Raw genomic sequence first — 49,053 nt, 5'->3', positions numbered from 1 at the left:
GAAATCGACCCTGGCCAAGTTTTGTGCCTCGTCGGACCGTCCGGGTCGGGCAAGTCGACGTTCTTGCGCTGTATCAATCACCTCGAGCAGGTCAACGCCGGCCGTCTGTATGTCGACGGCGACCTGGTCGGCTACTCGGAGAAGAACGGCAAGCTGTACGAACTCCACCCGCGAGCAGCGGCCAAACAACGCCGTGACATCGGGATGGTGTTTCAGCACTTCAACTTGTTCCCGCACCGCACCGCTCTCGAGAACATCATCGAAGCGCCGACGCAGGTCAAACGCGTCAGCAAGAAGAAGGCCGTCGAACGAGCGAAGGACCTCCTCGATCAGGTCGGGTTGAGCGCCAAAGCCAACGCGTACCCGGCCCAGTTGTCGGGCGGTCAGCAGCAAAGAGTTGCCATCGCCCGCGCTCTCGCGATGGACCCGAAGCTCATGCTGTTCGACGAGCCGACGTCCGCGCTCGACCCCGAACTGGTCGGTGAAGTTCTCACCGTGATGAAGCAGTTGGCCAAAGAGGGCATGACGATGGTGGTCGTCACCCACGAGATGGGTTTCGCCCGCGAGGTCGCAGATCAGTTGGTGTTCATGGACGGCGGAGTTGTGGTCGAGGCAGGCGAGCCCCGCGAACTCCTGGCCAATCCGCAGCACGATCGGACCAAGGCGTTCCTGTCGAAGCTGCTGTGACCGTCAGGGTTTGACGGCGCTGAAAATTGCCGTGCCCGGGAAGAGTTGGCCGCGGAGGGGACTCCACTGTCCCCATTCGCGGTCCAACCACTCCGGCCATTCGGGCTCGATGATGTCGCGGACCTGAAGTCCGGCGGCGACGATCTCACGAACCCGGTCACCGATGGTTCGGTGATGCTCGACGTAGGTAGGGACGCCGTTGTCGTCGACCTCGACGTACGGAGTGCGGTCGAAGTAGGGGAGCGTTGCCGTCAATCCCTTGGGCCCGGGATCGTCGGGGAAGATCCATCGAATCGGATGGTTGACCGCAAAGACCCACGATCCGCCGGGACGCAGAACTCGGGCGACTTCGTCCATCACCCGCTGTGAATCGGCCACGAACGGCACAGCTCCGAACGCGGAACAGACGATGTCGAAACTCTCGTCGGCAAATGGCAGGAGTTCGGCACTTGCCTGAATCAACGGGACTGCCGGTCCGCCGGCGTTCATCGCATCCTGCCCGCGCGCGAGCATCCCCATCGAGATGTCGAGTCCCACGGCCCGAGCGCCGTGTCCGGCGAGCCACCGGGCACAGGGAGCCGAGCCGCAACCAACCTCCAGTATGTCCTTGTCGACTATGTCGCCCAGCAAGTGATGATCGCCCTCGTGCAGTCCTTCGGGGCACCAGACGAATTCACCTTCTGCGCTGTTCACGCCCAGAAACTCGCCGTGGGTTCTGTGGTAATCGTCGGCGTCGGCGTCCCACCACGCGCGGCTGGCGCGGTCGCTGGCACTCGAATCGACACGGACCCGGCCGACGCCGCTGGTACCGAGAATGGAATTGGCGGCGGCATGGCGCTCGTCAGACATGAACAACACAGTAGAACGGGTGACGCGGCCGCAGGGTACCCGGGTTTGCCCGGCAAGATAGCCGACGCGTAGTCTTACTCACGCGAGTGTCTGTCATCCGACCGATTGTCTGCACGAGGTCTTTAACAAGATCGTCTTGACCAGGATCATCTTGGCCAGGATCTCGGAATCAGTCGGAACGAGAGAGCTCGCGGTGCGGTTCTGTGGTGTGGAATGTGATCAGGTATTCGGTTGTTCGTTATTGATGCAGCTGGGTACTTCGATCTAGTACTTCCAAAGAAGTACTTCCAACATTTGTACGCCACAGTTGCGCATCTCGTCCGACAAAATCCATCAACCGACCACAACTCGTCCGGAGCAATTCAACATATGCCCTCCACAACCGTCACCTCGCCGCAGGTTGCCATTAACGACATTGGCTCCGCCGAGGACTTCCTCGCCGCCATCGATGCCACGATCAAGTACTTCAACGATGGTGACATCGTCGAAGGAACCATCGTCAAGGTCGACCGCGACGAGGTTCTGCTCGACATCGGTTACAAGACCGAAGGCGTCATCCCTTCTCGTGAGCTCTCCATCAAGCACGACGTCGACCCCAACGAGGTCGTCTCCGTGGGAGATGCGGTCGAGGCTCTCGTCCTCACCAAGGAGGACAAAGAAGGTCGACTGATCCTGTCGAAGAAGCGCGCTCAGTACGAGCGTGCCTGGGGCACCATCGAGGAGCTCAAGGAGAAGGACGAGGCCGTCAAGGGCACCGTCATCGAGGTCGTCAAGGGCGGCCTCATCCTTGACATCGGTCTTCGTGGCTTCCTCCCCGCTTCGCTCGTCGAAATGCGTCGCGTCCGCGACCTCCAGCCGTATGTCGGCAAGGAGATCGAGGCCAAGATCATCGAGCTCGACAAGAACCGCAACAACGTGGTCCTGTCGCGCCGCGCATGGCTCGAGCAGACTCAGTCCGAGGTTCGCAGCGAATTCCTGCACCAGCTCCAGAAGGGCCAGGTCCGCAAGGGCGTCGTGTCCTCCATCGTCAACTTCGGTGCATTCGTGGACCTGGGCGGCGTAGACGGTCTGGTTCACGTTTCCGAGCTGTCTTGGAAGCACATCGATCACCCGTCCGAGGTTGTCGAGGTCGGCACCGAGGTCACCGTCGAGGTTCTCGACGTCGACCTGGACCGCGAGCGTGTCTCCCTGTCGCTCAAGGCAACGCAGGAAGATCCGTGGCGTCAGTTCGCCCGCACGCACGCCATCGGCCAGATCGTGCCCGGCAAGGTCACGAAGCTGGTTCCGTTCGGTGCATTCGTGCGCGTCGAAGAGGGAATCGAAGGCCTCGTTCACATCTCGGAGCTGGCAGAACGCCACGTCGAGGTTCCGGACCAGGTTGTCGGCGTCGGCGACGATGCACTCGTCAAGGTCATCGACATCGACCTCGAGCGTCGTCGTATCTCGCTGTCGCTGAAGCAGGCCAACGAGGATTACAACGCCGAGTTCGATCCGTCCAAGTACGGCATGGCCGACTCGTACGACGATCAGGGCAACTACATCTTCCCCGAGGGCTTCGATCCCGAGACCAACGAATGGCTCGAGGGCTTCGACAAGCAGCGCGAAGAGTGGGAGAACCGCTACGCCGAGGCTGAGCGTCGTCACAAGATGCACACCACTCAGATGGAGAAGACCGCTGCAGACGAGGCCGCTGAGGCTGCCACCGCTGCTGCCGGCTACTCCTCGGAGACGGCTGCTGCAGACGACGCCGAGGCTCCGGTTGCTGCCGGTGCTGCTCCGGCCGAGTCCGCTGGTGGATCGCTTGCCAGCGATGCACAGCTCGCCGCACTGCGCGAGAAGCTGTCGGGCAACGCCTGATTCGCGAAGTAATTGCCTGATCTGATCAGGTGAGATCGACCAGAAGGCCCCGATCCTGCACTTCAGGATCGGGGCCTTCCGGCATGTGTGCTGCACGGACCAGTACCTCGGTATCGATTGCCGATCACTCTCCAGGGTGACGACCGAGGGGGCCGACGCTTCCTAGGCTGGGGCTCCCCGACGAGCAGTCACGGAGAATTCGGTGCGCACACAAGAACATTCGGTCCATCCGCGCCCGTCGATCGTCGTCCCGCTGATCACCTTCCTCATGGTGTCGAGTCTGGTGTCGCCGATTCTCGAGTTCGTCCAGGCATCGTGCAGTCTGAATTCGGACGCGCTTCGGCTTACCCAGTTCTCAACTCTGTTCGGCGCAGCGGTGGTACTTGTCGGTTGGCGTGGCCGTCTGCCGTTTCCTGCGATCACGCGCTCGTCCGTTTTCGTGTCGGCATTTGTCACTACCACGGCGATGATCTGTGTTCTCGCCGGTATTGCCGTGCTCGACCGTCTTACCGATTCGAGATGGGTGCCGATTGACGTGTCGGCTCTTCCGATGTCGACGGTCGTACTCGGAGTTGTCGCGCTGGGCGTGGGGGCCGGCGCGGAGGAAATCGGGTGGCGAGGAATAGTGCAGCCTCTGCTCGAATCCCGGATCGGTCCGGTCCGGGCGATGATCGTCACCGGCGCGGTGTTCGGTCTCGGACACGTCTACGTACTGGCGTCCGGGGTGGCTGTCTATGTGCTGTTCGTTGTGGCTGCGATGGGGCTGTCGATCATTTTCGGAGCATTGACGACCGGACTGAGTCTTGGGCATCGAACACTTGTCGCGACGGTCGCGCATTGGGTGCTCAATCTGGGCTTGATCGTGTTCTTCTCGGACGGAGACACCTCGGAGGAATGGATGCTCGAAATGACGATTGCGGTGATGGCAGTGTCAGCCGTCGTCCTGGTCTTGCGGCTACCGTCACTGCGTGTTGTGGATCAGTGGCACTCGGACGGATGAGTATCGACGGGAATGGCCGTCGGCCCCGAGGGACCGACGACCATTTGTCGATTCTGGTGGGACGGGTCAGCGAAGTGCTGCGGGCGCCGGCACCCAATACGTAGCGGTGGCTTCGGCTGTGCGCTTGCGCATCGACGCGAAGCTGTGTCGACCCTGGCTCACGAGCATCGTGAACCAAGTGCGTCGGTGTTCTGCCAGGGCAAAAGCAACTTCCGGGAATTCGATACAGTGCACGCCGTTCGGCATTCCGAGGCGGTGCTGACCGTGATGGTCGCGATCTGCTCGCATGGCGTCCACTTTCTCGAGAAGGTGCAGGTAGAGTGCGTTCGCTAGAACATAACCGCACGGTCACCGAAATTGTGGTATTTGAGCCTCGAAGGCCTCGGCGTGTTCGATCTGTAGGCGTGTCTGAATCTCGGACGCGGAGATGAGAGACTGTCGAGTGTGTTGAGAGTAGGCCTCACTGGAGGCATCGGAGCCGGTAAGTCGACAGTGTCGAAAATCCTCAGCGAACTGGGAGCCGTCATCGTCGATGCCGACTTGATCGCCCGAGAAGTGGTCGAGCCAGGTACTCCTGGACTTGCCGCTCTGGCCGACGCATTCGGCGACGGGATTCTGTCCGAGGACGGCAGCCTCAACCGCCCCGCGTTGGCGTCGTTGGCGTTTGCCGACGACACGTCACGCGGAACTCTGAACGGCATCCTCCACCCACTGATCGGTGCGCGGACCATGGAGCAGATCTCGTCCGCGCCTTCGGATGCAGTGCTCGTTCAAGACATTCCGCTCTTGGTCGAGGGTTCGATGGCGCCGGCATTCAACCTGGTCGTCATCGTCTACGTCGACGAGGAGGAGCGAGTTCGACGCCTGGTGGGCTCACGCGGTATGCCGGAATCCGACGCTCGTGCGCGCATCGCAGCGCAGGCGAGAGACGATCAGCGTCGTGCTGTTGCCGACGTGTGGCTCGACAACAGCGGCGAGCCGGGTTCACTTGACGACGTGGTCCGTGACCTGTGGGCGAATCGACTTGTTCCCTTCGAGAAGAACGTCCGCGAGGGCACGGTGGTGCGCGGGCTTCCCGAGCTGACTCCAGCTGACCCGTCGTGGCCGGTGCAGGCGGAACGAATCATCGGCCGGTTGTCACTGGTGTCCGGTGACCGCGCGCGCCGGATCGATCACATCGGATCGACCGCAGTGCCTGGTCTCGATGGCAAGGACGTGATCGACATTCAGATCACTGTCGAGCACCTCGGCGTTGCCGATGATCTCGCGGAGGATCTGGCCGCTGCCGGGTTCCCCCGGATCGAGAACATCGTCGCTGACGACCCTAAACCGTCGTATCTCGGTGGCGAGACCGATCCGGCGGTGTGGGCGAAGCGAATTCACGGCAGCGCAGATCCAGGGCGCCGCGCGAACATACACATTCGGGTGGACGGTTGGCCGGGTCAGCAGTTCGCGATCCTCTTCCGTGACTGGCTTCGCGCCGACGCGTCGGCGCGTGCCGAGTACGCCGAACTCAAGGTCAAGGCGGCTGCGAGCGCTGCCGGCATCGACGACTACGCCTCGGCGATCGACGCCTATCTGGGGGTCAAGACCCCGTGGTTCGACGCCGCATTCCACCGGGCGTGGGAATGGGCCGAGAAATCAGGCTGGTCCCTCTAACGACTCAGCGCCACGTGACCGGCATGCCCAACGAGCCCAGCCAGGCGTCGAGGTCGTGACCGTGGGCGGCGATACCGTCGATGGCTCGGGCAGCGTTCAGCATTGCGCGCTCGGACGTCTTCGGGTCCAGGATTCCGGCGGTGTTTGCCTCGAGCAACTCGTCGACGTCGAGCAATTCGATGCTGTGTCCGGTCTGCACGATCAGGTCGAGGTAGTGGTCCTCGGATGTCCAGACCTGCTCGCTGCGAGTGAAGTCGCCGATGTCGACATAGAAATCCCAGTCTCGGACGTGCTGCGGGGTGAAGTGGAGGATCGACGCCCGAATTCCGAGTTCGGGAATGATCCACGACTCCAGGTAGTGAAACCGGGGATGGTCGGCGTGGCGCGCCATGTACAGCCCCCATGGTTCCTCGCGGTAGTGCTCGACCGGGCGAACGAAACCCTTGGGATCGACGTTGGTGCGAGCTGCGATGTCGAAGGTTTCCACCTTCGGCCGGTGAATGTGGGCACGTTCCTGGCTCATGGTCGAAGAACCTACCGCCGAAGTGCTTTTTCGGCTGAACGCGGACGAGCAGGCATTGTGTCGGTGGGTGCGCTTACCCTGGTTTCATGGCGTTTGCTTCTGAACATCCCGTGGTCGCGCATTCCGAGTTTCGTCCGGTGGGTGACATCGAGCGCTCAGACGCGCGCTTCGAGGTCGTCAGTCCGTACGAACCGGCAGGCGATCAGCCGGCAGCCATCGCCGAACTGGAAAAACGGATCAACGAGGGGGAGAAGGACGTCGTCCTCCTCGGTGCGACCGGTACCGGTAAGTCCGCGACCACAGCATGGTTGATCGAAAAATTGCAACGACCCGCTCTGGTGATGGCTCCGAACAAGACTCTGGCCGCTCAGCTCGCGAACGAGCTTCGGGAAATGCTTCCCAACAATGCGGTCGAGTACTTCGTCTCGTACTACGACTACTACCAACCCGAGGCGTACATCGCCCAGACCGACACCTACATCGAGAAGGATTCGTCGGTCAATGACGACGTGGAGCGGCTGCGCCACTCAGCGACGTCCAGCCTTCTGTCACGACGGGACGTGGTCGTGGTGGCCTCGGTGTCGTGCATCTACGGCCTCGGTACACCGCAGTCGTACCTCGATCGCTCGATTCAGCTCGACGTCGGTGTCGAGGTACCGCGCGATGCGTTCCTGCGTCTGCTCGTCGACGTTCAGTACAACCGCAACGACATGGCGTTCACGCGAGGTTCGTTCCGCGTGCGCGGCGACACGGTCGAGATCATTCCGTCCTACGAAGAGTTGGCGGTACGCATCGAATTCTTCGGTGACGAGATCGAAGCGCTGTACTACTTGCATCCACTGACCGGTGACATCGTTCGCCAGGTCGACACGGTCCGTATCTTTCCGGCGACGCACTACGTCGCCGGCCCTGAACGCATGGAGCGTGCGGCCAAGGACATCGAGGCAGAACTCGAAGAGCGGCTCGCCGAACTCGAGGGCAAGGGCAAGCTTCTCGAAGCTCAGCGTCTTCGCATGCGAACGCAGTACGACCTCGAGATGATCAAGCAGGTCGGGTTCTGCTCCGGCATCGAGAACTACTCGCGCCACATCGACGGCCGAGGTCCTGGAACTGCCCCCGCAACCTTGATCGACTACTTCCCCGAAGATTTCCTTCTGGTCATCGACGAGTCGCACGTGACCGTTCCGCAGATCGGCGCCATGTACGAAGGCGATATGTCACGCAAGCGCAACCTGGTCGAATTCGGATTCCGGCTACCGTCGGCAACCGACAACCGCCCTCTGACTTGGGAAGAATTCAGTAAGCGGATCGGTCAGACCGTCTACCTGTCGGCAACCCCCGGCAAGTACGAGTTGGGTCAGTCCGGCGGTGAGTTCGTCGAGCAGGTGATCCGCCCGACCGGATTGATCGATCCCGAGGTCATAGTCAAACCCACCAAGGGACAGATCGACGATCTCGTTCACGAGATCCGTGAGCGAGCGGAACGCGACGAGCGTGTGTTGGTCACGACTCTGACCAAGAAGATGTCGGAAGACCTGACCGACTACCTTCTCGAACTCGGTATTCGCGTCCGGTACCTGCACTCGGATATCGATACGCTCCGGCGAGTCGAGCTGCTCCGACAGCTCCGCCTGGGGGAGTACGACGTGCTGGTCGGAATCAACCTCCTGCGTGAGGGACTCGACCTTCCCGAGGTGTCGCTGGTCGCGATCCTCGATGCCGACAAGGAAGGCTTCCTCCGTAGCTCCACCAGCCTCATTCAGACGATTGGTCGAGCGGCTCGAAATGTGTCCGGTCAAGTGCACATGTATGCGGACAAGATCACCGCTTCCATGGCGCAGGCGATCGAGGAAACCGAGCGGCGACGCGAGAAGCAGGTCGCCTACAACGAGAAGATGGGCGTCGACCCACAACCGCTACGCAAGAAGATCGCGGACATTCTCGATCAGGTGTACGAGGAGGCGGAGGACACCGCAGCTTCCGTGGACGTCGGTGGTTCGGGCCGCAATGCGACGCGTGGTCGGCGTGCGCAGGGCGAGGCCGGTCGTGCGGTCAGTGCCGGTGTGTACGAGGGGCGCGACACCAAATCGATGCCTCGCGCCGAATTGGCAGATCTGGTCAAGGAACTCACCGATCAGATGATGAATGCCGCACGCGACCTTCAGTTCGAGTTGGCTGGACGGTTGCGAGACGAGATCGCAGATTTGAAGAAGGAACTTCGAGGGATGGACGCCGCGGGCCTCAAGTAGGTCGCCTCGCGTACGTTCGTGCTCGCGCCCGCTACGGTTTCAGGTATGGATGCACAGACTGCAGGCAAGACCGCGCGGACTCTCGAACTTCTTCACTCGCTGGCGTACTTCGTGCCGGAGACGGAGAAGGAACTTGTCGGCGTCGGTTTGGAGCCGGGCCGAATGGTGTACTTCGCGGGGCGGTCAGCGCCGCTCGGCGCTCCACCCGCGACGGTCGTCACGGCAACCTTCTTCAACTTCAATCCCGAACTGATCGACAGTGTCATTCCGCGTGCCTGGGAATTGGCAAGGCCCACAGAGGTTGTCGCGGCGCGGTATCGGGCAATCGACGCGGCGTACGTCCGCCTGTTCGGTGCAGATGAGACGGGGTCGGCAGACATGGCAGAGGCCGCCGAACTCGTATCGATCGCGGCCCAGAACATTCCCGGAGTAGACGGTCGCCCGCTGTACGCGGGTTGGGCGTCGCTCGACTGGCCGACTGAACCGCACCTGCGCTTCTGGCATGCGCTCACACTGCTGCGTGAGTATCGCGGCGACGGCCACATTGCGGCCCTTCAGACCGCGGGATTGAACGGACTGGACGCGTTGATCACGCACACAGCCACGGGAATCGGGTTTCAGCGTAAGTTCGCACAGACTCGCCGCGGGTGGTCGCAGGAACAGTGGGACGAGGCAGTGGAAAGCCTGAAGGATCGCGAACTGCTCGACCGTTCGTCCGGTGCGCTGACCGAGGACGGGCAGGAACTGCGCGACGTCGTCGAAGACCTGACGGACGACCTTGCCCTGGCCCCGTGGGATGCGCTCGGTGAAGAAGGTGCCAAACGATTGCTGGAATTGGCGACGCCATGGCGTGCTGCCCTGGTCGAGCAGGAAGTTTTCCCGGCGGCGCTGTTCGGGCCTCGCTTCGGCAAACTTCGCTGATCGGTCACTGTTGGACAAATTTGCCTGTGACTGATGATCACATTCACTGTGGGCTTGTGGCGTGTACTGCAAATAACACTATCCGCGGCACAATCCCGCTAATGTCAGCGCAGCGGCTGTCGAGCGGGTGCAACAGTGTGTCCCCGGTGCCGGCCGTACCGTCCGTCCCGTAACCATGGAGGAATGAATGAGTGCCTACCGGACCGTTGTCGTAGGAACCGATGGCTCCGAGTCGTCACTGAAGGCAGTCGACAGAGCTGCCGCCATCGCCAGTGGCTCGGACGCCCAGCTAGTCATCGCGTGTGCGTACTACCCGGCTGATCCCAAGGACGTGAGCGCTGCCGCTGATGCATTGGGTAACGAGGCCTACCAGGTCACCGGTTCCGCTCCGACCTACGAGATCCTTCGTACGGCGCGAGAGCGCGCACATGCCCAGGGCGCCAAGGACGTTGTCGAGCGCGCCATCGTCGGCGCTCCCGTCGAATCGCTTCTTGCTTTGCTCGACGAGGTGAAGGGCGACTTGCTGGTCGTCGGAAATCGTGGATTGAACACACTGACCGGGCGTCTGCTCGGTTCGGTGCCTTCCGATGCCGCGCGCAAGGCGACGTCCGACGTTCTTATCGTGCACACTGTTCGCTGATTTACCGGCAGTAGTCGGCCTCGGCCGCATCGACGAACACTTCAGCCAACTGATCGGCACTGGGAAGTGGCGTCGATGCGGCCGAGCTGTCTCCGGTCGTGACCACCGGTCCGCTCGCTCCGTTCAGTGATACCTGCCGCAGATTCGCGATGATCGTCTCTCGATCGGTGCCGGCCGCGAGCTGCTGGCAGACGCCGTCACCGAGCGCCTGCAACATGTCGTCGGAAAACGCGGGGTTCACCTCGGACGACGCGATCACCGCCCGCAGACGCTCGACATCGTCTACCGGGGTTTCTGTGGGTGCGGCAGCAACAGCAGCGATGTCGTCGCTGCCCGCAGCTGCCGTCGAACTCGAGTCATCTTCTGAACAACCTGCTGTCACCGCTGCCAGCATCCCGACACCGATCATCACGCGACAGATTTTGCGGATGGGTGGGGCGGAACTTGCGGGCAGGCCAAGCACGAGGGTCATTCCTTCAGTCGTCGACAAAAATTTGGGGTGACACCACAACTCGAGGTGTCACGCACGAACCTACTCCGTGAGGCTCACGAATCGAAGGCCAACTCTGCGGCCTCGACGCCGTCGAGAACCGCGGGGAGCGACTCGATGTGAATGATGCCGAGCCTCTGGGTGGCTCGGGTCAACGCGACGTAGAGGTCGTTCATTCCACGGGGAGACTCGTCGAGAATGTCGGCGGGTTCGACTATCAACACGGTGTCGAACTCGAGCCCCTTGACGTCCTTGACCGATAGGACGCTCACGGTCTCGCTCGCAAGGCCCGCCAGATCGGCAACAATCTCGGAACCGGCGATCACTGCGGTGATTCCGGGATGTGACTCGGACTCGATGCAGCGGCGCACGGTCGTTTCCAATTCTTCGGCCGTGGTCTTGAGTGCCCACGGCGCGAATCCGCTGTCGCGTACCGACCGGGGCACGGACTGCTCCGGGTCGATTTCTTCGAGCACACGGTGAGCGACATCCATGATCTCCGACGGAGTTCGGTAGTTCACGGTCAGTTCGGTGAGCTTCCAGCGCTTGGCGACATACGGCTCGAGGATCGTCTGCCAGGACGAGGTGCCGGCAGGATCACCGGTCTGGGCCGTATCGCCGACCAACGTCATCCACCGATTCGGTATGCGCCGCATCAGCATTCGCCACGCCATCTCGGAGAGCTCTTGAGCTTCGTCGACGATCACGTGACCGTAAGTCCAGGTTCGGTCGCCGGCAGCGCGCTCCGCCGTGGTCTGGCGCTGGCCTTGATCGTGGCGCTGTGCGAGTTGGCTGGCGTCGATCAAGTCGTACGCCATCAGGATCTCAGGATCCATCTCGTCCTCGAGGTCCTGCGGTGCAGAGCCGGTGAGGATGTCCAGCGCACCCTGGGCGTCGGCGATCTGTGCGCGCCATTCACGTTGTGCACGTTCGCGTTCGGCGGCATCGTCGACACCGAGGATCTCTGCGAGTTCGTCCAGAAGGGGAGCGTCGGCCGCACTGAATCCTGGTCCGACGCTCTGCAGAAGCTCGTCGCGTTGGGCGTCGTCGAGTTGCGGCGCTGCCTTGGCCAACCTCGCCGGAGACGTCCACAGTTCCGCGAGGATTTGCTGAGGCGACAATTCTGGCCAGAGCTTTCCGATGGCGGACATGATGTCCGAGTCCTCACGCATCTCGTCGCGAATGTCGGCGATGTCGTCCCGGCTGAGGAGTGAGCCGCCGTCGACGAGGTTTCCGCCGATGAGTTCGGCCATCTGCAGCGCCAACGCCTCGATGACTGCTGCTACGAAGATCGGGCGCGCCAGGTTGTGTGGGCGACGCGACGACCGAGCACGACCGCGTGCCTTCGTGACAGTCTTGCGATCCAGCTTCAAGTCGTACGTGTCGAATCGAAGGGTGATCGGCTTGGACGGAACTTCCTGCCGATCCCGGACGGCGTTCTTGAGCACGTCGAGAATCGCGAGCGAACCCTTGATCTCACCGGCGGCGAGGGAATCGGTACGCGTTGCGCGCACTCCGGGGTACAGGTCACCAATCGTCGAGAGCAGGACGCCGGTCTCACCGAGTGAAGGAAGGACCTGGCTGATGTAGTCGAGGAAGGTCGGGTTCGGCCCGATGATGAGAACGCCAGCCTTGGCCAGCTGCTGACGGTAGGTGTAGAGCAAGAAGGCGGCGCGGTGAAGTGCGACAGCTGTTTTGCCGGTGCCCGGACCGCCCTGGACCACAAGAACGCTTTTGTGCTCGGAGCGGATGATGGCATCTTGCTCGCTCTGGATGGTCTCGACGATGTCGTTCATCTGGCCCGTACGTGCTGCGTTCAGAGCATCCAGGAGTGCGCTCTCACCGGCGACGCCGCCGGCTGCGGTCACGACTCCGGCGGCGCGAGCTGCATCGAGGTCCAGGTACTCGTCGTTGATGCCGGTGACCGTGCGGCTACGGCTGCGAATATGGCGGCGCCGTTTCACACCTTCAGGTGCCGCCGGCGTCGCCAGATAGAACGGCCGTGCCATCGGGGCACGCCAGTCGAGGAGCAGCGTTTCGTAGTCGTTGTCGGTGTCCAGAATTCCGAGTCGGCCGACGTAGCGTCGCTCGTCGTCGAAGTCGATGCGTCCGAAACACATTCCGTTCTCGGCTGCGTCGTACTTGGCGAGATCCTCGGTGTACATGGCATTGAAGGATTCGCGTTCACTGCGTGCCTGCGGGGTGCCGCCGGTCTCGAGGAGGACCGTGCTCAAGCGTGTTTGGGCATACTTTCGAAGATCGTCGAGACGGGAGTACAGCATCGTCACGTACTGCTGCTCAAGCTCTTGCTCGTTCAGTGACGGGTCCGCGTCGGGCAAAGGATCTCCTAGGCTTGATGAGAAATTCATGCGCTGCAAAAGCGCCAAGACAGTCTAGTTCCCCCAGATGAACTGCCGCATAGATACAGGTCAGGCCACCCGAAGGTGGCCTGACCGTGATTCTCGGTGCACTCAGTGCGTCAATTCGTCCTTCTTGGCGCGAGCCTTTTCGAGCGCCTTCTCGGCGCGCTTGCGGGCCCGCTTACCCAGCACCTCGGTCTGTTCCGACGCCGTCTCTGCCCACTCGTTGCTCTTCTCGAGCGCGAGTTCGGCGAACTCGGAGCTGCGCTTGCTCGCCAGCTCGGCCAGTTCGGCGCTGCGCTCGCGTGCGGTCTCGGCCAGTTCGGAGCCGCGCTTCTGCGCGACTTCGAGGATGTCCGGGCCGCGCTCCTTGGCGACCTCGCTGAATTCAGCAGCACGCTTGCTCGCGATCTCCGCGAACTCGGAACCGCGCCCCTTGGCGAGTTCGAGCCAATCCGTTCCGTGTGCCTTTGCCGTTTCGGCCAGTTCGGAGCCGCGCTCGGACGCCAACGACAAAGCATGTTCGACGCGATCGCTCGTGTGATCGGTCTGCGATGCGACCAACGGAAGTGCCGCGGCGATAGACGCCTGTGCCTTCCTCGCGGCGCGGCGGCCACGCCAGCCGAGCGACGGCTTGCCCTCGGTGTCGACGGACGCGATCATCAGTCCGCCGAGCAAGCTGACGTTCTTGATGAAGTTGGTGCGTTGCATCGCTCGCAGTGACGGATCGGTTTCGTTCCAGAAGTCGTGGCCGGCCAGCGTGGTCGGCACCAGGCTTCCGGCGAGGACCAACGACGCGAGCCGCGGAGCCTTGCCCGTGGCTAGCAGGGCGCCGCCACCGATCTGGACGGCGGCGTTGATCTTGACGAGTGTTTCCGGATCAGCAGGCACCTTCTGCGTCACTGCTCCTGGCAGCGTCTCGACGGATTTGTCGATCAGCGGTGACGCTTTGGCTGCTCGCTGAGCGGGGTTGCGCAAAGCATCGATTCCCCCGGCGATGAAGATCGTGGAAAGCAGTGGACGAGCAATTCGACGTACCAGCATGTTTCAAGCCTCCCGATGTAGGTTCGTTTTCCACCCTAGCGATCGCAGAAGGAATTGGTCCGGTGCAAGGACGTCGCGGCGCTCTTCCGCGAGGACGGATTCCTGGTCGCCGAAACCCGCTGTCCTGCGTCGATGACTTCGTTGTGGGTTCGGACACCCCGTTCGGAAGTATCCGTTACCGCGTATCCGCACACGGCGTGTTCGAAGGTGCCACACAGCGCAGACCGATCGACCACCATTGTGTGGTGACCACGAAGATGACACAGAACTTCGGCTCGACCCTTCCCGCCGGTTGGGGACAACTCTCAGCTGAGGAGAACGAGCGAAACTGGGCGATGTTTCGCGCCCGCTTCGGATTCACCCCCGGCATCGACGCACGATCTTGGCCCGCCATCGCCGAGCCGACACCGTCCGTGGTCTTCGATTTGGGCGCGGCGCCATCTGCGACTCCAGGGGCGTGTGCCGCCCGCGTCGATGCGATCAACGCCGAAGCGTTGCGCTGTTTTGTCACCGGTTGGAACGACGATCCCAACTTCGTCGTACTGGACTGGCAGCATCCGGGCTACACCTTCGACGCGGAGGCACATGCCGCTGCGCAGGAGTTGGCGGAGTGGCGCGTCCCGGTCTATCCGAACGGCGATTACTACGTATTCGGGCGCGACGATTTCACAGAAGGAACCTTCGGCCATCCGTGGGAGCGCACGTTGTGTGTGTTCGGTGAACGGATGGTCGAAGGCCTGGGCCGGACTCTGACGACCTGGCTCCCGCGACTTCGAGTCAATGGTGAACCGGTCAGAAGTGAACGAGTCGACTAGCGGGATCCAGTTCAGACGGGTGAGACGTCACCAACCGCGTTCGCGCCACTCCGCCAAGTGCGGGCGCTCGGCGCCGAGCGTCGTGTCCTTGCCATGCCCGGGGTAGACGACGGTCGCGTCGTCGTACCTTCCGAACAGCTTGGTTTCCACGTTGTCGAGCAGGGAAGTGAACTTCTCGGGGTCGGCGGTCTTTCCGACACCACCAGGGAAGAGTGAATCACCGGTGAAGAGGTGAACCTGTCCGCTCGGTTCGGTGAGAGCCAGTGCAATGGAGCCGGGTGTGTGGCCGGACAGGTGAATGACATCGAGGCTCAGATTGCCAACTGTCACCTTGTCGCCGTCTTCGAGGAGAACGTCCGGGGTGACGGGAAGGACCTCCGCGTCGAGAGGGTGCGCGGCGGTCGGCACCTTGGTTGCAGCGTGGACGTCCTGCAAGGCCAACCAGTGATCGCCGTGCTGGTGGGTGGTGACGATGGAATCGAAAACAGGTGCTTCCTGTTCGATGAGCGCGATGATCTTCTCGGCTTCGTTGGCCGCATCGATCAGGAGGGATTTCCCGGTCGTGGAACAGACGACGAGGTAAGTGTTGTTGTCCATGGGGCCGACCGACATCTTCGTGATGACGGCGCCTTCGACTGTGCGCCGCTGAGGGGCAGAATCGGGGGAGACCTGACCGGTGTAGGAGTCGTCGATCACGATGGGCTGATTCGTCATGAAACGCAGGCTACCTTCGAATAGGGGCAGGTAGAGCGATGGGCTCGCCTGGTGAGGAAAACGTGTCGGTGGCTCGGCCTACGATGACGATCGATCGAGGACTCGCATTTGCGAGGGCACTCGAGACTTCTCCGGGGGGACGGCCCCAGATGATTGACAATGAAGGGAATTGGTGTGGCGGATCGCCTGATCGTGCGGGGTGCGCGTGAGCACAATCTGCGAGGAGTCGATCTCGACCTCCCGCGAGACAGCCTGATCGTCTTCACCGGGTTGTCCGGCTCCGGCAAGTCCAGCCTCGCCTTCGACACGATCTTCGCCGAAGGGCAACGCCGCTATGTCGAGTCGCTCTCGGCATACGCGCGTCAGTTCCTCGGTCAGATGGACAAGCCGGATGTGGATTTCATCGAAGGATTGTCTCCTGCAGTGTCGATCGACCAGAAGTCGACCAACCGCAATCCGCGTTCGACGGTAGGCACCATCACCGAGGTCTACGACTACCTCCGACTCCTCTATGCCCGCGCAGGTTCGGCACACTGCCCGGTGTGTGGTGAGAAGATCGCACGTCAGACGCCTCAGCAGATCGTCGACCAGGTGCTCGAGATGGAAGAGGGCATCAAGTTCCAGGTCCTCGCACCGGTGGTTCGTACACGCAAGGGCGAGTTCGTCGATCTCTTCGATCAGCTCAACACCCAGGGCTATTCGCGAGTGCGCGTCGACGGTGTCGTTCACTCGCTCGCGGATCCGCCGAAGCTCAAGAAGCAGGAAAAGCACGACATCGAAGTCGTTGTCGACCGCTTGCAGGTCAAGGCGAGCTCGAAGCAGCGCCTCACCGACTCGGTCGAGACCGCTCTTCGATTGGCCGAAGGCATCGTCGTCCTCGATTTTGTCGACCGCGAGGAAAATGCACCTGATCGGGAGCGCCGATTCTCCGAGAAGCTGGCCTGCCCGAATGGTCACGCACTCGCCATCGACGATCTCGAACCGCGCTCGTTTTCCTTCAACTCGCCCTACGGCGCCTGCCCCGAATGCACCGGCCTCGGTATCCGCAAGGAGGTCGACCCGGATCTGGTGGTTCCCGATCCAGACCTGAGTCTCGAAGACGGAGCAATCGCGCCGTGGTCGATGGGCCAGAGTTCGGAGTACTTCGGACGGTTGCTGTCCGGCCTCGGCGACATCCTCGGTTTCGACATGAAAACGCCGTGGAACAAGTTGCCGGCGAAGGCCCGCAAAGCAATCCTCGAAGGTAGCGAGGAGCAGGTTCACGTCCGGTACAAGAATCGGTACGGCCGTACCCGTTCGTACTACGCGGAGTTCGAAGGTGTGATGCCGTTCTTGCACCGCCGGCTCGAGCAGACCGAATCCGATCAGATGAAGGAACGCTACGACGGGTACATGCGCGACACCCCGTGCCCGGCTTGTGGTGGAGCTCGCCTACGTCCGGAAATCCTGTCCGTGACCATCGCGGCGGGGGATTTCGGCAGCAAGTCCATCGCCGAGGTCTGTGAGCTCTCGATCTCCGATTGCGCGGACTTCCTCAACAGCCTCACTCTCGGTTCGCGCGAAGAGGCCATTGCGGGTCAGGTCCTCAAGGAAGTTCAGGCGCGCCTCGGGTTCCTGCTCGACGTCGGCCTGGAATACCTTTCCCTCTCGCGTGCCGCGGGCACGTTGTCCGGTGGCGAAGCCCAGCGAATCCGCTTGGCAACACAGATCGGATCCGGACTCGTCGGCGTGCTGTACGTACTCGACGAGCCGTCCATCGGTCTTCACCAACGCGACAACCGGCGACTGATCGAAACCCTGACGCGCTTGCGCGACCTCGGCAACACGCTGATCGTGGTCGAGCATGACGAAGACACGATCCGTACATCTGACTGGGTGGTCGACATCGGACCGTATGCCGGCGAGCATGGCGGCAAGGTCGTCCACAGCGGACCGTACGAAGAACTGCTGACGTGTGAAGAGTCCCTGACCGGCGCTTACCTGTCGGGTCGCAGCTTCATCGAGGTTCCGGCCATTCGTCGGCCGGTGGACCGTAAGCGTCAGGTCACGGTCGTCGGAGCTCGCGAGCACAATCTCGACGGCATCGACGTGAGCTTCCCCCTGGGCGTTCTCACCGCTGTCACCGGCGTCTCCGGTTCGGGTAAGTCGACGTTGGTCAACGACATTCTCGCGACAGTCATGGCGAACAAGCTCAACGGTGCACGCCAGGTGCCTGGCCGTCACACACGAATCAACGGTCTCGATCAGCTGGACAAACTCGTGCAGGTCGATCAGTCTCCGATCGGCCGGACTCCACGATCGAATGCGGCGACGTACACCGGTGTGTTCGACAAGATCCGAACCCTCTTCGCAGCCACCACGGAAGCGAAGGTCCGCGGATACCAGCCCGGCCGGTTCTCATTTAACGTCAAGGGCGGACGTTGCGAGGCGTGCTCCGGCGACGGAACGCTGAAGATCGAGATGAACTTCCTGCCGGACGTGTACGTGCCGTGCGAGGTGTGCCACGGCGCTCGGTACAACCGCGAAACACTCGAGGTCCACTACAAGGGCAAGTCGATCGCCGAGGTTCTCGACATGCCTATCGAGGAAGCAGCCGAGTTCTTCCAACCGGTCACCTCCATCCACCGGTACCTCAAGACTCTGGTCGACGTCGGCCTGGGCTACGTGCGACTGGGTCAGCCGGCTCCCACTTTGTCCGGTGGTGAGGCGCAACGCGTCAAGCTCGCCGCCGAATTGCAGAAACGGTCGACCGGTCGCACCGTGTACATCCTCGACGAACCCACCACGGGTCTGCATTTCGAGGACATCCGCAAGCTCCTGATCGTGATCAACGGTCTGGTCGACAAGGGCAACAGCGTGATCGTGATCGAGCACAACCTCGACGTGATCAAGACGTCGGACTGGGTCGTCGACATGGGGCCCGAAGGTGGATCGGGCGGCGGAACCGTTGTGGCGCAAGGTACTCCGGAGGATGTTGCCGCGGTCCCCGAGAGCTACACGGGCAAGTTCCTCAGTGAAGTTCTCACCGCGCAGCACGCGCCGGCAAAGGCCAAGCCGATCACCAAGAAGCGTGCGACGAAGGCAGTTGCAGCAAAGAAGGCTGCGCCACGGAAGAAAGCTGCTTCCGTGAGCTAGCAGAAGTCGGTCAGTGATGCCGGGTCGGAATCCGACCCGGCATCACTGCTCTGTCGGTCAGGAAGTGGTGGCCTCGAGGATCACCTGTGCAAGATCTTCGGGGCGCGACCACATCGGCCAGTGGCCGGTCGGGAAATCGACGTAGGTCACCGGAAGTTTCGCCAGCTCGACGGCCATCGGGTGGCCACCGTCGGCCATTTGGGCGATCACCGCGGACGGGAACGTGCTGCAAACAACGGTGGACGGCACCTGATAGCGCTTCTCATTTGTCAGGACAATCGGCTCACGGGCCGGTCCGGCCGGTTCGGGGACGGCGTTGGCGCGAAACGCCTCGAGAGCTTTCTCGTCGAGTCCTTCGAGGCTGCTGCCGTCTGCTTCGAGTTCTGCCCACGTCGGGAGCGGTATCTCGACGACATCGGCGGCCAAATCGGGTCGCAGCGCCGCGCCGTCGGGCATCGGACCCGAGTCGACGTAGACGATCCGAGCGACGCGATCCGGGACGCGATCGGTGACCGCGTACCCCACCGGGCCGGCGCCGCTGTGAACGACCAGGACCGTGCGTTCGTCGGAATCCGAGACAGCGTCGATGACTGCGCGGACGTGGGCGTCGAAGGTGACCGCTGATCGATCTGCATCGACTGCGTCGAGTCCGGGCAGCGTCAGGCTGGTCACGCGGGTGTCGGAACGCTCGAGGTGAGGGAGGACTGCATCCCAAGCCCATGAACCGAGCCAGAATCCGGGGACAAGAACGATGTGAGTTTTCATGTACTCACTGTGCAGCCGGGTTGGTGACAACAGAGTGTCACCGATTATGTCACCGTTTGGTATCGAATTCTGAGACACTCGTGGGTGTGAATCGAGCTGCGAGATTGCATGCTCTTGTCGAGGAACTTCGGCGACAGGGCGATCGAGGGACTACGTGTTCCCGATTGTCCGAGGAATTCGGTGTCACCACCCGAACGATCAAGCGGGATATCGAGACTCTGATGATGTCGGGCGCGGCCATCGAGGCACGCTCAGGCCCCGGCGGTGGCTACCGACTCGTGGGCCGCGCGACACTACCTCCGGTGAATTTCACTGTTCCGCAAGCGGTTTCAATCGCGTTGGCCTTGACTGCGGCCGGCGATGCTCCGTTTGCGCAAGATGGACGTGCGGCGCTGGCAAAACTGCTCGACGTGATGGACGAGGAGAGTCGTCGTAAGGTCGCCGAACTCGGTGGTCGTGTGTGGATCCGTGGCGACGGCAGGGCAGTGGCGGATTCGCGTGCGAACCGGCAGGCAGTTGAGCAGGGTCTCGAACAGAGCCGAGTCGTGTCGTTGCACTATGTGGACCGGGACGGTTCGGAGTCGGAACGGGCGGTCGAACCGCACATTCTGGCGCAGGACCGTGGACAGTGGTTTCTTATCGGCTGGTGTCGGCAGCGCGACGCCGTGCGCTGGTTTCGACTGGACCGAATGCGTCGGGCCACGTTGACGAACAAACACTTCACCCCGCGGGATTCGACCGTGTTCGGGCAACCGCCGGAAGACGCTCGGCCTGTCACGCCGCGAAGGTGACTGCTTCAGTCGGTCATGTTGCGGGCCGCGGCAACGGAATCCGTGATCAGTTCGGTCAGGGCCGCCATGTCGACGTCGCTCAGACGCTTGAGGTACAGGCAGCCCTTGCCGATCTTGTGCTTGCCGAGGCGCGCGAGTGTGTCCGTGTAGTCGCCGAAGTTCAGCGACAAGTACAACGTGAGTGCGGTGGCCCTGGGGGAGAATCCGATCAGTGGAGTGTCTCCCTCGTGGCCACTCGCATACCGGTAGTGCCGTGCCCCGAATCCGATGATGCTCGAGCCCCACATGACAGCAGGCTCGGCAGTGACAGCCGACAGCAAGGAGATCAACTCCAGGCTGTCAGCGCGCTTGCGATCGTCGACGCGGGAAATGAACGCGTCGACGTCCTCGGGTGTCGGTTGAGTCTTGTTGGCGGTTGCCAACTCAGTAGACCGGGCCGGTGAACTTCTCGCCCGGTCCCTTTCCTGGCTCGTCCGGGTGCGAAGAGGCCTCGCGGAATGCGCGCTGCAAGGCTTGGAGGCCTTCACGGATGGGGCCGGCGTGGGGGCCGAGGTATTCGACCGACGCAGTCACCAGTCCGGCAAGCGCGGTGATGACTCGACGTGCTTCGTCGAGGTCGAGGTAGGGGCTGGAAGACGGGTCGGCGTCGGAGAGGCCGAGTTTTTCGGCCGCCGAACTCATCAGCATCACTGCGGCGCGGCTGATGACCTCCACCGCGGGAACTTCGGAGAGTTCGCGGACGTCGGGATTCGCGCCGTCGGTGTTCTGATCTGCCTCGAAGTTCTCACTCATGGAAGTAAGGATTCCATCAGGCCGTGATGGTGTTGAATCGGGCCTCTCCCCGCTGTGGGAGACCGGTACCGATTTCTTTCATCTGTGGCGACCTGTTACTCTTGTTGCAACGACCGCCTCCGACCTGTTCGGGGGCAGCAAGTGGAGCCCGACTCCCACCTCTGCGCGGCAGGTAGAACTGCAGTTCAGAGGTTCCGGTCACCTGATTATCGAAGCCTAACCGCTTCGTCAGGTTCCTCACCCAGTTGAGGAGACAAGTTTCGGCGTGAGCTGGATCTTGTGTGATCGGTCGACATCGGGCCCCGCAGATGAGAAATCATCGGAGCGGGGCTTTTTGTTGGGGTGCGGGCGGTACGGGCTGCGTGCGGTCATGAAGACCGCACCGTTCAACCTAGGAGGCCCCATCAGCACTGAGACCCGCATCAACGATCGTATCCGCGTCCCCGAGGTCCGTTTGGTCGGACCTGGCGGCGAGCAGGTAGGCATCGTGCGTGTTGAAGATGCACTCCGCTTGGCCCTCGAGGCCGACCTCGACCTGGTCGAGGTAGCTCCCGATGCCCGTCCACCGGTCTGCAAGATCATGGACTACGGCAAGTTCAAGTACGAGGCTGCACAGAAGGCCCGTGAGTCTCGCAAGAACCAGACTCTGACGGTCATCAAGGAGCAGAAGCTCCGACCCAAGATCGACGCTCACGACTACGAGACCAAGAAGCGCAATGTTGTTCGCTTCCTCGAAGCCGGTTCCAAGGTCAAGGTCACGATCATGTTCCGCGGGCGTGAGCAGTCACGTCCCGAGCTCGGCTACCGCCTTCTGCAGCGTCTGGGAGCAGACGTCGCAGATCTCGGCTTCGTCGAGACCTCGGCTAAGCAGGACGGCCGAAACATGACGATGGTGTTGGCACCGCACAAGGGCGCCAAGACTCGCGTCAAGGCGCAGGAGAGTGCCCAGGCACCAGTGGCGCAGGCCGCTCCGCGTCCGGCTCCGGCGACGAGTGAAGCAGCTCCGGCCGTGACTGAAGCAGCTCCGGCCGCGACTGAAGCCGCACCGGCGACCGGCGACGCAGCCCCCGAGGCTCCGACCAGCTAGTCGATTTCCCACGATCCACCACGTAACAAGAACTGAGGACTCCATGCCCAAGATGAAGAGCCACAGCGGCGCCTCGAAGCGATTCAAGGTGTCCGGCACCGGCAAGCTCATGCGCCAGAAGGCCGGCCGTCGCCACCTTCTCGAGCACAAGTCGAGCCGGGTTACCCGTCGCCTCGACGGTGTCGCCGTTGTCAGCCCTGACGACGCTCCGCGCATCAAGCGCATGCTCGGCATCTGAGTCGCCCCCCTTACTGACCACCCGGGGCGTCTGAGTTTCACAGCCCCAAGATTGACAGGATTTTCACGTGGCACGCGTAAAGAGGGCGGTTAACGCCCAGAAGAAGCGTCGTTCAATTCTTGCTGCATCCAGCGGCTACCGTGGACAGCGTTCACGTCTGTACACCAAGGCCAAGGAGCAGCAGCTCCACTCGCTGGTCTACGCATACCGCGACCGTCGTGCACGCAAGGGTGAGTTCCGCAAGCTGTGGATTACGCGTATCAACGCTGCAGCTCGCGCCAACGACATCACGTACAACCGCCTCATCCAGGGCCTGCGTCTGGCCGAGGTCGAGGTCGACCGCAAGATCCTGGCCGAGCTCGCCGTCTCTGACGCCGAGGCATTTGCCGGTCTGGTCGCGCTCGCGAAGGCGGCTCTGCCGGCTGACGTGAACGCTCCCGCCGGAGAAGCAGCCTGATTCACGCATCACAGCAACGGCCCGTGGACCCGCTCACCGAGCGGACTCCGCGGGTCGTTTCTGCTGTCAAGCTCCTGCGCACAGCAGAACGACGTAAAGCAGGACGTTTCCTCGTCGAGGGTGAGAACTCGGTCACCGAACTGTTGAACGGTGCGCTCTCGAACGGCGAGAACCGCCCGGTGCACGACCTCTTCTACACAGAGGACGCAGCCGAGCGGTATCAGCACGTCATCGATCGGGCGCTGACCGCTGGAGTTCGCGTTTCTCTTGTCACCGATCGGGCAATCAAAGCTCTGAGCGATACCGTCACGCCGCCCGGACTTGTTGCCGTCAGTGATCTCCTCGATGTACCGCTGAGCGCAGCCGTCAACCAGGGCACCCGCCTGCTCGCGGTGCCGGTCGAGGTCAGCGAACCAGGCAATGCCGGCACCGTCATTCGCATCGCCGACGCGGTGGGTGCCGATGCGGCAATCCTCGCCGGTGACAGCGTCGATCCGCACAATGGCAAGGTGGTTCGTTCGTCGGCGGGCAGCCTCTTTCACCTGCCGGTTGTTCGCGAACGAGACGCGGTGTCGGTGATCGAGCAGATTCGCGCCGCCGGTATACAAATTCTCGCGACCGCGGCAGACGGCGAGGTCGATCTCGACGAGGCCGACGAGTTGCTGAGCAAGCCGACGGCCTGGCTGTTCGGCAATGAAGCTCACGGTCTCGATCCGGCGATCGCAGCGCAGGCGGATCATCGGGTGCGGATTCCGATCCACGGCCGCGCCGAAAGTCTGAACCTTGCGACAGCGGCGGCAATTTGCCTGTACGCAAGCGCGCGGGTGCAGAATCGCACGACCGATCGCAGCTGAAAACGCGCGCGAAGACCTCACGGAATCCCATTTGCGGAAGCCTGAGACAATACAAGACGAGAAGCTAACCGAGAAGCGACAGGAGTGTCACAGCCGTGGCCAAAAATGAGGGCGCGACACCGCCGGAGGTCGACGCGAGTGTGCTCACCGAAGAGGCGCTGACCGCTGCGGCTGAGAATGCCGAGAAAGCGCTCGCGGACGCCGCTGACCTGGATGCGCTGGCGCACGTCAAGGTGGAGCATCTGGGGGACAAGTCCCCGATCGCCCTCGCTCGCCGGGGACTCGGCAGCCTTCCGGGCAAGGAAAAGGCGGACGCAGGCAAGCGCGTCAACATCTTCCGCACCCGGATCAACAACGCGTACGACGCTCGTCGTGAGGTCCTTCTCGCCGAGCGCGACGCCGCGGTGTTGGTAGCCGAGGCAATCGACGTCACTCTGCCCTCCGATCGCTACCCTGTCGGTGCGCGTCACCCCATCAGCCTGATTTCCGAGCAGGTCGCCGACGTATTCGTCGCGATGGGTTGGGAAGTTGCCGAGGGCCCAGAGGTGGAGACCGAGCACTTCAACTTCGACGCGCTCAACTTCTTGCCGGATCACCCTGCCCGCACGATGCAGGACACCTTCCACCTGGCGCCCGAGAACTCTCGCCAGGTGCTGCGCACCCACACCTCACCCGTGCAGGTCCGCACCATGCTCTCGCGTGAGGTGCCGATCTACGTGGTGTGCCCGGGTCGCACGTTCCGCACCGACGAACTCGATGCGACGCACACGCCTGTCTTCTCGCAGGTCGAAGGACTGGCCGTCGACAAGGGCTTGACGATGGCCAACCTGCGCGGAACTCTCGACGCGTTCGCTCGCGCCCTTTTCGGTCCCGAGACGCGTACCCGTATGCGCCCCAACTACTTCCCATTCACGGAACCGTCGGCAGAGGTCGACGTCTGGTTCGCGAACAAGAAGGGCGGCGCCGGCTGGGTCGAGTGGGGTGGCTGCGGCATGGTCAATCCGAACGTTCTGCGCGCCAGCGGAATCGATCCCGACGAGTACTCGGGTTTCGCATTCGGAATGGGCCTCGAGCGGACCCTGCAGTTCCGCAACGGCATCCCGGACATGCGTGACATCGTCGAGGGCGACGTGCGTTTCACGCTGCCCTTCGGTGTCGCAGGCTGACCAGCCCGGTACTCGAATCCCCGGTACGCGGAACCTTCACAAGACTATCGACATACGAGAGAGCTGAGCAGACGTGCGAGTAGCGCAATCCTGGCTGACCGAGATCCTGCAGCGGGCAACTCCGGACTGGGAGGTGACCCCGGAAGAGTTGGATGCCGGGTTCGTCCGGGTGGGACTCGAAGTCGAGGAACTCGACACACTCGAGGCGATCGACGGCCCGTTGGTCGTCGGCAAGGTCGTCTCCATCACCGAACTGACCGAGTTCAAGAAGCCGATCCGCTTCTGTCAGATCGAGGTCGGCGAGCCCGAGCCTCGCGGCATCGTCTGCGGCGCGCGCAATTTCAACGAGGGTGACCTCGTCGTCGTTGCGCTGCCCGGCGCGGTGCTGCCCGGTGGATTCGAAATCGCCACTCGCAAGACCTACGGCCAGGTTTCCGACGGCATGATCTGCTCGGTCTCGGAACTCGGTATCGGCAAGGATCATTCGGGCATCCTGGTGCTCGAACCAGGTACCGCCGAACCCGGCGCAGATGGCAACGAGTTACTCGGTCTCGGTGACACGATCATCGAACTGAACATCACCCCGGACCGTGGCTACTGCTTCTCGGTCCGCGGCCTCACGCGCGAACTTGCCTGCGGTTTCGATCTCGAATACGCCGATCCCGCTTCGGTTCCCGCGCACCCGGCCGAGGGTGAAGCATGGCCGGTGCATCTCGAACCGGAGTCCAAGGCCTCGCGTTTCGTGATGCGCAAGATCACGGGAATCGATCCCGAGGCAGTGAGCCCGTGGTGGCTGCAGCGTCGGCTGCTGCTCTCCGGTGTTCGCCCGATCTCGCCGGCCGTCGACGTCACCAACTACGTGATGCTCGAACTCGGTCAGCCTCTGCACGCGTTCGATGCGACCGCGGTGCAGGGCGACCTGGTGGTCCGTCGCGCCAAGGCGGGGGAGAAGCTGACGACGCTCGACGACGTCGAACGCACGCTCGATCCCGAAGACGTTGTCATTGCCGACGATTCCGGAGTCATCTCTCTGGCGGCCGTCATGGGTGGCGCTACCACCGAGGTGGGAACGGCAACGACGGACATCCTGCTCGAAGGAGCTACCTGGGATCCGCTCGCAGTCTTCAAGACAGCGCGTCGACACAAGCTGCCGAGTGAGGCGAGCAAGCGTTTCGAGCGCGTCGTCGATCCGGCGATTCCGCTCGCGGCTGTCGATCGCGCAGCCGCTCTGCTGGTCGAGATTGCCGGCGGACGGATCGAACCGGTCCTGACCGACGTGGGTGACGTCGCCCCTCGCGCTGCCATTCGCATGGATATCGACCTGCCCGACCGTGTCGCCGGAGTCACGTACCCCAACGGCACTGCCGCTCGCCGTCTCACCCAGGTCGGGTGCAACGTCGAGGTAGGCGTCAGCGAAGAGGGACACGGCCAGTTGGTCGCGACGCCGCCGTCGTGGCGCCCGGACCTGGTGCAGCCTGCAGACCTCGTCGAGGAAGTACTTCGTCTCGAAGGTCTCGAGCAGATCCCGTCGGTCCTTCCCGTCGCTCCGGCCGGACGCGGATTGACTGCGTCGCAGAGGCGCAAGCGCACGGTCTCGAAGGCTCTCGCTCATGCAGGCTACGTCGAGATCCTTCCTCCGGTGTTCCTGCCCACCAACGTCTTCGACATCTGGGGCCTTGACGCGGACGACCCGCGCCGTAACACCAGCAAGGTTCTCAACCCGCTCGAAGCCGATCGTCCGGAGTTGGCGACAACTCTGCTTCCGGGTCTGCTGGAGATCTTGGCTCGCAACGCTTCTCGCGGTCAGCGTGATCTGTCGCTGTACGGCATCGCGCAGGTCGTGCTGCCGGGCGCCGACACCAAGCCCGTGGATGCATTGCCGGTCGATCGCCGTCCGACAGATGAGCAGATCGCGAACCTGATCGCGTCGTTGCCGGCGCAGCCCGTTCACATCGCTGCTGTGCTGAGTGGATTGCGGGAGCCGAGCGGCCCCTGGGGGCTGGGTCGTCAGGCCGAGGCTTCTGACACTTTTGCAGCAGTGCGGGTCATCGCGGCTGCAGCAGGCGTCGAGGTGGAACTGCGTGCGGCGCAATACTTGCCGTGGCATCCCGGCCGCTGCGCCGAGGTACTGGTTGATGGCAATGTTGTCGGTCACGCCGGCGAATTGCACCCGGCCGTTCTCGAGCGTGCCGGACTGCCTGCGCGTACCTGCGCACTGGAAATCGACCTCGACGCTTTGCCGTTGGTCGAGAACCTGCCCGCGCCGCGCATTTCGCCGTTCCCCGCGGTGCTCCAGGATGTGGCGGTTGTTGTCGATCGCGACATTCCGGCAGCCAAGGTGCAGGAAGCTCTGCGTTCCGGGGGTGGGGAATTGCTCGAAGACATCCGTCTGTTCGACGTCTTCGAAGGTGAGCAGGTCGGTGAAGGCCGCAAGTCGCTCGCGTTCGCATTGCGCTTCCGCGGCGTCGACCGCACGCTGACCGAGGGCGAGGCCAGTGCCGCGCGTGATGCGGCAGTGGAGGCGGCTTCCAAGGCTGTCGGTGCGCAGATGAGGGGCTGATTTCCCCAACTGATCACAGAGCCCACGACCATCCCTGGTGGTCGTGGGCTCTTTCGTGCTATCGATTTCCCGGTGATTCGGTGCGGCTCGGCAACCACACATCCGGGGCGATCGTCGATGTCCTGCGTCCGTTTTGATCGAGTACGTGACCGAGCAGTTTGCGTAAGTAGAGGACGATCGACCGTTCGCCGACGTGGAGCCCTGGGAATTCTTGCCGCAGGCGAATTTCGAAGGCATCGAGTTCTGCAGGAGAATGCAGCCACAACTGAACCACAAGGTTTTCTGCGCCGACCACGGCGAAGCAATTCCGAACTTCCGGCGCTCGACTCAGTACTCGACCCGCGTTATCGAGGAGTTCAGGTTCGATGCGGCACCACAGGGTGGCAAGCACGGGAAGCCCGGCCAGTGGACGGGCGAATTCACACCGCAGCGCCACCAAACCGGAGGACGTGAGCCGGTCGATCTGGCGTTTGCACGCAGCGGGACTGACACCGATCGCGTCCGCCAGCTCCCGCATGGGGGTGCGCCCGTCGTAGGCGAGCATTGTCAGAACCTTGCGATCCTGTTCCGAGATGCCGACTGTGCGTGTTCTTCCGGCTTGACGTGTGTCACCAGTGGTCAGGACACCGCGCTCGGCAGGCGCCAGCGCGTTGAGTCGCCAACGACCTCCTTCGGTGAACCAGCGTGTGATGACAGACGTGCGCAGCGCCAACACGCCGTCGATCGTTGCGACCTCCTCCGAGATGAAACGTGACATCGACGCCAAGTCCGCAGTACCGGCCGTGACGAGCAGATCTGCTCTGCCCGTTGATGCTTCGATCGTCACGGCGTGGGCCAAGCCAGTCAGACGTGCCGCGACAGCGTCGAGAAGTGCGGGTGAGCAATCGATTTCGATGATCGCTGTGACGATGTTGCCCAGTACCTGTGGACCCGGAGTGACCGTGACCCAAGCCAACGACGATTCGGAGAGTCGATTCCAGCGCCGGGCGAGAGTCGCGGCATCGAGTTCGAGTGGTCCGGCCAACGAAAGCCACGTGGATCGAGGTGCGAGCTGAAGCGCATTGATTATCCTCAGATCGATTTCATCTATCCCGCGACCGTTGCCGGCATTCAGTGCGCTCATAACGTCATTATCCGGCATATTGCTGCAAGATTCGGACTATCTGCGACGCTCGACGGATGATCACAGAGGACAAGTACGCGCTGATCGGAGCGGGCCCGTCTGGATTGGCCGGTGCGCGAAACCTCGATCGGGCAGGGATAGCGTTCGACGGCTTCGAGAGCCACGACAACGTCGGTGGGCTCTGGGACATCGACAACCCGCACAGCACCGTCTACGAGTCGGCACACCTCATTTCGTCGAAGAGCACCACCGCATTCGCGGAGTTGCCGATGGCGGATTCGGTGGCCGACTACCCGAGCCACGTCGAACTCGCCGAGTATTTCCGCGACTACGCCGACACTCACGATCTTCGGAGGCACTTCACCTTCGGTACTTCTGTCGTCGACGTCTCACCCGTCGATTCGCTGTGGCAGGTCACCACGCGCAGTCGCAGCGGTGAGACAACAGTTGCGCGGTACCGAGGCGTGATCATCGCAAACGGAACTCTGTCGAAACCGAACATGCCGACTTTCCGCGGCGACTTCACCGGCACGTTGATGCATACGAGCGAGTACCGCAGCGCCGAGATCTTCCGCGGTAAGAAGGTGCTGGTCATCGGAGCGGGCAACAGTGGATGCGACATCGCAGTTGATGCCGTCCACCAGGCAGAGTCCGTCGACCTGAGCGTTCGGCGAGGCTACTACTTCGTTCCCAAGTATCTGTTCGGCCGTCCCTCGGACACCTTGAATGAGGGAAAGCCGTTGCCGCCGTGGATCAAACAACGCATCGACACGCTGGTGCTCAAGCAGTTCACGGGAGATCCGGTGCGGTTCGGATTTCCGGCACCGGACTACAAAATCTATGAATCGCACCCGGTCGTGAACTCGTTGATCCTGCACCACGTCGGGCACGGTGACGTGCACGTACGCGCCGACGTCGATCGGTTCGAGGGAAAGACGGTTCGTTTTGTCGACGGGTCGTCCGCCGACTACGACCTCGTCCTCTGCGCGACGGGGTATCACCTCGACTACCCCTTTATCGCGCGCGAGGACCTGAACTGGTCGGACGCTGCCCCTGACCTGTTCCTCAACGTAGCAAGTCGTCGCCACGAGAATCTCTTCGTTCTCGGAATGGTCGAAGCTTCCGGGCTCGGGTGGCAGGGCCGCTTCGAGCAAGCAGAGTTGGTGGCCAAATTGATCACGGCACGTACCGAGGCTCCCGCCGCGGCACGCGAATTCTCGGCAGCGGCGGCCGGTCCACCTCCAGATCTGTCCGGGGGATACAAGTACCTGAAGCTGGGGCGAATGGCCTACTACGTGAACAAGGACGCCTACCGGTCGGCGATCAAGCGGCACATCGGATTGCTCGATACGGCTCTGGCGAAGGGACGACACTGATGCCGATCGATGAGGTGGTGCTCAACTTCAATCCGGGATCGTTGATGATCCTCAACGCGGTGCTGGCCGCGATCATGCTGGGGATCGCCCTCGACACCTCGGTCGACGACTTCCGTCGTGCGCTGACCGAACCCAAGGCGATGGCGGTGGGTATCGCTGCTCAGTTCGTGCTACTGCCGGCAGTGACTTTTGCCCTGACTCTGATCCTCTCGCCGGCTCCGTCGGTAGCGCTCGGCATGATCCTGGTCGCGTGCTGCCCACCAGGAAACATCTCGAACGTCCTGACTCACCGGGCGGGCGGCGACGTCGCGCTCTCGGTGTCCATGACGGCGGTGTCGAACGTCCTCGCAATCTTCCTCATGCCGCTCAATCTCGCCTTCTGGGGGAGCCGACGCTCGGAGACCGACGCGCTGTTGCAGTCGGTGAATTTGAATGCGCTGGAGATGGTCGTTCAAATCGCGCTCATAATCGGTGTGCCGTTTGTTGTCGGCATCTGGGCGGCACGAAAGTTCCCGAAGATCGCCGCGAAAGCGCAGCCGTGGGTGAAAAACGGCGCGTTGGTGGCGCTTTTGATCTTCATCGTTGCGGGGGTGTCGGGGAACGCGTCGTACTTCGTTGACTACATCGGGGTGGTACTGCTTGCGGTCTTCCTGCACGACACGGTTGCCCTTGCACTGGGATACTTCTGCGGCGCCGTCACCGGGTTGAACGAATACAGCCGTCGTGCAGTTTCGTTCGAGGTCGGCATCCGCAACGCCGGACTGGGCCTCGGATTGGTATTCACGTTCTTCGACGGGCTCGGCGGTATGGCCGTCGTGGCCGGCTGGTGGGGGATCTGGGACATCATCGCCGGGTTGGCTTTGGCGACGATTTGGTCCAAGCGTCGTACCAGAAAGGTGGTAGCGGCATGACTGTCGCACTGGTAACGGGCGGGAACGGGTTTCTGGGCACGGCTGTCATCGACGCACTGATCGCACGAGGCATCACCGTCGTCTGTGCCGACCTCACGGTGAAGGCAACACCGGACGATCGAGTCCACCGCGTTCGAGCGGACGTGTGCGACCCCGCAGAATTGGAGAGGGTGTTCGGTGAGCACCGACCGAACGTCGTGATCCACCTTGCGTCCATCGTGAATCCCGGAAAGAACACGACAGCGGAGCAGGAGTATCGCGTCGACGTCGACGGGACACGAAACGTGCTCGCGGCCTGCATCGAACATGGGGTTGGACGGATTGTCGTGTCTTCGTCCGGGGCGGCGTACGGCTACCACGCGGACAGCCCGGCGTGGATCACCGAAGACATTCCCGTTCGAGGCAACGAAGAATTCACTTACAGTCGGCACAAACGCCTGGTCGAGGAGATGCTCGCCGAGTATCGCGTCGTACATCCGCAGTTGGAGCAAGTTGTCTTCCGGATCGGCACGATCTTGGGTGAGAGCGTCGACAACCAGATCACCGCGTTGTTCGATCGCCGCAAGCTGCTCAAGGTCGCGGGGAGTGACAGCCCTTTCGTGTTCGTCTGGCATACCGATGTGGCGGGAGCATTCGCAGAGGCAGTGACCGGAAAGCAGGTGGGCATCTTCAACGTCGCGGGCGACGGTTCGCTGACAGTCGACGAGTTGGCTTCCCGGATGGGCAAGGGCACGGTGACGCTTCCTGCGTGGCTCCTCCGGGGCGTTCTACGCGTCGGACGGCGATTGGGTTTGACGGAACACGGTCCGGAGCGGGTCGGATTTCTTCAGTACCGGCCGGTTCTCGACAATCGACGGCTCAAGGAACAGTTCGGATACGTCCCCGAATATTCGAGCGAAGACGCGTTTGCCGCTTACCTCGACTCACGCTGACCCCTTCGGCAGACAGTCGTGGAAGTATCGGAGTTGTCCGTCGACGTTTCGAGAAGGGACTGGCAGTGTCCGAGAACGATGGGTCCGAGAACGATGGGTCCGAGAACGATGGGTCCGAGAACGATGGGTCCGAACACGGTGGCTCAGCACCCGGTATTTCTGTACACCAAGTAGTCGAAGCCGCCAATGTGCTCGACGACAAGGACTTCCTCGCGGTTGTTCGCGCAGTGGTCGAGCGTCGTCCGAGCTTGTCGGTGCTTCTCTCCGTGGTGGACACGGCCGCTGCGAGTTTCGGGTCGAACCGTGCCGAGGACCAGGAGACGATCACCGACGCCGAAGAGGTCGAATTGCCGGACACCGTCGTGGAGGTCGACGAGATCATCGACGTCCCGGTGGTCCTTGCCACCGATCCGAGAATCCCCGAGCCCGACTACACCGAAGGGGGAGTCCCCACTTTCGACCGTGTTAGGGAGAAGATAGAGGGGCGCTTCGGAACGTCAGTCGGTTCGGCCGAGCTGGCACACGAGAGCCCTGCCGGAAAGTCCGTCGACGAGCAGTGGGACGAGCGCCAGAAGGCTGCAAAAGCCAAGCTCGAGGAGATCCGACGATCCATGGGTAAGTAATTATGCATTCCGATGCACAATGATGCATACTGTGTGACATGACTGAAGGTGGTACGACCGAGAACGCACGCAAGCCGATCAGAGTCGCCGTTGCCGGCGCCAGTGGGTACGCCGGTGGTGAGGTTCTGCGTCTGCTTCTCGGGCACCCCTCCTATGCCGACGGCAGTCTGGTGATCGGTTCGTTGACCGCCGGTGGCAACGCCGGTTCGACGCTCGGTGAGCATCACCCCCACTTGCTCCCACTCTCATCGCGGGTACTCGAAGAGACCACTGTCGAAGTTCTCTCGGGCCACGACGTCGTCTTCCTCGGTCTCCCACACGGCAATTCAGCGCAGTACGCCAAGCTGCTGCCCGAATCGACGGTCATCATCGACTGTGGCGCGGACTTCCGGCTGCAAGATCCCGCGGCCTGGGAGAAGTACTACAAGAGCACTCATGCCGGTACCTGGCCCTACGGGCTTCCTGAGCTGCCCGGTGCCCGCGAGAAATTGGTAGGCGCAACCCGCATCGCCGTTCCGGGCTGCTACCCGACGGCAGCGAGTCTCGCGCTGGCCCCCGCCGTTGCTGCGGGGATCGTGGACTCACACGTCAACGTAGTTGCGGTCAGTGGCACTTCGGGCGCCGGCCGGGCACCGAAGGCCGATCTGCTGGGTTCGGAGGTCATGGGCTCGGTCCGCGCGTACGGCGTCGGTGGCGTCCATCGCCACACCCCCGAGATCATTCAGAATCTCTCGGCCGCTGGCGGCAAGGACATCAGTGTGTCATTCACTCCAGTCCTCGCACCCATGCCGCGCGGTATCCTCGCGACCTGCACGGCGGCCACCACCGCGACCGAAGAGCAGGCTCGCGAAATCTACGAAAAGGCATACAACGACGAGCCGTTCATCCATGTGCTGCCTGCCGGGGTCTTCCCGCAGACCGGCGCTGTGATCGGATCCAACGCCGTACAGATCGGGGTCACTGTGGATGCCGACGCCGGTCAGCTCGTTGTCATCTCGGCAATCGACAATCTCACCAAGGGCACCGCCGGTGGCGCCGTGCAATCGATGAACCTTGCCCTTGGCCTACCCGAGACCGCAGGTCTCTCTACCGTGGGAGTAGCTCCGTGAGCACCGACAATCCGCAGCAGATCGACAACGTAACCGAATCCGACGTGGTTCACGTCGCCGGGGGACGTCTGCTCCGTACACAGGGCGTCACCGCACCTGCCGGATTCCGCGGTGCCGGAATTGCTGCCGGTATCAAGAAGAGTGGCAAGTCGGACCTCGCACTGGTGCTCAACGAGGGCCCTGATCTGGCCGCTGCCGGCGTCTTCACCCTGAACAAGGTCAAGGCCGCTCCGGTGCTGTGGTCGCAGCAGGTCTTGACGACGGGCAAGCTGCGCGCGGTGGTGCTCAACTCGGGCGGCGCGAACGCCTGCACAGGCGCGGGTGGATTCCAGGATGCACACAAGACTGCCGAGGAAGTTGCTTCGGCACTGAGCAATTGGGGAACCGAGACGGGCGCGATCGAGGTCGCCGTCTGTTCCACCGGACTCATCGGTGACCGGTTGCCCATGGACAAGCTGATCCCCGGTGTCACCGAGGTCGTGCACGAACTCGCCGGCGGAATCTCCGGCGGCACCGACGCGGCATACGCGATCATGACCACGGACACCGTGCCGAAGCAGGCGTCGCTGCACCACGCGAACAAGTGGAACGTCGGCGGAATGGCCAAGGGCGCAGGCATGCTCGCGCCTGCGCTGGCCACCATGCTGTGCGTCGTCACGACCGATGCTGTCGCAACGGCCGAGCAGCTCGACACCGCGTTGCGCGCCGCCACCCACCTGAGCTTCGATCGTCTCGACGTCGACGGCGCGACGTCGACCAACGACACGGTGCTGCTGTTGGCCTCCGGTGCCAGCGGTGTGACGCCGACCCAGGACGAGCTCAACGCCGCAGTATTCGCAGTGTGTGACGACCTCGCCGATCAGCTGATGGCAGACGCCGAGGGTGTCACCAAGCGGGTCAAGGTGACGGTTCGCGGTGCAGCGTCCGAGTCCGACGCGCTGATCGGCGCCCGGACCATTGCTCGGGACAGCCTGGTCAAGACGGCGCTTTTCGGATCCGATCCCAACTGGGGCCGCGTCCTCGCCGCAGTGGGTATCGCTCCCATCGAGCTCGATCCAGATCGAATCAGTGTGTCCTTCAACGGGAGTCCGGTCTGCATCGACGGCGTCGGTGCTCCGGGAGCACGTGAGGTGGACCTGAGCGGGATCGACATCGAACTCGACATCGATCTGGGAATCGGCAACGAGTCCGTGAGCATTCGCACGACGGACCTCTCGCACGCCTACGTCGAAGAGAACTCCGCGTACTCGTCATGACCGAGACGTATCCCGTGATCAGCGAGCATCAGAAGGCACATGTCCTTGCCGAAGCGCTGCCGTGGCTGCAGCGATTCCGCGACAAGGTGGTCGTGGTCAAGTACGGCGGAAACGCCATGATCGACGAGACGCTCAAGACGGCATTTGCTGCCGACATGGCTTTTCTGCGGACTGTCGGCATCCATCCTGTCGTCGTTCACGGCGGTGGCCCGCAGATCAACGCGATGCTGGCACGCCTTGGCATGAAGGGTGAGTTCCGCGGTGGTTTCCGTGTGACGACGCCCGAGGTGATGGACGTCGTTCGGATGGTGCTTTTCGGTCAGGTGGGCCGTGAACTCGTCGGCCTGATCAACGCGCACGGTCCTTACGCGGTCGGCATTTCCGGCGAAGATGCGCACCTGTTCACCGCCACGCGACGCACGGTCGCAGTGGAGGGCGAACAGACGGACATCGGTCTGGTCGGTGACGTCACCACGGTGAATCCGGACGCGGTACTCGATCTCATTGCGGCAGGACGTATTCCGGTGGTCTCGACCATCGCACCCGACGCCGACGGTGTTGTCCACAACATCAACGCCGATACCGCTGCTGCGGCACTGGCCGAGGCGATCGGTGCGGAGAAGCTCGTTGTCCTCACCGATGTCGAAGGCCTGTACACCGATTGGCCGGACCGATCCTCGCTGGCCACCGAAATCGACACAGACGCCCTTGCGCAGTTGTTGCCGAGTCTCGATGCCGGGATGGTGCCCAAGATGGAGGCCTGCCTTCGCGCGGTGCGCGGAGGTGTGCCGTCGGCGCACGTGATCGACGGCCGGCTCGAACATTCAGTCCTACTCGAACTTTTCACCGGCGAAGGAATCGGCACGATGGTCGTGCCGGGCTCCTCGGTCGCCGGTCCCCAGCAGGGAGTTACCTCATGAGCACGATCGATCTCCAGCAGCGGTGGTCCGCTTCGCTGATGAACAACTACGGCGTACCCCGGGTTGCTCTCGTTCGCGGTGACAGGGCCGTACTCACCGACGCCGACGGCAAACAGTACGTCGACTTCCTGGCCGGAATCGCCGTCAACATCCTCGGACACGGGCATCCGGCCGTCGTCGAAGCCGTCACGACTCAGTTGTCGACACTGGGCCATGTGTCCAACCTGTACGCCAGCGAGCCGGTCGTCGAGTTGGCGGAGCAGTTGCTCGCTCATCTCGGCAACGTGAGCGGGCGCGCGTTCTTCTGCAACTCCGGTACCGAGGCGAACGAGGCTGCTTTCAAGCTGGCTCGCGCCACCGGCCGGAAGAAGATCATCGCGGCCGAGGGCTCTTTCCACGGTCGCACGATGGGGGCACTCGCTCTGACGGGTCAGCCGGCCAAGCGGGCGCCGTTCGAACCGATGCCTGCCGGTGTCGAGTTCGTGCCGTACGGCGACGTCGAGGCACTCGAGCGGGCCGTCGATTCCGACACCGCCGCTGTGTTCCTCGAACCGATCATGGGTGAGGGCGGCGTCGTGGTGCCACCTGAGGGATACCTCGTGGAGGCTCGGCGGATCACCGCCGAACGCGGTGCGCTTCTCGTACTCGACGAAGTGCAGACCGGCATCGGCCGGACGGGCTGGTTCTACGCCCATCAGGCGGTCGGGATCGTTCCCGACATCATCACTCTTGCGAAGGGGCTCGGCGGCGGAATGCCGATCGGCGCCTGCATCGCGACCGGGGCAACGGCAGAGTTGTTCGGGCCGGGCAAGCACGGAACGACGTTCGGTGGAAATCCGGTGTGCGCCGCGGCGGCGCTTGCCGTGCTGAAAACCATTGCAGCGGAGGACCTGATCTCGCGCGCGGACAGTTTGGGTAAGTCGATCTCGGCGGGCATCGAAGATCTGGGCCATCCGTTGGTCGACTACGTACGGGGATCAGGACTGTTGCTGGGTGTCGTGCTGACCGGGGACGTCGCGCCGGCGGTGGAAAATGCTGCCCGCGAAGCCGGGTACCTTGTGAATGCAGCGCAACCCGGAGTAATCCGGTTGGCGCCGCCGCTGATCCTCACGGATGAGCAGGCCGAAACCTTCGTGGCAGCACTACCTGCCATCTTCGACAGTGCACTATCGGCTGACCAGCCGGGGGAGAAGTGACTACCGTGGTGAAACACTTTCTCAGGGACGACGATCTGACTCCGGCGCAGCAGGCCGAAGTTCTGGAACTCGCTGCGATTCTCAAGAAGGACCCGTTCGCTCGGCGTCCGCTCGAGGGTCCCCGCGGAGTCGGCGTCATCTTCGAGAAGAACTCGACGCGTACACGTTTCTCGTTCGAGATGGGCATCGCACAGATGGGCGGCCACGCCGTCGTCGTCGACGGGCGCAGCACCCAACTCGGGCGTGAAGAGACGCTGGCGGACACCGGACGCGTTCTCTCCCGCTACGTCGACGCCGTCGTGTGGCGCACGTTCGGCCAGAAGCGCCTGGAGCAGATGGCAACGGGCGCAACAATTCCCATCGTCAACGCGTTGTCGGACGAGTTTCACCCCTGTCAGGTTCTGGCCGATCTGCAAACGCTGATCGAGCAGAAGGGTGAGCTCAAGGGACTGAAGCTGACCTACCTGGGCGACGGTGCCAACAACATGGCTCACTCACTGATGCTCGGCGGAGTCACCGCAGGCATCGACGTCACCATTGCCAGCCCCGCGGGCTTCGAACCGGCGGACTGGGTAGTGGCAGCAGCACGCAAACGCGCCGAGGAAACCGGCGCGACCATCACGCTGACGCAGGACCCGCAGGCCGGCGTCGTCGGCGCCGACGCGTTGGTCACCGACACCTGGACCTCGATGGGTCAGGAGAACGACGGACTCGATCGGGTCGGACCTTTCCGTCCGTTCCAGATCAACAGGGAGCTGCTCGCACAGGCAGATCCGAAGGCTGTCGTCCTGCACTGCCTGCCCGCACATCGCGGCGAAGAGGTCACCGACGAGGTTCTCGATGGGCCGCAGAGTGTTGTCTGGGACGAGGCGGAGAACCGCCTGCACGCCCAGAAGGCATTGCTCGTGTGGCTGCTGGAACAGCGAACCCAACTGGACCCGGCGTGAGCGTCGCTCCCACTCGGGCTGGTCGCCAGTCGCGCATCATCGCGCTTCTGGCGGCTCACCCCGTCCGAAGTCAGACGGAGCTGGCGGCGTTGCTCGGTGCCGAGGGCATCGAAGCGACGCAGGCGACGCTCTCGCGTGACCTCGAAGAGCTGGGAGCGGTGAAACTGCGTGCCGCTGACGGCGGCGCCGGTGTTTACGTGGTGCCGGAGGACGGGAACCCCGTACGCGGTGTGTCCGGCGGTACCGACCGACTGTCACGGCTGTTGGGTGAGCTGCTGGTCTCCACCGATTTCAGCGGCAACATGGCGATTCTGCGGACACCGCCAGGAGCCGCGCACTACCTCGCGAGCGCACTGGATCGGTCCTCGATGCCGGACATCGTGGGCACGATCGCCGGAGATGACACCATCTTCGTGGTGGCCCGGGAACCGCTTTCCGGAGCGGAACTCGCGGCCATGATCGAATCGCTCGCCTGACCCCTTATTCTTTGATAGAGATTTTCAACCGAAGGAGCACAAAAACCATGGCCGATCGCGTCGTACTCGCCTACTCGGGCGGGCTGGACACTTCTGTTGCCATCAGTTGGATCGGTAAGGAGACGGGCGCTGAAGTTGTCGCCGTCGCCATCGATCTGGGGCAGGGTGGCGAGGACATGGAGGTCGTGCGTCAGCGCGCGATCGACTGCGGCGCAGTCGAATCCGTTGTCGTCGATGCCCGCGACGAGTTCGCGGACGAGTACTGCCTGCCGACCATCGCGGCCAACGCCCTGTACATGGACCGCTACCCGCTGGTCTCGGCCATCAGCCGTCCGCTGATCGTCAAGCACATCGTCGAAGCTGCACGCTCGCACGGCGGCACCATCGTCTCGCACGGTTGCACCGGTAAGGGCAACGACCAGGTTCGCTTCGAGGTCGGATTCGGCGCCCTCGCACCCGACCTGCAGGTCATCGCACCGGTCCGCGACTACGCCTGGACCCGCGAGAAGGCCATCGCCTTCGCCGAAGAGAACAACATCCCGATCAACGTCTCCAAGAAGTCGCCGTTTTCGATCGACCAGAACGTCTGGGGACGCGCCGTTGAGACCGGATTCCTCGAGGATCTGTGGAATGCGCCGACGAAGGACGTCTACGACTACACCCAGGACCCGACGGTCAACTGGAACGCACCCGACGAGCTCATCATCAGCTTCGACAAGGGGCGCCCGGTCGCAATCGACGGCCGCCCGGTGTCGGTACTCGAAGCCATTCAGGAGCTGAACAAGCGCGCAGGTGCTCAGGGCGTCGGCCGCCTCGACGTCGTCGAGGACCGTCTCGTGGGCATCAAGAGCCGTGAGATCTACGAAGCTCCCGGCGCGATGGTCCTCATCACCGCACACCAGGAACTCGAGCACGTCACCCTCGAACGCGAACTCGGTCGCTACAAGCGTCAGATGGAGCAGCGTTGGTCCGAGCTGGTCTACGACGGTCTCTGGTTCTCGCCCCTCAAGGACGCACTGGACACGTTCGTCGACAAGACGCAGGAACGCGTCACCGGCGACATCCGTCTCTTCCTGCACGGTGGAGCCATCACGGTCAACGGTCGTCGTAGCCCGGAGTCGCTCTACGACTTCAACCTCGCGACGTACGACGAGGGTGACAGCTTCGACCAGTCCGCATCGAAGGGCTTCGTCGAGATCCACGGTCTGTCGTCAAAGGTCGCCGCGAAGCGCGATCTGGGACTCTGAGTCATGACGGCTCACGGTGACGGAGACGCCCAAAAACACGGCACCAACGAAGGTGCGCTGTGGGGCGGGCGGTTCGAGTCCGGACCGGCCGCTGCCATGGCGGCGCTGAGCAAGTCGACTCACTTCGACTGGGTCCTCGCTCCGTACGACGTGCGGGCGTCGCAGGCGCATGCACGTGTGCTGAACAAGGCAGGGCTGCTCAGCGAAGCCGACCTCGCGACAATGCTCGACGGTCTCGACCGTCTGGCGGCAGATGTCGCCAGTGGCGCCTTCGGACCCAGTGATTCGGACGAGGACGTACACGGCGCACTCGAGCGCGGTCTGATCGAGCGTGTCGGGCCTGAGGTCGGCGGACGCCTGCGTGCTGGTCGTTCGCGCAACGACCAGGTGGCCACGCTGTTCCGCATGTGGCTTCGGGATGCGGTCCGCCGCATCTCCACCGGGGTTCTCGACGTGGTCGACGCTTTGGCGACTCAAGCCGGGGCCCATCCGGATGCCGTGATGCCGGGCAAGACGCACCTGCAGGCGGCTCAGCCGGTCCTGTTGGCGCATCACCTGCTCGCGCACGCGCACCCGCTGTTGCGCGACGTGCAGCGCCTTCGCGACTTCGACGTGCGAGCTGCGGTGTCCCCGTACGGTTCCGGTGCACTCGCCGGTTCCTCACTCGGACTCGACCCCGAAGCCATTGCGGCGGAACTGAAGTTCGACAGCTCGGCCGAGAACTCGATCGACGCAACCGCTTCTCGTGATTTCGCAGCCGAGGCAGCGTTCGTGCTTGCAATGATCGGTGTCGATCTCTCCCGTATGGCTGAAGAGATCATCATCTGGAGCACACCGGAGTTCGGCTACATCACACTTGCCGACGCGTGGTCCACGGGATCGTCGATCATGCCGCAGAAGAAGAATCCGGATGTCTCGGAACTGACGCGCGGCAAGTCGGGTCGTTTGATCGGCAACCTCACCGGATTGTTGGCGACGCTCAAGGCTCAGCCGCTGGCGTACAACCGCGATCTGCAAGAGGACAAGGAACCGGTCTTCGACTCGGTTGCGCAGCTCGAGATGTTGCTCCCGGCCATCACAGGTCTGGTGCAGACGCTCGAGTTCCATACCGAGCGCATGGCGGAACTTGCTCCGGCAGGGTTCACGCTGGCCACCGACATCGCGGAGTGGATGGTGCGTCAGGGCGTGCCGTTCCGGGTTGCACACGAGGCTGCCGGAGCGTGTGTGCGTGTCGCGGAAGCGCGAGGTGTCGGACTCGAAGATCTCACGGACGAGGAACTGGCCGGCGTCGACAGCGCACTGACGCCCGCTGTTCGTGAGGTGCTGACAGTCGAGGGTTCCATCGCTTCGCGCAATGCGCGGGGCGGCACCGCGGGGGTGCGGGTGGCAGAGCAGTTGGACGGAGTCCGAGCAGTGGCGCAGTCGCTGCGGGAATGGACGCTCTGACATTGCGGTTGCGAGTGTTGTCCCTCTCTTTTCGGCAGTAGTCCTTCGGTCGTACGCGGTCAGGGAGCAGAATTTGCTCCCTGACCGCGTACGCGTATTCGTCGTCAGTAGGCTTGTCGCGCGCGGCAAGAATGAGACTGACGTCACATGGTGAGTAACTTGGGAGTGAAATGGTGGGATTGAATTCCAAGTCTGTGCTGGGCCCGATTCGGCGGGTGGTTGCGACAGCACAAAACGGCCTCGAGGTCGTCCGGTTGGGTGGGCTGGAAACGGATGCGACCACGTCTCCGTTCGAGATCGTCGAACGCGCAGCGATGTATCGCCTACGGCGCTACTTCCCGGACAGCGATCCGGAAACCGTCGGCGCACCGATCGTGCTGATTCCACCGATGATGATGTCCGCGAACGTGTACGACGTGACCCGTGACCAGGGTGCTGTCGGAATTCTGCACGAGATGGGCTTGGACCCCTGGGTCGTCGATTTCGGTTCGCCCGACTCCGAAGAGGGCGGTTGGGATCGTAATCTTGCCGATCACATCATCGCTCTCAGCGACATTGTCGATCACATCCACCGTCACACCGGTAAAGATGTTCACATCTCCGGTTACTCGCAGGGTGGAATGTTCGCCTATCAGGCTGCTGCCTATCGGCGCAGCCGAAACTTAGCCAGTGTCATCACCTTCGGCAGTCCGGTCGACACGCTCGCTGCGTTGCCCTTCGGCATTCCGGCCGGATTGGCTAGTAAAGGTGCGGATTTCCTCGCCGATCACGTCTTCAATCGCCTGTCAGTCACCGGATGGATGGCTCGTACCGGGTTCCAGTTGCTCGATCCCGTGAAGTCGCTGAAGATGCGCGTCGACTTCCTGCTTCAACTGCACGACCGTGAGGCGTTGCTACCGAGGGAGCAGCAGCGACGCTTCCTCGCAACCGAGGGTTGGGTCGCGTGGTCGGGACCCGCGGTTGCCGAACTGCTCAAGCAGTTCATCGTACACAACCGGATGATGACCGGTGGTTTTGTCATCAAGGATCAATTGGTCTCTCTCGCCGAGATCACCTGCCCCATCCTGGCCTTTGTCGGCGAGGTCGACGACATCGGTCAGCCGCAAGCGGTTCGCGGTATCAGTCAAGCGGCTCCGCGAGCAAAGGTCTACGAATCTACCTTGCGTGCAGGTCATTTCGGTTTGGTTGTCGGTTCCACCGCGGCCACTCACACCTGGCCGACCACCGGCGAATTCGTGCAGTGGACCGAGACAGGTGGGCCGCTCCCGGACCGCATCGCGAAAATGGTCTACGGCGCCGATCTCGAAGACCAGACCGGTGTGTCGATCAGCAATCGGATCATTCACACCGTCGCCTCGGTCGCCGAAGTAGGGGCAGGCGTCACCAAGGGAATCAGTGACCTCGCCGCCGGTGCCCTGCGCGGCACTTTCGAGTTGTCCGGCGAGGCAGCGCGCGCGTTGCCACGTCTGGCGCGGCTCAACCAGATTCAGCCGCACACCAAGATCTCCCTGAGCCAATTGCTCGCGGAGCAGCGTCGAAAGGCGCCGAACGGCGAGTGCTTCCTCTTCGACAATCGCGTGCACACCTACGAAGCGGTCAACGCCCGCATCGACAATGTCGTGCGTGGATTGATCTCCGTGGGAGTGCGTCCGGCAGCACACGTCGGTGTCCTGATGGAGACCCGTCCCAGCGCGCTCGCGGCCATCGCGGCTCTGTCGCGCCTCGGTGCCGTCGCGGTCATGCTTCCGCCAGGGTCCGACATCACGGCGGCGGTCAAGCTGGGATCGGTCGATCGGATCATCACCGATCCGGAGAACGTCGATGCTGCAGTGGTGACCGGTAGGCCTGTTCTGGTGCTCGGCGGCGGCGATGCCCGTGGCCTCGAGGTGGATCCGTCGCACGACGTGATCGATCTCGAACAAATCGATCCGACGAAGGTCAACCTGCCCGGATGGTATCGACCGGATCCGGGAGTCGCCCGCGAACTCGCGTTCATCATTTTCGCGGAATCGGGCGGTGTGCTCGAAGCCAAGCAGATCACCAACTACCGGTGGGCATTGTCGGCCTTCGGTACGGCCACGGCTGCCGATCTCGATCGCGGTGACACCGTGTACTGCCTTGCGCCGCTACACCATTCGTCGAGTTTGCTCGCGACCATCGGTGGCGCAATGGCCGGTGGTTCCCGGATTGCGCTCTCACGCGGACTGAATCCGGCGAGGTTCGTCGAAGAAATCCACCGCTACGGTGTGACGGTCGTGAGTTACACGTGGTCGATGATGCGCGAGATCCTCGACGAGGATCTTCTCCTCATCGACGGTAGCCATCCGGTCCGCCTGTTCATCGGTTCGGGAATGCCCCATGGTCTGTGGAAGCGGACCACTGAGGCGTTCGACCCCGCGCAGGTACTCGAGTTCTATGCGTCGACCGAAGGAGACGTGATTCTCGCCAACGTCGCAGGCTCCAAAGTTGGCTCCAAGGGTCGCCCGTTGCCGGGTAGCGCGCAGGTTCGGTTGGCGGCCTACGACCCGCTGAGTGGTCGGCTCCTCGAAAACGGCAACGGATTTGTCCGTGAATGCGCCGAAGACGAGGTCGGATTGCTGCTCGGGCGCGCCGGATTCACCGCCGATCTCTCGGGCGGCGCCATGCGAGGTCTCTTCCAAGCCGGTGATTCGTGGATTCCCACCGAGAATCTCTTCCGCCGGGACGGCGACGGCGACTACTGGCTGATCGATCACAAGAACACGGTCATTTCCACGCTCCGCGGTCCCGTGTTCACCCAACCGATCGTCGACGCGTTGTCGAGTGTGGCGCGGGTCGATCTTGCCGTCGCGTACGGCGTCGGCGACGCACCACATCAGTTGGCGGTCGCTGCCGTGACATGGCGTCCGGGGCGGCAGTTCCGGTCTGCCGAGCTTGCAGAGGCGCTCTCGCGCATCGCTTTTGACGCTCGCCCGGACGTCGTGCACGTGGTGGACGAGATCCCGGTGGGCTCGTCGTACCGTCCGAGTTCCACTGCTTTGGCTGCGGCCGGCCTGCCGGCACCGGGGCCACGGACCTGGTTCCTCGATTCCGAGACGCAGTCGTACAAGCGGCTGACCAAGGCAATTGCCGCGCAGTTGATGCCGACGAGGGTGGGCACCGGAGCACGGTAGCCTGAGGACATTCTGTTCGATCGGTTCGAGAGGACTCACGTGGCTATTGATTCGACGTTGCTCAGCATTCTGGCCTGCCCCCAGGACAAAGGCCCGCTGCTGCTGGTCGGGGACGAGTTGCTCTACAACCCGCGCTTGCGGCGTGCGTACCCGATCGAGAACGGCATTCCTGTTCTGTTGATCGACGAGGCACGCGACGTGGCCGACGACGAGCACGAGAAGTTGCTCGCACGGGCCGAAGGCTAGATCGGCAACTCACCGGTCAGGTACCGCTGGAGGTTCGGAGCTACCAGCGGTACCAGTGCATCCACGCTCAACGTTGCGAGCGGTTCGAGTCCGAGCACGTATCGCGTGACCAGTAGCCCGGCCATCTGAGAGGCCACCAATTCCGCTCTGATCAAGCCGGTGCCGGGTGGTGTGTCCACCCGCGGAATGATGTCGCGCAATACGATATCGAGCAGAAAGCTCTGGATCAGCTGCGATCCGTCTCCGGAAATGGCTGATCGAAAAGCCGCCAGAATCGCCGGCTGATGCTCCGATTCCCATAACCCGATCACCGCCCGGAGAAGGCTTTCGCCGAGATTTTCGGTCGGGGAAGCGTGAACCGATCCCAGTACCTGTGCTGGATCGATCGGTAGCGCGATCGCAGCGGTGAACAACTGCTCCTTGCTTCCGAAATAGTGATGAATCATGGCCGGATCGACGTCAGCGGCCGCGGCTATCGATCGAACGGTTGTTCTTCGAAAACCGTTCTGGGAAAACTCTCGTCGCGCCGAATCGAGAATCTGCGCACGAGTCTCCGACTTACCCGGTCGTCGGCCGGAACGAATCGGTGCCGGTGCGGCGCTGTACTCGGTCATGGAGTGCGGCGATCGAGTGTTGCCGCGGCCAGCGAGAGCGCTGCGGCGGCAAAGCCCGCCATGACGGCGAGATCACGCCACATCTGACCCGTCGCGTCGGCATGCATCGACACTTGTTGAAGTGCGTCGACGGCGTAGCTCAAGGGGAGGACGTTGCTGATCCATTCGAGCCAGGTCGGCAATTGGTCACGAGGTACCAGGAGTCCGCAAAGGAAGAGCTGTGGAACCACCACGACAGGCATGAACTGCACCGCTTGGAATTCGGTCTTCGCGAACGCACTGGCCAACAGACCAAGAGCAACGCCGAGGACCGCGCCGAGAACTGCAATGACGATGACCCACGCAAGACTTCCCGCGATGGTGAGCCCGAGAAAACCGAACGCTACTGCGCACGCGAGAGCTGCTTGAGCTGCTGCGGAGAGCGAAAATGCCGCACCGTATCCGGCGAGAAGGTCGAGTTTGCCCATTGGGGTGGTAAGCAGGCGTTCGAGTGTGCCTGAACTGCGTTCGCGTTGCATGGCGATGGACGTGACCAGGAACATGACGACAAACGGCAAGATTCCCAACATCGTGATCGCCACTCGTTGGAAGAGTGAAACTTGGCCGGGCGGCGTCGGGACGTCTTGGTAGAGGAAATACAGCAGAATCATCAGCAACGACGGGACCAACAAGATCATGGCCACCGTGCGGTGATCTTGGCGGAGCTGAAGCAGAATTCGCACGGTGGTAGCACCGAAGATCCTGATGCTCATGATATTTCGCCTCCGACGGGTGAGGTCCGAATCAGTTCGAGGAAGGCGTCCTCGAGCCGTTCACATCTGGTTCTTGCGCGCAGTTCGTCTGGGGTGAGTTGCGCGAGAAGGTGCCCGTCGCGCATCAGAATCAGTTCTGCGCAGTGGTCCGCCTCGTCCATGACGTGGCTGGAGACCAACAGGGTGGTCCCGCTGCGAGCGAGGTCGGCAAATCGTTCCCACAATTCGACGCGAAGCACTGGATCGAGCCCGACGGTCGGTTCATCGAGGATCAACACATCAGGTGACGCCACCAACGCGCATGCCAGCGAGACTCGACCGCGTTGACCTCCGGACAGGTCGGCGGCGGTCTGGTCGGCGTAACGGCTCAATCCGACTGCGTCGACCGCTGCTGCGACGTCTGCGCCGGATTTCCCGTACAGAGCGCCGAAATACTGAACATTTCGCGTGACCGTCAGGTCGCCGTACACGCTGGGGGATTGGGTGACGTACCCGATCCGACGGCGAAGGGCGACGGACCCGGCGAGATCTCCCAGGACTCTGACCTCACCACTTTCGATGATCTGTGTTCCGACTATCGCGCGCATGAGGGTTGTCTTGCCGCAACCGGAGGGCCCGAGCAGTCCTGTGATCGATCCTGACGAAACTTGCAGGTCAAGCGAGTGGAGTACTTCGTGTTTGCCGCGAGTGACTCGGAGTCCGCGGATGTCTATTGCCGGCGTTGTGGTCACTGTGCGCCTCGTTTCAATAATTCATCACTTGTTGAATTATGCGACTCGGCTGACCGGCGAGTCAACGGTGTGGGCACAATCGAAGGGTGAGCATCGAGACCTTGGTGAATGTGGAGAACCCGTTGGAAGCGGGCTTGGCAGTTCTCGGCTCGACCCTGATCGTCGACGAGGTCGCTCTGAGAATTGTCGAGGTGGAGGTTTACGGCGGGGAGAAGGACGGGCCCTGGCCGGATCCGGCAGCGCATTCGTATCGGGGGCAAACGCCGCGGAACAGCGTGATGTTCGGGCGGGCGGGGCGTCTCTACGTCTACCGCAGCTACGGAATGCACTTTTGTATGAACATCTCGTACGGCCCGGATGGTGTTGCGGGCGGTGTTCTGCTCCGAGCGGCCGAAATCGAAGCCGGTCACGATGTGGTGTCCGCACGGAGATCGCCGGACCGGCCGTCTCACCAATGGGCCAGAGGGCCAGGTAATCTCGGCGCTTCCGCCGCAATCACACTGGGGGACAACGGAACAGACGTGTTCGACCCCACGTCGCGGATTCGGCTCGAATTGGGGGAGTCGAAGGGATGGGTGAGCGGACCGCGGGTGGGTGTCAGCACCGCGGCGGAGGTCCCGTGGCGCCTCTGGATTCCGGACTCCCCAGCTGTGTCCGCGTATCGCCGAAGCCCGCGAGCACCGGCCATTTCGTGAAGATGGGATGATCGAGTCCGTGACTGAGAATATTCTCGACGAACTGACCTGGCGCGGGCTGATCGCCCAATCAACCGATCTCGACGCTTTGCGTAAAGATCTCGAGGCCGGACCGGTCACGCTGTATGCGGGATTCGACCCGACCGGACCGAGTCTGCACGCAGGTCACCTGGTTCCGCTCCTTGCGCTCAAGCGTTTTCAGCGTGCCGGCAACCGTCCGATCGTCCTTGCCGGCGGTGCAACGGGATTGATCGGTGACCCCCGTGACGTCGGGGAACGGACCATGAACTCCGCCGACACTGTCGCAGACTGGGCGGGTCGCATCCGTGGTCAGCTCGAACGATTCGTGGATTTCGACGATTCGCCGACGAGCGCGGTCATCGAGAACAACATGAACTGGACCGGCAAGATGTCGGCCATCGACTTCTTGCGTGACGTCGGCAAACACTTCTCCGTGAACGTGATGCTCGCGCGCGACACCGTCAAGCGTCGCCTCGAATCGGACGGAATGTCGTACACCGAGTTCAGCTACATGCTGCTCCAGGCCAACGACTACCTGCACCTGCGACGCGATCTCGGGTGCACGTTGCAGGTCGGCGGGTCCGATCAGTGGGGCAACATCATTGCCGGTGTCGAACTCAACCGTCGTGTCGACGGTGAGAGCGTTCATGCAATGACGGTTCCGCTGGTGACCTCGGCTGATGGGAAGAAGTTCGGAAAGTCGACCGGTGGCGGCAGTCTGTGGCTCGACCCTGAGATGACCAGCCCGTACGCGTGGTACCAGTACTTCGTGAATACCGGCGACGCCGACGTGATCAAGTACCTGCGCTGGTTCACCTTCCTGGCCGCGGACGAACTCGCGGAGTTGGAGACTGCAACGGCGGAGCGGCCGCACGCGCGAGAAGCGCAGAAGCGACTCGCCGCCGAGATGACGACCTTGGTTCACGGAGAACACAACACCCGTGCTGTCGAGCTCGCCAGCCAGGCGTTGTTCGGCAAGGCGGAGTTGGCGGAACTCGACGAGTCGACACTCGCTGCGGCGTTGAAGGAAGCATCTGTCAGCGAATTGGCGCCGGGGGAGCCGCGCACGATCATCGATCTGCTCGTGACGAGCGGTTTGTGTGAGAGCAAGGGAGCTGCTCGACGCGCAGTGAAAGAGGGCGGCGCTTCGGTGAACAACCAGAAGGTATCGGCCGACGACTGGGAGCCCGCCGCATCCGATCTGCTTCACGGCAGCTGGTTGGTCGTCCGGCGCGGAAAGCGTAACTTTGCCGGCGTCAAAATCCCTCCGAACTGACGTGTGTGGGGTCACAGTTGTCTCGCGGGGCTCCTGTGGCCGCTGGTGGCCCGCCTCCGGGCGGGCTACCAGCGGATTTAACCTGGCGAACATCTGCGACCTGCACGTTTGACGCTCAGTTTTCATTCGCGTAACTTTGTCCAAGTCAGAGCGACACGGACACCAACCCCGACTGAGAAGCCGGGGAAACGCGGTTGGACGAAGTCGGAGACAGTCACGCTCAGCGGGAACTTGCTTCCCTGGAGCGAACAAGCTAAGATTGTAACCCTTGCCCCGGAGCTTTCAACCTGGTTGAAGTGATGGTGTGTGCGTGTTCTTTGAGAACTCAACAGTGTGTCGATGAATGTCAGT

Annotated in this window: 46 protein-coding genes; 32 read left to right on the top strand and 14 right to left on the bottom strand. The window is 62.6% G+C overall.

What is annotated here, in order from left to right:
* The coding region (locus tag QM716_RS24555; RefSeq protein ID WP_283306753.1) for an amino acid ABC transporter ATP-binding protein at nucleotides 1–687 on the top strand (687 nt) is incomplete at its 5' end.
* A gap of 3 nt (nucleotides 688–690) precedes the next feature.
* On the opposite strand, the gene QM716_RS24550 is transcribed toward QM716_RS24555, so the two are convergent.
* Nucleotides 691–1,536, bottom strand: a complete 846-nt coding sequence (locus tag QM716_RS24550; RefSeq protein WP_283306752.1) for a class I SAM-dependent methyltransferase — start codon at nucleotides 1,534–1,536, stop codon at nucleotides 691–693.
* A gap of 369 nt (nucleotides 1,537–1,905) precedes the next feature.
* Between QM716_RS24550 and rpsA the strand changes: the two genes are divergently transcribed.
* Nucleotides 1,906–3,393, top strand: coding sequence for a 30S ribosomal protein S1 (rpsA, locus tag QM716_RS24545; protein ID WP_283306751.1), 1,488 nt, complete (start codon nucleotides 1,906–1,908; stop codon nucleotides 3,391–3,393).
* 202 nt (nucleotides 3,394–3,595) lie between these two features.
* Nucleotides 3,596–4,393, top strand: a complete 798-nt coding sequence (locus QM716_RS24540) for a CPBP family intramembrane glutamic endopeptidase (RefSeq protein WP_283306749.1) — start codon at nucleotides 3,596–3,598, stop codon at nucleotides 4,391–4,393.
* A 66-nt stretch (nucleotides 4,394–4,459) separates the two neighbouring features.
* On the opposite strand, the gene QM716_RS24535 is transcribed toward QM716_RS24540, so the two are convergent.
* Entirely contained in the window at nucleotides 4,460–4,681 is a 222-nt protein-coding gene (locus tag QM716_RS24535) for a hypothetical protein (protein ID WP_283306748.1), read from the bottom strand.
* 156 nt (nucleotides 4,682–4,837) lie between these two features.
* Here QM716_RS24535 and coaE point away from each other — a divergent pair, with 156 nt between their 5' ends.
* Nucleotides 4,838–6,052, top strand: coding sequence for a dephospho-CoA kinase (gene coaE, locus QM716_RS24530; RefSeq protein ID WP_283306747.1), 1,215 nt, complete (start codon nucleotides 4,838–4,840; stop codon nucleotides 6,050–6,052).
* 4 nt (nucleotides 6,053–6,056) lie between these two features.
* Here coaE and QM716_RS24525 read toward each other — a convergent pair whose 3' ends face one another.
* A complete protein-coding gene (locus tag QM716_RS24525) occupies nucleotides 6,057–6,575 on the bottom strand; it encodes a ribonuclease FAU-1 family protein (protein ID WP_283306746.1) in 519 nt (172 codons plus the stop codon).
* Nucleotides 6,576–6,661: 86 nt separating this feature from the next.
* Here QM716_RS24525 and uvrB point away from each other — a divergent pair, with 86 nt between their 5' ends.
* From uvrB to QM716_RS24510, 3 genes are all read left to right on the top strand, one after another.
* Nucleotides 6,662–8,824 carry an excinuclease ABC subunit UvrB gene (gene uvrB / locus QM716_RS24520; protein WP_283306745.1) on the top strand — a complete coding sequence of 721 codons (2,163 nt, stop codon included), beginning with the start codon at nucleotides 6,662–6,664 and terminating at the stop codon, nucleotides 8,822–8,824.
* Between the two features lie 45 nt (nucleotides 8,825–8,869).
* Nucleotides 8,870–9,745 carry an SCO6745 family protein gene (locus QM716_RS24515; protein ID WP_283306744.1) on the top strand — a complete coding sequence of 292 codons (876 nt, stop codon included), beginning with the start codon at nucleotides 8,870–8,872 and terminating at the stop codon, nucleotides 9,743–9,745.
* 187 nt (nucleotides 9,746–9,932) lie between these two features.
* Nucleotides 9,933–10,385, top strand: coding sequence for a universal stress protein (locus QM716_RS24510; RefSeq protein ID WP_019748627.1), 453 nt, complete (start codon nucleotides 9,933–9,935; stop codon nucleotides 10,383–10,385).
* Nucleotide 10,386: 1 nt separating this feature from the next.
* Here QM716_RS24510 and QM716_RS24505 read toward each other — a convergent pair whose 3' ends face one another.
* The 3 genes from QM716_RS24505 to QM716_RS24495 all read right to left on the bottom strand — a co-directional run bounded on the left by QM716_RS24505 (nucleotide 10,387) and on the right by QM716_RS24495 (nucleotide 14,279).
* Complete coding sequence (locus QM716_RS24505; protein ID WP_283306877.1) at nucleotides 10,387–10,794, bottom strand: DUF732 domain-containing protein; 408 nt, start codon at nucleotides 10,792–10,794, stop codon at nucleotides 10,387–10,389.
* 137 nt (nucleotides 10,795–10,931) lie between these two features.
* Entirely contained in the window at nucleotides 10,932–13,214 is a 2,283-nt protein-coding gene (locus QM716_RS24500) for a HelD family protein (protein WP_283306743.1), read from the bottom strand.
* 132 nt (nucleotides 13,215–13,346) lie between these two features.
* Nucleotides 13,347–14,279 (bottom strand): DoxX family protein, encoded by a 933-nt coding sequence (locus QM716_RS24495; RefSeq protein ID WP_283306742.1) that lies wholly within the window; start codon nucleotides 14,277–14,279, stop codon nucleotides 13,347–13,349.
* 245 nt (nucleotides 14,280–14,524) lie between these two features.
* Between QM716_RS24495 and QM716_RS24490 the strand changes: the two genes are divergently transcribed.
* A complete protein-coding gene (locus QM716_RS24490; RefSeq protein WP_283306741.1) occupies nucleotides 14,525–15,094 on the top strand; it encodes a DUF2716 domain-containing protein in 570 nt (189 codons plus the stop codon).
* Nucleotides 15,095–15,121: 27 nt separating this feature from the next.
* On the opposite strand, the gene QM716_RS24485 is transcribed toward QM716_RS24490, so the two are convergent.
* The gene (locus QM716_RS24485; protein ID WP_283306740.1) at nucleotides 15,122–15,808 is read right to left on the bottom strand and encodes an MBL fold metallo-hydrolase; all 687 of its coding nucleotides are present in this window, start codon (nucleotides 15,806–15,808) and stop codon (nucleotides 15,122–15,124) included.
* Between the two features lie 174 nt (nucleotides 15,809–15,982).
* Here QM716_RS24485 and uvrA point away from each other — a divergent pair, with 174 nt between their 5' ends.
* Nucleotides 15,983–18,943: an excinuclease ABC subunit UvrA gene (gene uvrA, locus QM716_RS24480; protein ID WP_020907888.1), complete on the top strand. Its 2,961-nt coding sequence runs from the start codon at nucleotides 15,983–15,985 to the stop codon at nucleotides 18,941–18,943.
* Nucleotides 18,944–19,000: 57 nt separating this feature from the next.
* Here uvrA and QM716_RS24475 read toward each other — a convergent pair whose 3' ends face one another.
* Entirely contained in the window at nucleotides 19,001–19,708 is a 708-nt protein-coding gene (locus QM716_RS24475) for an alpha/beta fold hydrolase (protein ID WP_283306739.1), read from the bottom strand.
* Between the two features lie 80 nt (nucleotides 19,709–19,788).
* Here QM716_RS24475 and QM716_RS24470 point away from each other — a divergent pair, with 80 nt between their 5' ends.
* Nucleotides 19,789–20,499 carry a helix-turn-helix transcriptional regulator gene (locus tag QM716_RS24470; RefSeq protein ID WP_283306738.1) on the top strand — a complete coding sequence of 237 codons (711 nt, stop codon included), beginning with the start codon at nucleotides 19,789–19,791 and terminating at the stop codon, nucleotides 20,497–20,499.
* 5 nt (nucleotides 20,500–20,504) lie between these two features.
* On the opposite strand, the gene QM716_RS24465 is transcribed toward QM716_RS24470, so the two are convergent.
* Nucleotides 20,505–20,921: a DUF1801 domain-containing protein gene (locus QM716_RS24465; RefSeq protein WP_283306737.1), complete on the bottom strand. Its 417-nt coding sequence runs from the start codon at nucleotides 20,919–20,921 to the stop codon at nucleotides 20,505–20,507.
* A 1-nt stretch (nucleotide 20,922) separates the two neighbouring features.
* Nucleotides 20,923–21,291 carry a DUF1844 domain-containing protein gene (locus tag QM716_RS24460; RefSeq protein WP_020907885.1) on the bottom strand — a complete coding sequence of 123 codons (369 nt, stop codon included), beginning with the start codon at nucleotides 21,289–21,291 and terminating at the stop codon, nucleotides 20,923–20,925.
* 370 nt (nucleotides 21,292–21,661) lie between these two features.
* Between QM716_RS24460 and infC the strand changes: the two genes are divergently transcribed.
* The 6 genes from infC (at nucleotide 21,662) to pheT (ending at nucleotide 27,653) form a co-directional block, all read left to right on the top strand.
* Nucleotides 21,662–22,378, top strand: a complete 717-nt coding sequence (infC, locus tag QM716_RS24455) for a translation initiation factor IF-3 (protein ID WP_283306735.1) — start codon at nucleotides 21,662–21,664, stop codon at nucleotides 22,376–22,378.
* A gap of 43 nt (nucleotides 22,379–22,421) precedes the next feature.
* The gene (rpmI, locus tag QM716_RS24450; protein WP_230813252.1) at nucleotides 22,422–22,616 is read left to right on the top strand and encodes a 50S ribosomal protein L35; all 195 of its coding nucleotides are present in this window, start codon (nucleotides 22,422–22,424) and stop codon (nucleotides 22,614–22,616) included.
* A 67-nt stretch (nucleotides 22,617–22,683) separates the two neighbouring features.
* Nucleotides 22,684–23,073 carry a 50S ribosomal protein L20 gene (gene rplT, locus QM716_RS24445; RefSeq protein ID WP_230813251.1) on the top strand — a complete coding sequence of 130 codons (390 nt, stop codon included), beginning with the start codon at nucleotides 22,684–22,686 and terminating at the stop codon, nucleotides 23,071–23,073.
* Between the two features lie 23 nt (nucleotides 23,074–23,096).
* Nucleotides 23,097–23,927, top strand: coding sequence for a TrmH family RNA methyltransferase (locus QM716_RS24440; protein WP_283306734.1), 831 nt, complete (start codon nucleotides 23,097–23,099; stop codon nucleotides 23,925–23,927).
* A 95-nt stretch (nucleotides 23,928–24,022) separates the two neighbouring features.
* Nucleotides 24,023–25,093, top strand: coding sequence for a phenylalanine--tRNA ligase subunit alpha (pheS, locus tag QM716_RS24435; protein WP_047888963.1), 1,071 nt, complete (start codon nucleotides 24,023–24,025; stop codon nucleotides 25,091–25,093).
* A gap of 73 nt (nucleotides 25,094–25,166) precedes the next feature.
* Nucleotides 25,167–27,653, top strand: coding sequence for a phenylalanine--tRNA ligase subunit beta (pheT, locus tag QM716_RS24430; protein ID WP_283306732.1), 2,487 nt, complete (start codon nucleotides 25,167–25,169; stop codon nucleotides 27,651–27,653).
* Between the two features lie 58 nt (nucleotides 27,654–27,711).
* On the opposite strand, the gene QM716_RS24425 is transcribed toward pheT, so the two are convergent.
* Nucleotides 27,712–28,776 (bottom strand): Lrp/AsnC family transcriptional regulator, encoded by a 1,065-nt coding sequence (locus QM716_RS24425; protein WP_283306730.1) that lies wholly within the window; start codon nucleotides 28,774–28,776, stop codon nucleotides 27,712–27,714.
* 56 nt (nucleotides 28,777–28,832) lie between these two features.
* On the opposite strand from QM716_RS24425, the gene QM716_RS24420 reads away from it, so the two are divergent.
* The 14 genes from QM716_RS24420 to QM716_RS24355 all read left to right on the top strand — a co-directional run bounded on the left by QM716_RS24420 (nucleotide 28,833) and on the right by QM716_RS24355 (nucleotide 44,613).
* Nucleotides 28,833–30,152, top strand: coding sequence for a flavin-containing monooxygenase (locus QM716_RS24420; protein ID WP_283306729.1), 1,320 nt, complete (start codon nucleotides 28,833–28,835; stop codon nucleotides 30,150–30,152).
* Nucleotides 30,152–31,063, top strand: coding sequence for a bile acid:sodium symporter family protein (locus QM716_RS24415; protein WP_283306728.1), 912 nt, complete (start codon nucleotides 30,152–30,154; stop codon nucleotides 31,061–31,063). Before QM716_RS24420 ends, QM716_RS24415 begins: the two co-directional genes overlap by 1 nt.
* Nucleotides 31,060–31,995 carry an SDR family oxidoreductase gene (locus QM716_RS24410; RefSeq protein WP_283306727.1) on the top strand — a complete coding sequence of 312 codons (936 nt, stop codon included), beginning with the start codon at nucleotides 31,060–31,062 and terminating at the stop codon, nucleotides 31,993–31,995. The genes QM716_RS24415 and QM716_RS24410 overlap by 4 nt, the downstream gene beginning before the upstream one ends.
* Nucleotides 31,996–32,060: 65 nt before the next feature.
* Nucleotides 32,061–32,618 carry a hypothetical protein gene (locus QM716_RS24405; RefSeq protein WP_283306725.1) on the top strand — a complete coding sequence of 186 codons (558 nt, stop codon included), beginning with the start codon at nucleotides 32,061–32,063 and terminating at the stop codon, nucleotides 32,616–32,618.
* Between the two features lie 38 nt (nucleotides 32,619–32,656).
* Nucleotides 32,657–33,727 (top strand): N-acetyl-gamma-glutamyl-phosphate reductase, encoded by a 1,071-nt coding sequence (gene argC, locus QM716_RS24400; protein ID WP_283306724.1) that lies wholly within the window; start codon nucleotides 32,657–32,659, stop codon nucleotides 33,725–33,727.
* 44 nt (nucleotides 33,728–33,771) lie between these two features.
* Nucleotides 33,772–34,983, top strand: coding sequence for a bifunctional glutamate N-acetyltransferase/amino-acid acetyltransferase ArgJ (gene argJ, locus QM716_RS24395; RefSeq protein WP_020907877.1), 1,212 nt, complete (start codon nucleotides 33,772–33,774; stop codon nucleotides 34,981–34,983).
* Nucleotides 34,980–35,903, top strand: coding sequence for an acetylglutamate kinase (gene argB, locus QM716_RS24390; protein WP_283306722.1), 924 nt, complete (start codon nucleotides 34,980–34,982; stop codon nucleotides 35,901–35,903). The genes argJ and argB overlap by 4 nt, the downstream gene beginning before the upstream one ends.
* Nucleotides 35,900–37,099: an acetylornithine transaminase gene (locus QM716_RS24385; RefSeq protein ID WP_283306721.1), complete on the top strand. Its 1,200-nt coding sequence runs from the start codon at nucleotides 35,900–35,902 to the stop codon at nucleotides 37,097–37,099. Before argB ends, QM716_RS24385 begins: the two co-directional genes overlap by 4 nt.
* Nucleotides 37,096–38,046 carry an ornithine carbamoyltransferase gene (argF, locus tag QM716_RS24380; RefSeq protein ID WP_283306720.1) on the top strand — a complete coding sequence of 317 codons (951 nt, stop codon included), beginning with the start codon at nucleotides 37,096–37,098 and terminating at the stop codon, nucleotides 38,044–38,046. Before QM716_RS24385 ends, argF begins: the two co-directional genes overlap by 4 nt.
* On the top strand, nucleotides 38,043–38,522 hold the full coding sequence (locus QM716_RS24375) for an arginine repressor (protein WP_020907875.1): 480 nt from the start codon (nucleotides 38,043–38,045) through the stop codon (nucleotides 38,520–38,522). The genes argF and QM716_RS24375 overlap by 4 nt, the downstream gene beginning before the upstream one ends.
* A 47-nt stretch (nucleotides 38,523–38,569) precedes the next feature.
* Nucleotides 38,570–39,769, top strand: coding sequence for an argininosuccinate synthase (locus tag QM716_RS24370; RefSeq protein ID WP_003944066.1), 1,200 nt, complete (start codon nucleotides 38,570–38,572; stop codon nucleotides 39,767–39,769).
* A 3-nt stretch (nucleotides 39,770–39,772) separates the two neighbouring features.
* Entirely contained in the window at nucleotides 39,773–41,215 is a 1,443-nt protein-coding gene (gene argH, locus QM716_RS24365; RefSeq protein WP_092763575.1) for an argininosuccinate lyase, read from the top strand.
* A gap of 170 nt (nucleotides 41,216–41,385) precedes the next feature.
* Nucleotides 41,386–44,367, top strand: coding sequence for an acyl-CoA synthetase (locus tag QM716_RS24360; RefSeq protein WP_283306719.1), 2,982 nt, complete (start codon nucleotides 41,386–41,388; stop codon nucleotides 44,365–44,367).
* Between the two features lie 39 nt (nucleotides 44,368–44,406).
* Complete coding sequence (locus QM716_RS24355) at nucleotides 44,407–44,613, top strand: Trm112 family protein (protein ID WP_003944045.1); 207 nt, start codon at nucleotides 44,407–44,409, stop codon at nucleotides 44,611–44,613.
* Here the strand turns inward: QM716_RS24355 and QM716_RS24350 are convergent.
* Genes QM716_RS24350 through QM716_RS24340 form a run of 3 tightly spaced genes read right to left on the bottom strand, consistent with a single transcriptional unit; the run spans nucleotide 44,610 to nucleotide 46,710 of the window.
* Nucleotides 44,610–45,227: a TetR/AcrR family transcriptional regulator gene (locus QM716_RS24350; protein ID WP_283306717.1), complete on the bottom strand. Its 618-nt coding sequence runs from the start codon at nucleotides 45,225–45,227 to the stop codon at nucleotides 44,610–44,612. The genes QM716_RS24355 and QM716_RS24350 overlap by 4 nt on opposite strands.
* Nucleotides 45,224–45,979, bottom strand: coding sequence for an ABC transporter permease (locus QM716_RS24345; protein WP_283306716.1), 756 nt, complete (start codon nucleotides 45,977–45,979; stop codon nucleotides 45,224–45,226). Before QM716_RS24345 ends, QM716_RS24350 begins: the two co-directional genes overlap by 4 nt.
* Nucleotides 45,976–46,710 (bottom strand): ABC transporter ATP-binding protein, encoded by a 735-nt coding sequence (locus QM716_RS24340; RefSeq protein ID WP_283306715.1) that lies wholly within the window; start codon nucleotides 46,708–46,710, stop codon nucleotides 45,976–45,978. Before QM716_RS24340 ends, QM716_RS24345 begins: the two co-directional genes overlap by 4 nt.
* Before the next feature lie 86 nt (nucleotides 46,711–46,796).
* Between QM716_RS24340 and QM716_RS24335 the strand changes: the two genes are divergently transcribed.
* Nucleotides 46,797–47,405, top strand: coding sequence for a DNA-3-methyladenine glycosylase (locus tag QM716_RS24335; protein ID WP_283306713.1), 609 nt, complete (start codon nucleotides 46,797–46,799; stop codon nucleotides 47,403–47,405).
* Between the two features lie 19 nt (nucleotides 47,406–47,424).
* Nucleotides 47,425–48,702 carry a tyrosine--tRNA ligase gene (tyrS, locus tag QM716_RS24330; RefSeq protein ID WP_283306712.1) on the top strand — a complete coding sequence of 426 codons (1,278 nt, stop codon included), beginning with the start codon at nucleotides 47,425–47,427 and terminating at the stop codon, nucleotides 48,700–48,702.
* Nucleotides 48,703–49,053 lie beyond the last annotated feature (351 nt).

Source organism: Rhodococcus sp. IEGM 1409, assembly GCF_030056735.1.
Lineage (GTDB): Bacteria > Actinomycetota > Actinomycetes > Mycobacteriales > Mycobacteriaceae > Rhodococcus_F.
The sequence above is the reverse complement of the archived record's forward strand: the minus strand, read 5'-3'. Positions and strand labels throughout refer to the sequence as shown.

Bases quoted from the DNA above. Each gene is read 5' to 3' on its own strand.
- QM716_RS24505 (WP_283306877.1), bottom strand. From the start codon at position 10,794: ATGATCGGTGTCGGGATGCTGGCAGCGGTGACAGCAGGTTGTTCAGAA.
- uvrB (WP_283306745.1), top strand. From the start codon at position 6,662: ATGGCGTTTGCTTCTGAACATCCCGTGGTCGCGCATTCCGAGTTTCGT.
- QM716_RS24535 (WP_283306748.1), bottom strand. From the start codon at position 4,681: ATGCGAGCAGATCGCGACCATCACGGTCAGCACCGCCTCGGAATGCCG.
- QM716_RS24460 (WP_020907885.1), bottom strand. From the start codon at position 21,291: ATGAGTGAGAACTTCGAGGCAGATCAGAACACCGACGGCGCGAATCCC.
- QM716_RS24420 (WP_283306729.1), top strand. From the start codon at position 28,833: ATGATCACAGAGGACAAGTACGCGCTGATCGGAGCGGGCCCGTCTGGA.
- QM716_RS24415 (WP_283306728.1), top strand. From the start codon at position 30,152: ATGCCGATCGATGAGGTGGTGCTCAACTTCAATCCGGGATCGTTGATG.
- QM716_RS24495 (WP_283306742.1), bottom strand. From the start codon at position 14,279: ATGCTGGTACGTCGAATTGCTCGTCCACTGCTTTCCACGATCTTCATC.
- QM716_RS24350 (WP_283306717.1), bottom strand. From the start codon at position 45,227: ATGACCGAGTACAGCGCCGCACCGGCACCGATTCGTTCCGGCCGACGA.
- QM716_RS24370 (WP_003944066.1), top strand. From the start codon at position 38,570: ATGGCCGATCGCGTCGTACTCGCCTACTCGGGCGGGCTGGACACTTCT.
- QM716_RS24425 (WP_283306730.1), bottom strand. From the start codon at position 28,776: ATGAGCGCACTGAATGCCGGCAACGGTCGCGGGATAGATGAAATCGAT.
- QM716_RS24385 (WP_283306721.1), top strand. From the start codon at position 35,900: ATGAGCACGATCGATCTCCAGCAGCGGTGGTCCGCTTCGCTGATGAAC.
- QM716_RS24410 (WP_283306727.1), top strand. From the start codon at position 31,060: ATGACTGTCGCACTGGTAACGGGCGGGAACGGGTTTCTGGGCACGGCT.
- argH (WP_092763575.1), top strand. From the start codon at position 39,773: ATGACGGCTCACGGTGACGGAGACGCCCAAAAACACGGCACCAACGAA.
- QM716_RS24550 (WP_283306752.1), bottom strand. From the start codon at position 1,536: ATGTCTGACGAGCGCCATGCCGCCGCCAATTCCATTCTCGGTACCAGC.
- argC (WP_283306724.1), top strand. From the start codon at position 32,657: ATGACTGAAGGTGGTACGACCGAGAACGCACGCAAGCCGATCAGAGTC.
- infC (WP_283306735.1), top strand. From the start codon at position 21,662: ATGAAGACCGCACCGTTCAACCTAGGAGGCCCCATCAGCACTGAGACC.
- QM716_RS24345 (WP_283306716.1), bottom strand. From the start codon at position 45,979: ATGAGCATCAGGATCTTCGGTGCTACCACCGTGCGAATTCTGCTTCAG.
- argB (WP_283306722.1), top strand. From the start codon at position 34,980: ATGACCGAGACGTATCCCGTGATCAGCGAGCATCAGAAGGCACATGTC.
- QM716_RS24510 (WP_019748627.1), top strand. From the start codon at position 9,933: ATGAGTGCCTACCGGACCGTTGTCGTAGGAACCGATGGCTCCGAGTCG.
- QM716_RS24360 (WP_283306719.1), top strand. From the start codon at position 41,386: ATGGTGGGATTGAATTCCAAGTCTGTGCTGGGCCCGATTCGGCGGGTG.
- QM716_RS24515 (WP_283306744.1), top strand. From the start codon at position 8,870: ATGGATGCACAGACTGCAGGCAAGACCGCGCGGACTCTCGAACTTCTT.
- QM716_RS24525 (WP_283306746.1), bottom strand. From the start codon at position 6,575: ATGAGCCAGGAACGTGCCCACATTCACCGGCCGAAGGTGGAAACCTTC.
- rpmI (WP_230813252.1), top strand. From the start codon at position 22,422: ATGCCCAAGATGAAGAGCCACAGCGGCGCCTCGAAGCGATTCAAGGTG.
- rpsA (WP_283306751.1), top strand. From the start codon at position 1,906: ATGCCCTCCACAACCGTCACCTCGCCGCAGGTTGCCATTAACGACATT.
- QM716_RS24475 (WP_283306739.1), bottom strand. From the start codon at position 19,708: ATGAAAACTCACATCGTTCTTGTCCCCGGATTCTGGCTCGGTTCATGG.
- QM716_RS24485 (WP_283306740.1), bottom strand. From the start codon at position 15,808: ATGACGAATCAGCCCATCGTGATCGACGACTCCTACACCGGTCAGGTC.